This is a genomic window from Streptomyces griseoloalbus (genome assembly GCA_014650015.1).
Taxonomy (GTDB): domain Bacteria; phylum Actinomycetota; class Actinomycetes; order Streptomycetales; family Streptomycetaceae; genus Streptomyces; species Streptomyces griseoloalbus.
Genome location: BMUD01000004.1, coordinates 57,672 through 114,955 on the forward strand (window position 1 = coordinate 57,672; position 57,284 = coordinate 114,955).

Annotated in this window: 49 protein-coding genes (2 of these 49 cut by a window edge); 19 read left to right on the forward strand and 30 right to left on the reverse strand. The window is 72.7% G+C overall.

The genetic code is table 11. The features are described from left to right. The 3 genes from IE178_RS07405 to IE178_RS07415 all read right to left on the reverse strand — a co-directional run. Positions 1-501: the 5' portion of an ABC transporter ATP-binding protein gene (locus IE178_RS07405; protein WP_184762792.1), read on the reverse strand. The gene continues 354 nt to the left of window position 1, outside the view; the window shows 501 of its 855 coding nt (coding positions 1-501); the start codon lies at positions 499-501; its stop codon lies off the left edge, out of view. 78 nt (positions 502-579) lie between these two features. Then, positions 580-1,761: a spore photoproduct lyase family protein gene (locus IE178_RS07410; RefSeq protein ID WP_193511680.1), complete on the reverse strand. Its 1,182-nt coding sequence runs from the start codon at positions 1,759-1,761 to the stop codon at positions 580-582. An 891-nt stretch (positions 1,762-2,652) separates the two neighbouring features. After that, the gene (locus IE178_RS07415) at positions 2,653-4,932 is read right to left on the reverse strand and encodes a catalase (RefSeq protein WP_193511681.1); all 2,280 of its coding nucleotides are present in this window, start codon (positions 4,930-4,932) and stop codon (positions 2,653-2,655) included. A gap of 556 nt (positions 4,933-5,488) precedes the next feature. On the opposite strand from IE178_RS07415, the gene IE178_RS07420 reads away from it, so the two are divergent. Further along, positions 5,489-8,062 carry a discoidin domain-containing protein gene (locus IE178_RS07420; RefSeq protein WP_438874353.1) on the forward strand — a complete coding sequence of 858 codons (2,574 nt, stop codon included), beginning with the start codon at positions 5,489-5,491 and terminating at the stop codon, positions 8,060-8,062. A gap of 24 nt (positions 8,063-8,086) precedes the next feature. Here the strand turns inward: IE178_RS07420 and IE178_RS07425 are convergent, their stop codons facing one another. Beyond that, entirely contained in the window at positions 8,087-8,311 is a 225-nt protein-coding gene (locus IE178_RS07425) for a hypothetical protein (protein WP_184762789.1), read from the reverse strand. A gap of 177 nt (positions 8,312-8,488) precedes the next feature. On the opposite strand from IE178_RS07425, the gene IE178_RS07430 reads away from it, so the two are divergent. Continuing rightward, complete coding sequence (locus IE178_RS07430; protein ID WP_184762788.1) at positions 8,489-8,962, forward strand: carboxymuconolactone decarboxylase family protein; 474 nt, start codon at positions 8,489-8,491, stop codon at positions 8,960-8,962. Between the two features lie 56 nt (positions 8,963-9,018). Here the strand turns inward: IE178_RS07430 and msrA are convergent, their stop codons facing one another. Continuing rightward, a complete protein-coding gene (gene msrA / locus IE178_RS07435) occupies positions 9,019-9,531 on the reverse strand; it encodes a peptide-methionine (S)-S-oxide reductase MsrA (RefSeq protein ID WP_184762787.1) in 513 nt (170 codons plus the stop codon). Between the two features lie 482 nt (positions 9,532-10,013). On the opposite strand from msrA, the gene IE178_RS07440 reads away from it, so the two are divergent. Next, on the forward strand, positions 10,014-12,692 hold the full coding sequence (locus tag IE178_RS07440) for a SpoIIE family protein phosphatase (RefSeq protein WP_193511682.1): 2,679 nt from the start codon (positions 10,014-10,016) through the stop codon (positions 12,690-12,692). A 25-nt stretch (positions 12,693-12,717) separates the two neighbouring features. Here the strand turns inward: IE178_RS07440 and IE178_RS07445 are convergent, their stop codons facing one another. From IE178_RS07445 to IE178_RS07470, 6 genes are all read right to left on the reverse strand, one after another. Continuing rightward, on the reverse strand, positions 12,718-13,161 hold the full coding sequence (locus tag IE178_RS07445) for an ATP-binding protein (protein WP_193511683.1): 444 nt from the start codon (positions 13,159-13,161) through the stop codon (positions 12,718-12,720). Positions 13,162-13,275: 114 nt separating this feature from the next. Beyond that, complete coding sequence (locus IE178_RS07450; RefSeq protein ID WP_193511684.1) at positions 13,276-14,472, reverse strand: carboxylate-amine ligase; 1,197 nt, start codon at positions 14,470-14,472, stop codon at positions 13,276-13,278. Between the two features lie 307 nt (positions 14,473-14,779). Next, positions 14,780-15,118, reverse strand: a complete 339-nt coding sequence (locus IE178_RS07455) for an STAS domain-containing protein (protein WP_184762783.1) — start codon at positions 15,116-15,118, stop codon at positions 14,780-14,782. Then, positions 15,115-16,395: a PP2C family protein-serine/threonine phosphatase gene (locus IE178_RS07460; protein WP_193511685.1), complete on the reverse strand. Its 1,281-nt coding sequence runs from the start codon at positions 16,393-16,395 to the stop codon at positions 15,115-15,117. Before IE178_RS07460 ends, IE178_RS07455 begins: the two co-directional genes overlap by 4 nt. Beyond that, positions 16,392-17,198 carry an alpha/beta fold hydrolase gene (locus IE178_RS07465; protein ID WP_193511686.1) on the reverse strand — a complete coding sequence of 269 codons (807 nt, stop codon included), beginning with the start codon at positions 17,196-17,198 and terminating at the stop codon, positions 16,392-16,394. The genes IE178_RS07460 and IE178_RS07465 overlap by 4 nt, the downstream gene beginning before the upstream one ends. A gap of 131 nt (positions 17,199-17,329) precedes the next feature. Then, a complete protein-coding gene (locus IE178_RS07470) occupies positions 17,330-18,235 on the reverse strand; it encodes an NAD(P)-dependent oxidoreductase (RefSeq protein ID WP_193511687.1) in 906 nt (301 codons plus the stop codon). Positions 18,236-18,356: 121 nt separating this feature from the next. Here IE178_RS07470 and IE178_RS07475 point away from each other — a divergent pair, with 121 nt between their 5' ends. Both IE178_RS07475 and htpG read left to right on the forward strand, forming a co-directional pair. After that, positions 18,357-18,974 carry a TetR/AcrR family transcriptional regulator gene (locus IE178_RS07475; RefSeq protein WP_193511688.1) on the forward strand — a complete coding sequence of 206 codons (618 nt, stop codon included), beginning with the start codon at positions 18,357-18,359 and terminating at the stop codon, positions 18,972-18,974. 68 nt (positions 18,975-19,042) lie between these two features. Then, positions 19,043-20,941, forward strand: coding sequence for a molecular chaperone HtpG (gene htpG / locus IE178_RS07480; protein WP_193511689.1), 1,899 nt, complete (start codon positions 19,043-19,045; stop codon positions 20,939-20,941). A 253-nt stretch (positions 20,942-21,194) separates the two neighbouring features. Here the strand turns inward: htpG and IE178_RS07485 are convergent, their stop codons facing one another. Continuing rightward, positions 21,195-22,280 carry a GNAT family N-acetyltransferase gene (locus IE178_RS07485; RefSeq protein WP_193511690.1) on the reverse strand — a complete coding sequence of 362 codons (1,086 nt, stop codon included), beginning with the start codon at positions 22,278-22,280 and terminating at the stop codon, positions 21,195-21,197. Positions 22,281-23,058: 778 nt separating this feature from the next. On the opposite strand from IE178_RS07485, the gene IE178_RS07490 reads away from it, so the two are divergent. Next, a complete protein-coding gene (locus IE178_RS07490) occupies positions 23,059-24,369 on the forward strand; it encodes a cation:proton antiporter (protein WP_193511691.1) in 1,311 nt (436 codons plus the stop codon). 27 nt (positions 24,370-24,396) lie between these two features. On the opposite strand, the gene IE178_RS07495 is transcribed toward IE178_RS07490, so the two are convergent. Further along, entirely contained in the window at positions 24,397-26,223 is a 1,827-nt protein-coding gene (locus IE178_RS07495) for an RICIN domain-containing protein (RefSeq protein WP_193511864.1), read from the reverse strand. Between the two features lie 347 nt (positions 26,224-26,570). Here IE178_RS07495 and IE178_RS07500 point away from each other — a divergent pair, with 347 nt between their 5' ends. From IE178_RS07500 to IE178_RS07515, 4 genes are all read left to right on the forward strand, one after another. Further along, positions 26,571-27,233: a TetR/AcrR family transcriptional regulator gene (locus IE178_RS07500; RefSeq protein ID WP_318279895.1), complete on the forward strand. Its 663-nt coding sequence runs from the start codon at positions 26,571-26,573 to the stop codon at positions 27,231-27,233. A gap of 73 nt (positions 27,234-27,306) precedes the next feature. Continuing rightward, complete coding sequence (locus IE178_RS07505; protein WP_193511692.1) at positions 27,307-28,236, forward strand: hypothetical protein; 930 nt, start codon at positions 27,307-27,309, stop codon at positions 28,234-28,236. 250 nt (positions 28,237-28,486) lie between these two features. Beyond that, complete coding sequence (locus IE178_RS07510) at positions 28,487-29,662, forward strand: alpha-lytic protease prodomain-containing protein (RefSeq protein WP_184762775.1); 1,176 nt, start codon at positions 28,487-28,489, stop codon at positions 29,660-29,662. Between the two features lie 195 nt (positions 29,663-29,857). Beyond that, on the forward strand, positions 29,858-31,180 hold the full coding sequence (locus IE178_RS07515) for a lipase family protein (RefSeq protein ID WP_193511693.1): 1,323 nt from the start codon (positions 29,858-29,860) through the stop codon (positions 31,178-31,180). 202 nt (positions 31,181-31,382) lie between these two features. Here IE178_RS07515 and IE178_RS07520 read toward each other — a convergent pair whose 3' ends face one another. After that, on the reverse strand, positions 31,383-31,922 hold the full coding sequence (locus IE178_RS07520) for a snapalysin family zinc-dependent metalloprotease (protein WP_193511694.1): 540 nt from the start codon (positions 31,920-31,922) through the stop codon (positions 31,383-31,385). 223 nt (positions 31,923-32,145) lie between these two features. Here IE178_RS07520 and mgrA point away from each other — a divergent pair, with 223 nt between their 5' ends. Next, positions 32,146-33,189, forward strand: coding sequence for an L-glyceraldehyde 3-phosphate reductase (gene mgrA / locus IE178_RS07525; protein ID WP_193511695.1), 1,044 nt, complete (start codon positions 32,146-32,148; stop codon positions 33,187-33,189). 91 nt (positions 33,190-33,280) lie between these two features. Further along, positions 33,281-33,763 (forward strand): MSMEG_6728 family protein, encoded by a 483-nt coding sequence (locus IE178_RS07530; protein ID WP_193511696.1) that lies wholly within the window; start codon positions 33,281-33,283, stop codon positions 33,761-33,763. 81 nt (positions 33,764-33,844) lie between these two features. On the opposite strand, the gene ykgO is transcribed toward IE178_RS07530, so the two are convergent. The 12 genes from ykgO to IE178_RS07590 form a co-directional block, all read right to left on the reverse strand. Beyond that, on the reverse strand, positions 33,845-33,967 hold the full coding sequence (gene ykgO, locus IE178_RS07535; protein ID WP_184762770.1) for a type B 50S ribosomal protein L36: 123 nt from the start codon (positions 33,965-33,967) through the stop codon (positions 33,845-33,847). A gap of 40 nt (positions 33,968-34,007) precedes the next feature. Further along, positions 34,008-34,268 (reverse strand): type B 50S ribosomal protein L31, encoded by a 261-nt coding sequence (locus IE178_RS07540; protein ID WP_184762769.1) that lies wholly within the window; start codon positions 34,266-34,268, stop codon positions 34,008-34,010. 44 nt (positions 34,269-34,312) lie between these two features. Beyond that, positions 34,313-34,477: a 50S ribosomal protein L33 gene (gene rpmG / locus IE178_RS07545; protein ID WP_184762768.1), complete on the reverse strand. Its 165-nt coding sequence runs from the start codon at positions 34,475-34,477 to the stop codon at positions 34,313-34,315. A 227-nt stretch (positions 34,478-34,704) separates the two neighbouring features. Then, positions 34,705-35,991, reverse strand: a complete 1,287-nt coding sequence (locus IE178_RS07550) for an ABC transporter substrate-binding protein (protein ID WP_184762767.1) — start codon at positions 35,989-35,991, stop codon at positions 34,705-34,707. Then, positions 35,988-37,133, reverse strand: a complete 1,146-nt coding sequence (locus tag IE178_RS07555; RefSeq protein WP_184762766.1) for a branched-chain amino acid ABC transporter permease — start codon at positions 37,131-37,133, stop codon at positions 35,988-35,990. Before IE178_RS07555 ends, IE178_RS07550 begins: the two co-directional genes overlap by 4 nt. Beyond that, on the reverse strand, positions 37,126-38,022 hold the full coding sequence (locus tag IE178_RS07560; protein WP_193511697.1) for a branched-chain amino acid ABC transporter permease: 897 nt from the start codon (positions 38,020-38,022) through the stop codon (positions 37,126-37,128). Before IE178_RS07560 ends, IE178_RS07555 begins: the two co-directional genes overlap by 8 nt. Continuing rightward, entirely contained in the window at positions 38,019-38,822 is an 804-nt protein-coding gene (locus IE178_RS07565; protein ID WP_184762764.1) for an ABC transporter ATP-binding protein, read from the reverse strand. The genes IE178_RS07560 and IE178_RS07565 overlap by 4 nt, the downstream gene beginning before the upstream one ends. Further along, positions 38,819-39,601 (reverse strand): ABC transporter ATP-binding protein, encoded by a 783-nt coding sequence (locus IE178_RS07570; protein WP_184762763.1) that lies wholly within the window; start codon positions 39,599-39,601, stop codon positions 38,819-38,821. Before IE178_RS07570 ends, IE178_RS07565 begins: the two co-directional genes overlap by 4 nt. Positions 39,602-39,771: 170 nt before the next feature. Continuing rightward, positions 39,772-41,040 (reverse strand): RsbRD N-terminal domain-containing protein, encoded by a 1,269-nt coding sequence (locus tag IE178_RS07575; protein ID WP_193511698.1) that lies wholly within the window; start codon positions 41,038-41,040, stop codon positions 39,772-39,774. A gap of 143 nt (positions 41,041-41,183) precedes the next feature. Further along, a complete protein-coding gene (locus IE178_RS35760; protein WP_318279896.1) occupies positions 41,184-44,591 on the reverse strand; it encodes a LuxR C-terminal-related transcriptional regulator in 3,408 nt (1,135 codons plus the stop codon). Between the two features lie 223 nt (positions 44,592-44,814). Then, entirely contained in the window at positions 44,815-45,717 is a 903-nt protein-coding gene (gene bdeA / locus IE178_RS07585; protein ID WP_184762760.1) for a bis(hydroxyethyl) terephthalate hydrolase, read from the reverse strand. A 470-nt stretch (positions 45,718-46,187) separates the two neighbouring features. Beyond that, entirely contained in the window at positions 46,188-46,400 is a 213-nt protein-coding gene (locus IE178_RS07590) for a hypothetical protein (RefSeq protein WP_193511699.1), read from the reverse strand. A gap of 137 nt (positions 46,401-46,537) precedes the next feature. On the opposite strand from IE178_RS07590, the gene IE178_RS07595 reads away from it, so the two are divergent. Both IE178_RS07595 and IE178_RS07600 read left to right on the forward strand, forming a co-directional pair. Beyond that, on the forward strand, positions 46,538-46,720 hold the full coding sequence (locus tag IE178_RS07595) for a hypothetical protein (protein ID WP_229875821.1): 183 nt from the start codon (positions 46,538-46,540) through the stop codon (positions 46,718-46,720). A 35-nt stretch (positions 46,721-46,755) separates the two neighbouring features. Next, positions 46,756-46,968, forward strand: a complete 213-nt coding sequence (locus tag IE178_RS07600) for a hypothetical protein (RefSeq protein WP_193511700.1) — start codon at positions 46,756-46,758, stop codon at positions 46,966-46,968. 20 nt (positions 46,969-46,988) lie between these two features. Here IE178_RS07600 and IE178_RS07605 read toward each other — a convergent pair whose 3' ends face one another. Then, a complete protein-coding gene (locus IE178_RS07605; RefSeq protein WP_193511701.1) occupies positions 46,989-48,692 on the reverse strand; it encodes a tetratricopeptide repeat protein in 1,704 nt (567 codons plus the stop codon). Positions 48,693-49,007: 315 nt separating this feature from the next. Here IE178_RS07605 and IE178_RS07610 point away from each other — a divergent pair, with 315 nt between their 5' ends. Beyond that, positions 49,008-49,829, forward strand: coding sequence for an SAM-dependent methyltransferase (locus tag IE178_RS07610; protein ID WP_193511702.1), 822 nt, complete (start codon positions 49,008-49,010; stop codon positions 49,827-49,829). A gap of 126 nt (positions 49,830-49,955) precedes the next feature. Here IE178_RS07610 and IE178_RS07615 read toward each other — a convergent pair whose 3' ends face one another. Beyond that, the gene (locus tag IE178_RS07615; RefSeq protein ID WP_193511703.1) at positions 49,956-50,876 is read right to left on the reverse strand and encodes a helix-turn-helix domain-containing protein; all 921 of its coding nucleotides are present in this window, start codon (positions 50,874-50,876) and stop codon (positions 49,956-49,958) included. A gap of 233 nt (positions 50,877-51,109) precedes the next feature. After that, positions 51,110-51,340 carry a DUF397 domain-containing protein gene (locus IE178_RS07620; RefSeq protein ID WP_184762754.1) on the reverse strand — a complete coding sequence of 77 codons (231 nt, stop codon included), beginning with the start codon at positions 51,338-51,340 and terminating at the stop codon, positions 51,110-51,112. A gap of 202 nt (positions 51,341-51,542) precedes the next feature. Between IE178_RS07620 and IE178_RS07625 the strand changes: the two genes are divergently transcribed. The 4 genes from IE178_RS07625 (at position 51,543) to IE178_RS07640 (ending at position 57,086) form a co-directional block, all read left to right on the forward strand. Further along, positions 51,543-52,058 carry an ATP-binding protein gene (locus tag IE178_RS07625; protein ID WP_193511866.1) on the forward strand — a complete coding sequence of 172 codons (516 nt, stop codon included), beginning with the start codon at positions 51,543-51,545 and terminating at the stop codon, positions 52,056-52,058. A gap of 29 nt (positions 52,059-52,087) precedes the next feature. Next, positions 52,088-52,633, forward strand: a complete 546-nt coding sequence (locus tag IE178_RS07630) for a hypothetical protein (protein ID WP_193511704.1) — start codon at positions 52,088-52,090, stop codon at positions 52,631-52,633. A gap of 217 nt (positions 52,634-52,850) precedes the next feature. Next, a complete protein-coding gene (locus tag IE178_RS07635) occupies positions 52,851-55,577 on the forward strand; it encodes a SpoIIE family protein phosphatase (protein WP_438874354.1) in 2,727 nt (908 codons plus the stop codon). Between the two features lie 144 nt (positions 55,578-55,721). After that, complete coding sequence (locus IE178_RS07640; protein ID WP_184762751.1) at positions 55,722-57,086, forward strand: FAD-dependent oxidoreductase; 1,365 nt, start codon at positions 55,722-55,724, stop codon at positions 57,084-57,086. Between the two features lie 117 nt (positions 57,087-57,203). On the opposite strand, the gene IE178_RS07645 is transcribed toward IE178_RS07640, so the two are convergent. Then, positions 57,204-57,284, reverse strand: the 3' portion of a protein-coding gene (locus tag IE178_RS07645) for a glycoside hydrolase family 65 protein (RefSeq protein ID WP_193511706.1). It continues 2,289 nt past the right edge of the window; the window shows 81 of its 2,370 coding nt (coding positions 2,290-2,370); its start codon lies beyond the right edge, outside the window; its stop codon occupies positions 57,204-57,206.

Below are 57,284 nucleotides of genomic sequence, written 5' to 3' on the forward strand. Positions count from 1 at the left end.
GAGGCAGCCGGCCAGCCACACGCGCTGGAGCTGCCCACCGGAGAGGTGTTCGGCCCCGCGCTCGGCGAGTTCCGCGACGCCGGTGAGGGCGAGTGCGCGGTCCACGGCGGCCCGGCCGCCGGGGTCCGTTCCGCCCCATCGGCCCCGGTGCGGGTAGCGGCCGAATTCGACGACGTCCCGCACACTCAGACCGCTGGGTGTGGGGCGCCCCTGCAACAGCAGGGCGACGCGGCGGGAGAAGTCCCGCGGGCTCAGTGCGAGCGCGTCGGTGCCGGCGTCGATCGTGAGTGTGGCGTGCCGGGGCCGTTGCAGCCGGGCGACGGTGCGCAGCAGGGTCGACTTGCCGCTGCCATTGGGGCCCACCAGGGCGGTCACTTCGCCGGGCCGCAGGGTCAGCGCCGCGTCGTGCACGACGTCCGCGCCGTCGTACGCCACGGTCACATCCGAGGCGGACAGTTGGTGACCACGCGGGACCGGAGCCGTCTCTTCACCAGGAATCACGTGGCAAGGTTAGCCTACCCTTAATTCGCGTTATCGGCCGGTGACCTGCGACGAAACCGCAGAAAGTCCGTCGGCGCGTCAGAAGGCGTAGCGAATGCCGAGCCAGGGTGTGTGGCGGGCGACCAACTCGCGCAGGTCCGTGAGCGCTTGGCGCTTGATGCCGGTGCGGTAGCGGAGGTTGAGGGCGCCGTTCTCGGAGCGCTTGGTCTGCTGCGTGGCGGGCTGCCACAGTACGTCCTCGCCGCGCGGATGCCAGCGGAGGTTGACCTCGTGCAGGTCCGCGTTGTGCGTGAGCATGATGACCTCGGCCAGCGCCTGCTGTTTGACCCGCTGCGGCAGTACGTCGTCCAGCTGCCGCAGCAGCTCGGCCCAGGCGTCCTGCCAGCCGGGGCGCAGGACGACGGGCGAGAGGTTGAAGTGCACCTCGTACCCGGCGTCGAGGAAGTCCTGGGCGGCGGCGATCCGCCGGTCGACGGGGCTGGTGCGCAGGTCCAGCAGGCGGGAGTCGTCGGCCGGCATCAGCGAGAAGCGGATGCGGGTACGGCCGCGCGGGTCGAGCTCCAGTAGATCGGGGTTGACGAACTTGGTCGCGAAGGACGCCTTGGCGGTGGGCCAGTCGCGGAAGGCGCGCACCAGGTCGGCGGTGTTGTCGCAGATCAGCGCGTCGACGGAGCAGTCGCCGTTCTCCCCGATGTCGTACACCCACGCCTCGGGGTCGCACTGGTTGGGCTCCTGCTTGGGGCCCTGGGCGGCGATGTGACGTCCGAGGTGGGTGATGATGCGGTCGATGTTGGTGAAGACGGTGATCGGGTTGGCGAAGCCCTTGCGGCGGGGCACGTAGCAGTACACGCAGGACAGGGCGCAGCCGTTGGACGGACCGGGAGCGATCCAGTCGGCGGAGCGGCCGTTGGGGCGCGTGGTGAGTGTCTTCTTCACCCCCAGCACCAGGGTCTCGCGCTTGATCCGCATCCAGCGGTCGGCGCTGCCCTCGTTGCCGTGCAGTTCGGGGATGCGCCAGTGGGAGGCCACCTCGATCAGCCGGGCCTCGGGGAAGCGGGCGAGGATCTGCCGGCCTCGCGGGGAGGCGGCGGCGGCCGGTTCGGCGTGGATCTCCCGGATCGCGAGGAGCCGGCGCGCCTGCGCGGAGTCCCGGAAGGCGCCGCCGGGCGGAGCCGGCTCAGCCGGCGGGGCCGACGGCATCGCGTCGAGTCCGAAGAGCGGTTCCTGGGAACCGGCGGGTGGGGTGCGGTGGGGGTGCATGTGCTCGTCGGCTTCTCGGACGGGGAGGCGGTACGGAATGCCCGCCGGCCGGGTTCGGGGAACCGGCGGGACACGGGCCGTCCCCTCCACTGTACGGCGGTGGGGAGGAGAGCTGCGGTGTCGCCGCTCGGCGGCGGGCTCTCCCGGGCGGAGGCACGAGGCCGAGGCCGGAACCGGAACCGAGGCCGGAACCGGAACCGGAACCGAGACCGGAACCGAAGCCGGAACCGGAACCGGAACCGGAACCGAGGCCGGAACCGAAGCCGGAGCCGAAGCCGGAACCGAGGCCGAAGCCGAAGCCGAAGCCGGAGCGGCGTCGCTGCGCACGCCGCGCACCGGGCACCTCGCCGACGGCGCCCGGTCCGCCGAAACCACGCGGTGCGCGCCCCGCGCTCGGGGCGGCCGAGCCACTCCGAAGCAGCCCCCGCTCAGGTCGGCCCGCGCTCCGAAGCAGCCAGCGCTCACGGGCACGGGCACGGGTCCACTCGGAGCAGCTCCCGCCCAGGCTCGCCCGGACCGCTGAGGGACGGGCCCACGCCCGGAGCAGCCCCGCCCGAGGTCGCCCGGACCGCTCAGGGACGGGCCCCCACCCCCGGAGCGGCGTTCAGGGGGCGCGGACCGCCCGGAGCAGCCCCGCCCAAGGTCGCCCGGACCGCTCAGGAACGGGCCCCCACCCCCGGAGCGGCGTTCAGGGGGCGCGGACCGCCCGGAGCAGCCCCGCCCAAGGTCGCCCGGACCGCTCAGGAACGGGCCCCCACCCCCGGAGCGGCGTTCAGGGGGCGCGGACCGCCCGGAGCAGCCCCGCCCAAGGTCGCCCGGACCGCTCAGGGACGGGCCCACACCCCGCGGCGGCCCGCCGCCGACCGCTCGGGCGGCGGCGGGCCGGGGGTATCAGGACCCGGTGGTGAACCGTTCCCAGACGCGGTGCGAGCCCAGCAGCTCGCGCAGCTGTTCCAGGGCGGCGGAGCCCGAGTCGGCGACGACGACGCCGGGTGCGTCGGTGGGGACGCCGGCCGCTTCGAGGGCCGCCTCGCCACCCGCCCAGGCGCCGATCGCCTTGCCGTGCCGGAACGCCTCGGTCAGCAGCAGCCCGATCCGCGGGTCGGCAGCCGTGCGCTGTGCCCCCAAGGGAGCGCCCTTGCCGTCGCGCGCGCCCGTGGTGTCGCTGCCCACGGCCGGCGCCCCGGCCAGCAGCACGGCGTCGAATTCGATGGAACGCGCGGTGACGTAGCTGCGCTGGACCGTCAGGGCCGAGCCGCCCGAGCCGAGTGAACCGCCGGTCGGCGCCACCACCAGCGGGACCATCCCCGCCTCGAGCACCGCCTCGCGTACCGCGTGAACGCCGTCGAGGTCGCCGTCCGGGCCGACGACGATGCCGATGACGCGACCGTCCACCGGCCAGGTCCCCCCGATCTGCGAGAGAGCCGGGCTCGGTGCGACGTCGGCGAGCGGCACCGTGGGCTCCGGCGCGGGCAGGCCGAGGCCCTCGGCTACACCGGCGCACAGCTCGGGGTCGATGTTGGCCAGGACCCGCAGCGTCCGTTCCCTGATGGCCTGTTCGTAGCACTTGCCCAGTTCGAAGGTGTAGGCGCCGATGATGTGCTCGCGCTCCACGGGGCTCATGCTCAGCCAGAACCGGCGGGGCTGGCTGAAGTGGTCCGCGAACGACTCCGGCGCCTCGCGCACCTTCGACGCCTCCGGGATGCGCACCGGCGCCTCGATGAACGCACTCGTGTCCGCGCCCGCGGTGAACGGGCAGCCGCCGTCGAGGGAGTTGGGCCGGTAGGGGGCCACGCCCCGGTGCACGGCCGTCTGGTGCATGCCGTCGCGCAGCATGTCGTTGACCGGTGCCTGCGGCCGGTTGATCGGCAGTTGCGGGAAGTTGGGGCCGCCCAGGCGCGTGATCTGCGTGTCCAGGTACGAGAACAGCCGTCCCGCGAGCAGCGGATCGTCGGTGATGTCGATACCGGGGACGAGGTGACCGACGTGGAAGGCGACCTGCTCCGTCTCGGCGAAGAAGTTGGACGGGTTGCGGTTGAGGGTCATCAGCCCGATCGGCTGCACCGGGGCGAGCTCCTCGGGGACGATGTTCGTCGGGTCCAGCAGGTCGATGCCCTCGAAGGTCTGCTCCGGGGTGTCGGGGAAGGTCTGGATGCCCAGCTCCCACTGCGGGTAGGCGCCCGCCTCGATGGCGTCGGCGAGGTCCCGGCGGTGGAAGTCCGGGTCGACGCCGTTGATCGTCTGCGCCTCGTCCCACACCAGGGAGTGCACGCCCAGCTTCGGCTTCCAGTGGAACTTGACCAGCGTCGTGCCGCCCTCTGCGTTGACGAGGCGGAAGGTGTGGACGCCGAAGCCCTCCATCATCCGGTAGCTGCGCGGGATGCCGCGGTCGCCCATGAAGAAGATCGTGTGGTGGGTCGCCTCGGTGTGCAGCGAGACGAAGTCCCAGAACGTGTCGTGGGCGCTCTGCGCCTGCGGGATCTCGCGGTCGGGGTGCGGCTTCGCGGCGTGGACGACGTCGGGGAACTTGATGGCGTCCTGGATGAAGAAGACCGGGATGTTGTTGCCGACCAGGTCGAAGACGCCCTCGCTGGTGTAGAACTTCGTCGCGAAGCCGCGGGTGTCGCGCACGGTGTCCGCGGACCCCCGTGAGCCGACCACCGTGGAGAACCGCACGAACACCGGCGTTTCGACGTCCGGGGCGAGGAACCCCGCCTTGGTCACGGAGGCCGCCGAGCCGTAGCTCTGGAAGACCCCGTGCGCGCCCGCGCCGCGGGCATGGACCACGCGCTCCGGGATGCGCTCGTGGTCGAAGTGCATGACCTTCTCGCGCAGGTGGTGGTCCTGGAGCAGTACGGGGCCCCGCGGACCCGCCTTGAGCGAGTGGTCGGTGTCGTACAGCCGTGTGCCCTGCGCGTTCGTCAGATAGCTCCCGGACTGCGCCACCCTGGCCTGGTCGGCTCCGGTGGGCTGGCCGGTGGGCGACACGGTGTCCGGGCCGCTCTGGTCCGGCTTCGCCGGCAGCGGCTCGCGCGGCTCGGTCGGCTCGGCCGCGGACGGCGGCTCGGGGGCCGGGCGTCCGGGAATTCCGTCGGCCGGGGCCGAGCCGTCGCCCTGCAGGCTCTCGGTGATCTTCTTCGCTGCCCGCTTGACGGGATTGGCCTCGCTCATAAGGTGACACTCCTCCGCTTCAGACCGGCCACGGACGGGTGGCCGTGCGTTCAGTTGCCGACTGCGGGCGATCCGATGGAACAAAGTGCTTGAAAAAGGACATCAGGTGCGGCCAACGTCTCACGGCGGGACCGACCCCGCAGCGGGCACGCCGCGATGGGGTGACCCCCTCGCCCCACAGCCCTCACCGCGAAGCACCCGTCCCCGCGCCTGGAGACACCGGCACACACCCGCCCCCCTCACCCCGCCCTTCCCCGCCGGATCCGACCACCCCGCCCGCGTACCCGTCGTCCGCGAGACAAGGCATGGAGATGTGGCCCGGGGCGCCGCCCGGCGACGGACACTCGCTCACCCATTTACGTCCAGGGGCTTGCCCGCACAATGTCTCACCACTTAAATCAAACCCTGAACTAAGCACGCGCGCAGCCGTGTACGCCGTCCGGCATGCCCTCACGCACAGAGAGCCGTGCCCTCGCACCACCCGCCGCGCGGACAGCTCGGCCTGCGCGCCCGCGGGCTCGCCCGCATCCCGACCGCACCAGCAGAAAGCTGACGCATGAGACACATGAAGCAGTGGGGTCGCCTCAGACGCGGAGCCTCGGTCGCGGCGTTCGCCGCCACGGCGGCGCTCGTCACCCTGCCCTCCGCCCAGACCCCGGCCACGGCGGCCGAAACCCCCTTGTCCCAGGGCCGGCCGGCCACCGCCTCGTCGACCGAGAACGCCGCAACGCCCGCGAGCAGCGCCGTGGACGGCGACACGGGCACCCGGTGGTCGTCGGCCGCGAGCGACGACCAGTGGGTGCAGGTCGACCTCGGCGCCACGGCGTCCGTCTCCCGGGTCGTCCTCGACTGGGAGGCCGCCTTCGGCAAGGACTACAAGATCCAGCTCTCGCAGGACGGCAGCAGCTGGGCCGACGCCAGGACCGTGACCGGGAGCGACGGCGGCGTCGACACGGTGGACGTGTCGGGGCAGGCCCGCTACGTCCGGATGCAGGGCGTGGACCGGGCCACCGCATGGGGCTACTCCCTGTGGGAGTTCCAGGTCTTCGGCACCAGCGGGGGCAACCCGCCCGCCGCCTGCGGCACGGCCGACTCCGCCCAGGGCAAGCCCGCTTCCGCGTCCTCCACGGAGAACGCGGGCACCCCCGCCTCCGCCGCCTTCGACGGTGACACCGGCACCCGCTGGTCGAGTCAGGCCTCGGACCCGCAGTGGGTGCGGGTCGACCTGGGCACGGTGCAGGAACTGTGCGAGGTGGACCTGAACTGGGAGGCCGCCTACGCCAAGGACTTCCGGATCGAGGCCTCCACCGACGGCCAAAACTGGACCACGCTCGAGTCCGTCACCGGCGCGACCGGCGGCCGGGCCTCCTACGAGGTGGCCGGCTCGGGCCGGTACGTCCGCGTCCTCGGCACGGCCCGCGCCACGAGCTACGGCTACTCCCTGTGGGAGGTCGCCGTGCACACCACCTCGGGCGGCACCGGTCCGATCGAGGGCGGCGGCGACCTGGGGCCGAACGTCATCGTCGTGGACCCGTCGACTCCGGGCCTCCAGCAGAAGTTCGACCAGGTCTTCGCCCGGCAGGAGACGGCCCAGTTCGGCAGCGGGCGCTACCAGTTCCTGCTGAAGCCGGGCACGTACGACAACATCAACGCCCAACTCGGCTTCTACACCTCCGTCTCCGGGCTGGGCCTCAACCCCGACGACGTCCAGATCAACGGCGACATCACCGTGGACGCCGGCTGGTTCAACGGCAACGCCACACAGAACTTCTGGCGTTCGGCGGAGAACCTCGCCCTCAACCCCGTCAACGGCACCGACCGGTGGGCGGTCGCACAGGCCGCTCCGTTCCGCCGGATCCACGTCAAGGGCGGCCTCAACCTCGCCCCGAGCGGCTATGGCTGGGCCTCCGGCGGGTACATCGCCGACTCGAAGATCGACGGCACCGTCGGTCCGTACTCCCAGCAGCAGTGGTACACCCGTGACAGTTCGGTCGGCGGCTGGACCAACGGCGTGTGGAACATGACGTTCACGGGCGTCCAGGGCGCTCCGGCGACCAACTTCGAGACCGGCCCGTACACCACGTTCGACACGACACCGATCTCCCGTGAGAAGCCGTTCCTCTACCTGGACGGCAACGACTACAAGGTGTTCGTGCCCGCCAAGCGCACCCACTCCCGCGGCGTGTCCTGGCCCGCCAACACGGGCGGCACCTCGCTGCCGCTCGACCGGTTCTACGTGGTCAAGCCCGGCGCCACGGCCGCGACCATCAACGCCGCGCTCGACCAGGGCCTCAACCTGCTGTTCACGCCCGGCGTGTACCACATCGACCGGACCATCGAGGTCGACCGGGCCGACACCGTGGTGCTCGGCCTCGGTCTGGCCACGATCATCCCGGACGGTGGCATCGACGCCATGCACGTGGCCGACGTCGACGGTGTCCGGCTCGCCGGATTCCTGATCGACGCGGGACCGCAGAACTCGGACACGCTGCTGCGCATCGGCCCGGCCGGCGCGTCCGCCGACCACTCCGCCAACCCGACCACCATGCAGGACGTCTTCATCCGCATCGGCGGGGCGGGCCCCGGCCTGGCCACCGACTCGGTCGTGGTCAACAGCGACGACGTGCTCATCGACCACACCTGGATCTGGCGCGCCGACCACGGCGAGGGCGTGGGCTGGGAGACCAACCGCGCCGACTACGGCCTGCGCGTCAACGGCGACGACGTGCTCACCACGGGCCTGTTCGTCGAGCACTTCAACAAGTACGACGTGGTCTGGAGCGGTGAACGCGGCCGCACGATCTTCTTCCAGAACGAGAAGGCGTACGACGCCCCCGACGAGGCCGCCATCACCCATGACGGCATCGTCGGATACGCGGCCTACAAGGTCGCCGACTCGGTGAACGAACACGAGGCCTGGGCGCTCGGCAGCTACTGCAACTACACGTCCGACGACACCATCGTGCAGCACCACGGGTTCCAGGTGCCGGTGAAGCCCGGCATCAGGATGCGGCACCTGCAGGTGATCTCGCTCGGCGGCAAGGGGCAGTACCGCCACGTCATCAACGACACGGGCTCCCCCACGTCGGGGACGGACACCATCCCGTCCAAGGTCACCCAGTTCCCCTGAGCGTGACAGAGCCCCGCGCCGGAATCAGAACAACTGCCCCTGCTCCGCGGGGGCGGTCCGGCGCGGGGCACGGCGCGGGCCGGGGGTCCGCACCGGGCTCTCCTCACCGAACAGCGGCGCCGTGCCATACTCGTCCGGCTCGGCCGGCACCACGACGGGGCCGGTGCCCACGTTGAGGCACAGCGGGGCCTCGCGGTCGAAATCACCGGGCGTCATGTCCGTCCAATCGCGTTCCCGACGCTCACTCACCGACGCTCCGCTCCCCGTTCACACGGCCAGGTTATCGGTCGTCCGGCGCCCCGCGAGCGACACGGCGCACAGCCCCGTCCGACAGAGAGACGTACGTCACACTCGCATCGCTGTCACACATCGGGGAGCCGGTCCGTCAGTGCTGTGCAACCCGCACAGATGACCAAGGAGATCCTCATGAACGCGCGTGTCAACCTGTTCGGCAACCCCCTCGCGGCCAAGGTGTTCAAGCACATCAACTCGGCGGGCAAGGCGGTGACGGACTCCGGGCTGCCGGCCACCACGCAGGAGCTGGTGAAGATCCGTGCCAGCCAGATCAACGGCTGCGGTTTCTGCACCGACATGCACACCAAGGACGCGGCCGCCGCCGGGGAGACCTCGGTCCGCCTCCATCTGGTCGCCGCCTGGCGGGAGGCCACGGTCTTCACCGAGGCGGAGCGCGCCGCGCTGGAGCTGACGGAGCAGGGCACCCGGATCGCCGACGCGGCCGGCGGCGTGAGTGACGAGGCCTGGGCCGACGCCGCCAAGCACTACGACGAGGACCAGCTCATCGCCCTGATCTCCCTGATCGCCGTCACCAACGCCTACAACCGCGTCAACGTCATCAACCAGCAGCCGGCGGGCGACTACCAGCCCGGCCAGTTCGGCTGACCGACGCCCGCTTTGCCCCCGGCCCGGGTGGGCCGGGGGCAAAGCGGGGCGCCGGGTCAGGCCTGCGCGCGCTTCGGCAGACGCCAGCCGGGGCGCACGAAGTGGCAGGTGTAGCCGTCCGGGTAGCGCTGGAGGTAGTCCTGGTGCTCCGGCTCGGCCTCCCAGAAGGGCCCGGCCGGTGCGACCTCGGTCACCACCTCGCCCGGCCACAGCCCGGACGCGTTGACGTCGGCGATCGTGTCCTCGGCGACGCGCTTCTGCTCGTCGTCGAGGTAGAAGATGGCGGAGCGGTAGCTCAGCCCGATGTCGTTGCCCTGCCGGTTCTTCGTGGTCGGGTCGTGGATCTGGAAGAAGTACTCCAGGATCGTCCGGTAGTCGGTCACGGCGGGGTCGTAGGTGATCTCGATCGACTCGGCGTGGGTCCCGTGGTCGCGGTAGGTCGCGTGGGACACGTCACCGCCGCTGTACCCCACCCGCGTGGTCAGCACGCCCGGGAACGTCCGGATCAGCTCCTGCATGCCCCAGAAGCAGCCGCCCGCGAGCAGCGCCCTCGCCTCGGTCCTCGTCATCTCGTCTCGCCCTTCTCCCAGGTGTCCTGCGGCGTTCATCAGTGAGAACCCCGTCGCGAACATCATTGTTCCGCCCGCCCGGCCGCCGGCCGGCAGGGGCTGGACAGTCCGGCGCCGTGCCGGCGTGAGGCGGCCGTGCTGTCCCTGCCCGGAGACACGGATGTGCCCGCCGCCGCGCCCGTCGCGGTGGACTCGACGGCGCGCCACCGCGACCACCCGTCCCTGCCGATGTCCCCCGCTGCCCGGGGCGGTACGGCTCGCGACAAAGGCTCCGACGAGCGGGCCGAACGGCTCGCCCGGCAGTCGGCGCGCCTCCACCGGGTACGGCCTGTCCCTCGAACCGCCCAGTGGCGACCGGTCGAGTGCGCTGGTCCATCGGGTACGCGGACCGCAGGCCGCGCGGGACCGGCGGCGCGCGTGGCCGCCGGGGCGGCCGTTGCGACCGTTCGCGCACGTCCGAGCGGCGATGCTAGAAAAGTGTCATGGCCGGTTTCCTCGGCCGCCTCCGCCCGGTGGTGACCACGCGCCCCGTCGCCCACCAGGTGTTCGCCCTGCAAGTGGTGATCGTGCTCCTCCTCGCTCTCGCCGCCGCGGCGGCCCTGGTGCTGCAGGCGCGCGCCGACACCGAGCGCGAGGCCCGTAACCGGGCCCTCGCCGTGGCGCAGTCCTTCTCCCAGGCGCCGGGCGTCCGGACCGCGCTGAGGGGTGAGGATCCCAGCGCGGTGCTGCAACCGCGGGCCGAGGCGGCGCGCAGGGCGTCGGGGGTGGACTTCATCGTCGTGATGACCCCGCGGGGCACCCGCTACACCCACCCCGATCCGGCTCAGATCGGCCGGCGCTACATCGGCACCATCGGTCCCGCGTCGCACGGTGGCACCGTCATGGAGACCGTCACGGGCACGCTGGGGCCGTCCACGCGGGCCGTGGTGCCGGTCAAGGACCCGGACGGCACCGTGATCGGGCTGGTCGCCGCCGGCATCACACTGGACCGCGTGAGGGAGACCGCGAATCGTCAGGTGCCCCTCCTGCTCAGCGCCACGGGCGTCGCCCTCGGTCTGTCCGTCCTGGGAACGGGCCTGGTCAGCAGGCGGTTGCGGCAGCAGACGCACGGGTTGGAACCGGCCGAGATGACCCGTATGTACGAGCATCACGACGCCGTGCTGCACGCGGTGCGCGAGGGCGTACTGATCGTCGGCGGTGACGGCCGGCTGGCCCTGGCGAACGACGAGGCCCGCAGGCTGCTCGACCTGCCCCCGGACGCGGAGGGACGTACCGCGACCGCCAACGGCGTCGACCCCGACCTGGCCCGGCTGCTCGCCGAGGGACGCGAGGCCACCGACGAGGTGTACACCGCCCGGGGCCGGCTCCTGGCCGTGAGCCAGCGTCCGACCGGCCGGGACGGCGGGCCCGCCGTCGTGACACTGCGGGACACCACCGAGCTCCAGGCCCTCGCGGGCCGGGCCGACGTGGCCCGGCAGCGTCTGCGGCTGCTCTACGACGCCGGCCTGCGCATCGGCAGCCGCCTCGACGTCGTGTACACCTCGCAGGAACTGGCCGACTTCGCCGTGCCACGGTTCGCCGACTACGTCGCCGTCGATCTCGCCGAGCCCGTACTGAGCGGAGAGGAGCCCACGCGGGGCGACCCGGTGCTGCGCCGGGTCGCGTTCAGCGGCATCCGGGACGACACCCCGTTCCTGCCGCTCGGTGAGCTGATCCGCTTCTCCCCCGCCACCCCCCAGGGCGCCGGTTTCCGTTCCGGCGAGTCGGTCCTGGAATCCGACATGGCCGACTTCGCCGGCTGGCACGAGCCGGATCCCGAGCGGGCCCGGAAGGTCGTCGCGTCCGGTACCCATTCGATGATCACGGTGCCGCTGCGCGCCCGCGGTGTCGTCCTGGGCGTCGCCTCGTTCTACCGCTCACGCAAGCCCGAACCGTTCGAGGCGGACGACGTGGCGCTCGGCGAGGAGCTGGTGGCCCGCGCCGCGGTGAGCATCGACAACGCACGTCGCTACACCCGCGAACACGCCATGGCGGCCACGCTGCAACGCAGCCTGCTCCCCCGCGCGCTGCCGCAGCAGAACGCGCTCGACGTCGCCCACCGCTATCTGCCCGCGCAGGCGGGTCGCGGCGGGGTCGGCGGCGACTGGTTCGACGTCATTCCGCTTCCCGGGGCCAGGGTGGCGCTCGTGGTGGGTGACGTGGTCGGCCACGGGCTGCACGCCGCCGCCACCATGGGACGACTGCGTACGGCGGTGCACAACTTCTCCACCCTCGACCTGCCCCCCGACGAACTGCTGTGGCACCTGGACGACCTCGTCACCCGGATCGACCAGGACGAGAGCGGGGAGGTCGAGACCGCGCCGGTGACCGGAGCCACCTGCCTCTACGTCGTCTACGACCCGTCGACCCGCTGGTGCACCCTGGCCCGCGCCGGGCATCTCCCGCCGGCCGTCGTCCATCCGGACGGGAGGGCCGAGTTCATCGACGTACCCGCCGGCCCACCGCTCGGTCTCGGCGGTCTCCCCTTCGAGACCGCCGAGCTGCGGTTGCCGCCCGGCAGCAGTCTGGTGCTGTACACCGACGGGCTGGTGGAGGACCGCCACCGCGACATCGACGAGGGACTGGAACTGCTGCGGCGGGCGCTGACCGACTCGGCCGGTGCCCCGGAGGAGGCGTGCGACACCGTGCTGCGGGCGCTGCTGCCCGAGCGTCCCCGCGACGACGTCGCGCTGCTGATCGCCCGTACGCGCGCGCTGGGCGACGACCACACCGCCGCGTGGGACGTCCCCTCCGACCCGTCCGCCGTCGGCGGGGTGCGCTCGGCGGTCACCCGGGCGATGGCCGGCTGGGGCCTGGAGGAGGAGTCCTTCGTCACGGAGCTGATCATCAGCGAGCTGGTCACCAACGCCATCCGGCACGCCTCGCCGCCCATCCACGTACGGCTCATCCGCGACCGCGCCCTCATCTGCGAGGTGTCCGACGGCAGCAGCACCTCCCCGCACCTGCGCCGGGCGGCCGCCACGGACGAGGGCGGACGCGGCCTGTTCCTCGTCGCCCGGTTCGCCGAACGGTGGGGCACGCGGTACACGGCGAACGGCAAGGTCATCTGGACGGAACAGCCCCTGCCGGTCCGGCACCGGGCAGCCGGGGACGGTGAGTGAGCCGGCGCCTCCCCGGACCGGAGAATCAGGCGGACAGGGAGATTCGGGCGGTGATGCTCTTGCCTGCCGACTCCTGCCGTACGTCCAGGGCCTGGGCGACGGCCATCACGATCTCCAGCCCGTGCTGGCCCACTCGGCCCGGGTCCGCGTCCCGGGCCACCGGTGGCGCGGGGTTGCCGTCCCGGACGACGATCTCGACGGCGTCGCCGGCGACCCGCAGGTCCAATCCGACGGGACCCGGCGCGTACTTACGGGCGTTGGTGACCAGCTCGCTGACGACGAGCTGGGTGACCTCCAGCGCTCGTGTCGACACCGGCAGGCCGTCCTCCGACCGCACCCGGGCCAGGAACTCGGCGGCGAGATGGCGGGCCTGGGCTATCCAGGCGCCGTCACCCTCCAGGGCGTACGAAGCCCGCAGCCGCGGTGCGCCTGGCACCGTGTCCCCCTCGTCGACTGGAACTGGTTCCATCCGGTCCGCCCTCACTCACCGATCACACCGCGCGACTACCCGCTTCGCTCCCCCGCACGCCACTGAAGTGTGACAGGTACCTCAGACATCGCGGTGCCGCGGTCGGCAGCCCGATCAGCCCGCCGTGCCGGGGGCCGCGGGTGTATGGACTCCCGGGTGGGCCCGGGCGGTTCCCGGTGGGGTGACGGGACGCCGGTGGCGGGGCGCGCGGGCGCCGGGCGCCGGAGGGCCGCCCCGGGTCTCGGCGGCCAGCATGGCGATGCCCGCGCGCAGGTCCTCGTCCCGGGCGGCCCGCCGCAGCCGGTGCGCCGCGCTCCCGGTCAGGAGGACCTCTTCGAGCAGCGTGTGTACGGTGCCGTAGTCACCGGACGCCTCCAGCGCCGGGCGCAGCCGGTGCAGCATCCCGCGCAGCACCACGGGGGCCGGGGCCGGGCGGCGGGTCCGTGGATCGACGAGCTCTCCTTCGAGGCCGGAGCGCGCCGCGCGCCAGGCGGCGGCCCGCAGCCACTCGTGGTGTCCGTCGCACCGCGGCCTCTCCCCCCGCTCCAGACGGTCGCGGACGTCGCGGACCAGCGCTCGGAACAGTCCGGCGACCAGCACCACGGTCTCGGCCCGCGGACACGCGTCGCAGATGCGCAGTTCCAGCGTGCGCTGGTGGGCCGACGGCCGGACGTCCTGGTACAGCATCCCGGTGTCGGTGATGACGCCCGAGCCGATCAGGTCGTCCACGGCGGCGTCGTACTCGGCGGCGCTCCCGTAGCAGCCGGCGGGGCCGGCGGTCGGCCAGCGCTGCCACAGCATGGTGCGCCAGCTGGCGTACCCGGTGTCCGCGCCCAGCCAGAACGGTGAACTGGCCGACAGCGCCAGCAGCGGCGGCAGCCAGGGCGACAGCGGGCACATGGCGCGCACCGCGGTGTCCCGGTCCGGTACGTCGACGTGTATCTGCGCGCTGCAGATGAGCTGTTCGTCGGCGACCCGGCGGTAGTCGTCGGCCATGTGCCGGTAGCGGGGTTCCGGAGTGACGTCGCGGGAGGTGACGCCGGCCAGCGGGACGGTGCCCGCGGCCACGGGCGCCAGGCCGAGCGGGGCGGCGGCCGAGTCGAGCCGGCGCCGGGCTTCGGACAGGTCCGCGTGGAGAGCGTCGAGGGTGTCGTGCACCTGGCTGTTGTGTTCCACCACCGACTGCTGCAGCTCACGGGTGAACCGGGATCCGCCGAGCCGTTCGAGCAGGGGGCCGGCACAGGGCACGAGCCGGCCGCTCTGCACGTCCACGACGTGGAACTCTTCCTCGGCCCCGATACGCACCGTCACCGCCGGCCCCTTGCCCGTAGCCCTGCGCCGTCCTCCGCCGGCCGTCGGATCACCGGCGGCGTATGCGGGCGTTCCGGGTGCCCCGGACTTCCCGGGGCACGCCTTCGGATCGCGGCCCTGCCCCGAGTGGGCGGTGGGGTGTTCCGGGGCGGGGGCACCCGTCGCCCGCGGCATCAGTGCGCGGCCCGCTCCTGCGTGGGGCGGGAGATGCCCAGGCCAGGACCGCTCCCGCGAGACAGCAGACCGGTGAGGACTGCGGCGGTGTGGACCCCGTCGCGGACGGCCTGCCTCCCGTCGGGCCTCACCCTCAGCGGTCGGTGAGCAGCGCCACGGTGTCCCGGATGTCGAATACCTGATCGAGGCCGGTCAGGTGCAGCAGGCGCCTCATGTTGGCCGTCACGGCCACCAGGACCACCTCGCCCCCGGCCGACACGACCTGGTTGCGGACGGCGATCAGCGCGGTGAAGCCGCTCGAGTCGCAGAACTCGAGCTTGCTCAGATCCATCGCCAGGAGCCGGCCGGGCGGGAGAGCCGTTTCCTGGGCGCTGTGGCGCAACTGCTGCGCGTTGGTGTGGTCGAGGTCGCCGGCGACCTCGAGGACGAGGCCGGCGGGCGCGTGCGACGCGGTGATCGTCAAGGACTTCATGCGCGGTCTCGGGATCCGGTGTCGGTGCGGGCGGGAAGACCGACGGCGAGCAGGGCGGTGTCGTCGTCGAGTCCGTCACCGAAGCCGCTCAGCAGTTCCGTCAGGGCGTCGATCACACGGTGCGGGCCCGAGGGAGCGAGGCTGGCGGCGAAGGACGCCAGTGCCTCGTAGCCGTACAGCTCCCGGTGGGGGCCGATCCGGGCCTCGGTGAGGCCGTCGGTGTACAGCAACAGCGTGTCGCCCGGACGCAGGGTGACGCGGACCTGGACGAACTGCGCCCCGGGGAGGGCTCCCACGAGCATGCCGCCGGGGGTGGAGAGGTACTCCACGCCGCCGTCCCCGCGCAGGACCAGCGCCGGAGGATGGCCGCCGGAGGCCAGCCGGACGTTCAGGGTGTCCCCCGCCCGTTCCAGGACGCCGGCCACGGCGGTGCAGTACCGCGGATCGTCGCCGGTGTACCGGTCCAGCAGGGCCGTGTTGAGGTCGCGCAGGTTGGTGACGGGATCGGGGTCGTGGAGTGCCGCGGCGCGCAGGGTGTAGCGGGTGAGGGAGGTCAGCGCGGCGGCCTGCGGTCCCTTGCCGCACACGTCGCCGAGGAAGAAGGCGAATCGGTCGTCGCCGTCCAGCGGGAAGAGATCGTAGAAGTCGCCGCCCAGCTGGAATGGTGAGGCCGTGTGGTAGTGGCCGGCCGTCTCCACGCCGGGGATGTCGGGCAGGGTCGCCGGCAGCAGGCTCTGCTGGAGTACGGCCAGCGCCTCGCGCAGCCGCTCGCGGTCGGCCTCGGCCTGTTTGCGGGCCTCGTCCGCGGCGCGGCGGGCGCGCAGCAGTTCCTGTTCGTAGGCGCGCCGGTCGGTGGCGTCGAAGACGGTGGTCCTGATCAGCAGGGGTTCGCCGTCGTCGGTCTTCTTCACCGTCGAGGTGATCAGGACCGGCAGCCGGGAGCCCTGCGCGGTGCGCATCTCCAGTGCGATGCCGCCGAGGTGTCCCTGCATGCGCAGCAGGGGGGCGAAGTGCGTCTCGTGGTAGAGCCTGCCGCCGACCGTGAGCAGGTCGCTGAAGCGCATCCGGCCCACGACCTCGTCGCGGGAGAGACCGAGCCAGTTCAGCAGGGTCGCGTTGACCTTGGCGACGGTGCCGTCCATCAGGGTGGACAGGTAGCCGCAGGGGGCCGACTCGTACAGGTCCTCAGCGGAGTCCTCCAGCAGGGCGCTGAAGGCCGCGCGGGTGCTGGGCACCCCCCTGCCCGGCCCGTCGGAACCACCGGTCGGTGGGCTCATCGGTCGAGGTCTGCAACGAACGCGGAGATCGCCGACGCGGTGGCCTCGGGGGCGCTCAGCTGGGGGCAGTGGCCGGTGGCGGCCAGGGTGACCAGTTCACTGCCGGGTATCGCGGAGTGGACGTACGCGCCGACCTCCGGGGGTGCGATGGCGTCCTGCTCGCACTCCAGGATCAGCGTGGGCACGGTCACCCCCGCGAGGTCCTTGCGGCTGTCGGACAGGAACGTCGTGCGCGCGAAGACCCGGGCGATGTCCGGGTCGGTGGCGCAGAAGCTGTTGGTGAGTTCCTCGCCCAGCTCGGGCCGGTCCGGGTTGCCCATGATCACCGGGGCCATGGTCGCCGACCAGCCCAGGTAGTTCGACTCCAGCGACTCCAGGAGCTCGTCGATGTCCTCCGCGCTGAAGCCGCCGCGGTAGCCGTCCTCGTCGATGTAGTACGGCGACGGGCACACCATGACCAGCGAGCCGATCCGTTCCGGGGCGGCGGCCCCGGCCAGCACGCCGGCCATCGCGCTCACGGAGTGGCCGACCAGCACGGCGTCCCGCAGGTCGAGCTCCTCGCAGACCTCCACGACGTCACGGGCATAGCCGTCGAGGGAGGAGTAGCGCTCCTCCCGCCAGGCCGACACATCGGAGCGGCCGGCGCCCACGTAGTCGAAGAGCACTACCCGGAAGTCCTTGGCGAGGGCGGGCTCGACCAGACGCCACATGTTCTGGTCACAGCCGAATCCGTGCGCCAGGACAATCGTGCGGCCGGAGCTGCGCCCGGTCACACGGATGTTGTTCCTGCGATGAATGCTCATTCACCCATGCTCGCACGACGGACGGGAAACCCGGCCGGATGGCCGGATTCCGGACGATCCGCGCGACGGACCTCACGACCGGTCGTCACCGGCGGGGGGACTTCGGGCCGGTCGTCACCGGCGGAGGGACCTCACGGCCGGTCGTCCGCCGGGACGCCGGGGTGTGTGCCGTCGGTCCTGGCCTCCAGTGCGCGCAGGACGGCCACCATGTCCTCGCCCCCGTGGCCGGTCGCCACGGTCTCGTCGAAGAGGGCGTGGCAGACGTCGAGGAGCGGGGAGGCCAGGCCGGCCTCGCGGGCGGCCCGCGCGATCAGGCGGTTGTTCTTCAGTACGTCCGTGGCCGCGGCCTGGACCGAGAAGTCACGGGCGAGCAGCTTGGGCGCCTTCATGCGCGAGACGGCGCTGGCCATCGGGCCCGCGTCCAGGACGTCCAGGAAGCGGGCGCGGTCGAGCCCATGCCGGTCGGCGAAGTGGAACGCCTCGGTCAGCCCGGTGACCTGGGTGATCAGGAACAGGTTCACCAAGAGCTTCATCAGCAGGGCGTTCGGAACCGGGCCGCAGTCGAACGCCTCACGGCACAGGGGGGCGAGCAGGGGCCGTACGGCCGTGACGGCGGTGGCGTCGCCGGCCAGCATCGCGACCAGTTGCCCCTGCTCCGCAGGCACCCGGGAGCCGGAGACCGGTGCCTCGACGTACGCACCGCCCGCGTCACGGACGGCGGCCTCCAGGGCGGCCGAGTACTCCGGCGACGTGGTGCCCATGTGGACGACGGTGTGCCCGGCGACCCGGGTGGCGAAGTCCGGGGTGCCGCGGCCCAGCACCGCGTCTACGGCGTCCTCGTCGGCGAGCACGAGGATCACGGTGCCGGCCCGGTCGAAGACCTCCGCCGCGCTCCCGGCGACCTCGGCACCGGCGGCGCTCAGGGGTGCGCACCGGGCGGGGGTGCGGTTCCAGACGACGAGGGGCGTTCCGGCGCGGGCGAGGTTGAGCGCCATGGGCCGGCCCATGACGCCGAGTCCGATGAAACCCACGTGCACGCCGCACCGCCGTTTCCGGGCCGCGCCGAGGCGCCCCTGCCTATGACCGTCGTCATAGTAGCGGCTGTCATGACGGCGGTCATAGGGTGAGCGGGAGCATCACGAGGGCGGGAGGCCGGGGATGGCGGTGTCCGAACGCGGGCCCCGGGAGCGGATGGTCTTCAGCGCGGCCCAGCTGATCCGGCGCGACGGGGTCGCCGCGACGGGGATGCGTGAGGTGGCCGCGCACGCCGAGGCGCCACGCGGTTCGCTCCAGCACTACTTCCCGGGCGGCAAGGAGCAGCTGGTCAACGAGGCGGTGGGCTGGGCGGGCCGGTACGCGGGCGACCGCGTGGCCCGCTTCCTGGCCGCGCTGCCGCAGCCGACGCCCGGCGGGCTGTTCGCCGAGATGGTCCGGCAGTGGACCGACGAGTACGAGTCCGCCGGCTTCGGCGGCGGCTGTCCCGTGGCCGCCGCCACGGTGGACCGCGCGGGGTCCGCCGAGTCGACGCGTGCGGCCGCGTCCGCCGCCTTCGACCGGTGGACGGGGGCGGTGGCCCGGGCGCTGTCGGACATGGGCGTCCCCGCCGAACGGGCCGAGCCGCTCGCCACGCTCATGATCAGTTCCCTCGAAGGGGCGATCCTCCTCGCCCGCGCCGAGCGGGACGTACGCGCCCTGACGACGGTGTCCCGCGAACTCGGCCCCCTCCTGGACGCGGCGGTGAGCAGCACCGACTTCGGGCAGGTCGCCGAGGGGTGACGGCGTGTTGACTAAAGTGGGCGCGCCAGTACCCGGCCATCCATGGACCAGTGAGGTAATCGCGAACCATGCCGACCGAAACGTTTGAGTTCCAGGTAGAGGCCCGTCAGCTGCTCCAGCTGATGATCCACTCGGTCTACTCGAACAAGGACGTCTTCCTTCGTGAACTCGTCTCCAACGCCTCCGACGCGCTCGACAAGCTGCGTCTGGCCGCGCTGCGGGACGACACGCTCGACGCCGACGTCTCCGACCTGCACATCGAGCTGGAGATCGACAAGGACGCCCGTACCCTGACCGTGCGGGACAACGGCATCGGGATGTCGTACGACGAGGTCGGGCAGCTCATCGGCACGATCGCCAACTCGGGCACCGCCGAGTTCCTGCGGGAGCTGCGGGAGGCACAGGACACGGCCGGGGCGGAGGGGCTGATCGGCCAGTTCGGCGTCGGCTTCTACTCGGGCTTCATGGTCGCGGACGAGGTCACCCTGCTCACCCGGCGCGCGGGAGAGCAGCGGGGCACGCGCTGGACCTCGCGCGGCGAGGGCACGTACACGCTCGACGCGGTCGACGACGCACCGCAGGGCACCTCGGTCACGCTGCACCTCAAGCCGGCCGACCCGGACAACCAGCTGCACGACTACACCTCGGTGTGGACGATCAAGGAGATCGTCAAGCGCTACTCGGACTTCATCACCTGGCCCATCAGGCTCGTCGGGGAGGCGGGCGAGGACGACGAGGCGGCCGGGCCCGAGACGCTGAACTCGATGAAGGCGCTGTGGGCGCGCTCGCGCGACGAGGTGTCCGACGAGGAGTACCACGAGCTCTACAAGCACATCAGCCACGACTGGCGGGACCCGCTGGAGACCATCCAGCTGCAGGCCGAGGGCACCTTCGAGTACCAGGCCCTGCTGTTCGTCCCGTCGCACGCCCCGCACGACCTGTTCAACCAGAACTTCAAGCGCGGCCTGCAGCTGTACGTGAAGCGCGTCTTCATCATGGACGACTGCGAGGAACTGCTGCCGCCCTACCTGCGCTTCGTCAAGGGCGTCGTCGACGCGCAGGACCTCTCGCTGAACGTGTCCCGCGAGATCCTCCAGCAGGACCGGCACATCCGGATGATGCAGCGCCGGCTCACGAAGAAGGTGCTGTCCTCGGTCAAGAGCATGATGACCGGCGACGCCGAGCGGTACGCCACGTTCTGGCGGGAGTTCGGGGCGGTGCTGAAGGAGGGGCTGGTCACCGACCCCGACAACCGTGACGCCGTCCTCGCGGTGACGTCGTTCGCGACCACGCACGGCGACGACGGGACGGTCACGCTGAAGCAGTACGTGGAGCGGATGCCGGACGGACAGGACGACATCTACTACATCACCGGCGAGTCCCGGGAGAGCATCGACAACTCCCCGCACATGGAGGCGTTCCGGGAGCGGGGCATCGAGGTGCTGCTGCTCACCGACCCCGTGGACGAGGTGTGGGTCGACGCCGTGGGCGAGTACGAGGGCAAGCGGCTGCGGTCGATCACCAAGGGCGAGATCGACCTCGCCGCGCGCGGGGACGACACGAGCGAGGACGACCGGGAGAAGCGGGCCGAGGAGTACGCGGGGCTGCTCGGCTGGATGCGGGAGCGGCTGGAGGAGGACATCAAGGAGGTGCGTCTGTCGACCCGTCTGACGGTGTCCCCGGCCTGTCTCGTCGCCGACGCGAACGACCTCACGCCGGCGCTGGAGAACATGTACCGGGCCATGGGCCAGGAGGTGCCGCGCACCAAGCGCATCCTCGAACTCAACCCGGACCACGTGCTGGTGAAGGGTTTGAACGAGGCGTACGGGGAGCGCGAGGACCGCTCGGACCTCAGCGAGACCGCCGAACTCCTGTACTCCCTGGCCGTGTTGGCGGAGGGTGGGCGGCCGAAGGACCCGGCACGCTTCGTGCAGCTGATGGCCGACCGCCTGGAGCGCACCCTGTGAGGTGACGGCGCGGCAGGCCGTGATCAGACGCGAGCCGGCTCGGCGCGCCCCGGCCGGCCGGCCGCCCTGAGGCGTCGGCCGCGGCGGGTCGGGCCCCAGGGCCGGAGGATCGGGATCACCGTCATGAAGAGGTAGGCGGACAGCGAGACGGCCGGTCCGAAGAAGACGTCGCCTCCGTCGGGCAGGGGATGCCCGGCGGAGACGGCCGCCGCGCGGGAGTAACCCCGCGTACCGACGTCGGCGTACGGCGGGGTCAGTGGTCGCGGAGCCGGCCCAGCTGTGTGAGGGTGCGCCGGGCCGCGTCGGCGAGCCGGGGGTGGCCGCGCACGAAGCGGCGGGCGGCCCTGGCCGGCTCCCGGCCCAGGCGGTACGCGGCCCCGCCCGGACCCGGGCGCACCACGGCGCCCTCGTACACGGGGAGTTCGCGGGTCTTGAGCGAGTCCTTGTACCGGGCGGGCCCGCTGCCCAGGTCGACCATGCGGATCCCGTCGGCCGCCGCCGCCTCGAGCATCCGCAACTGCAGCACCAGCCCCGGTGAGTACCTGCCGTGGTCGCGGTCGTACGCCGGGAACCACCAGGACAGTACGGTGGCCGAGCGCAGGCCGAAGTGGGCTGCCACGGGGCGGCCGTCTGCGTACAGCACGGAGAGCAGTCCCCGGCACTCGGGGTCGTCGCCGTGTGCGAGCAGGTCCACCAGCCCGGTGATCCACTGCTGCGCGAACCGGTCCCGTCGGCCGGTCCGCCGGTACTGGGCGGATTTCCAGCGCATCAGCGCCCGCAGCGCCTCCGGGTCCCGGGCGTCGTACACGAACCGCACCTCGCCGATCTGCCGGGCGAGCCTGCGTTCCCTGGCCAGGATCTGCTTGAGGAATCCCGGGGAACGGGCGCGCAGCCCGTCGAGGTAGTGCTCGTATCCCTCGTCGAGGTCGATCACCGGGTCGGCGAGCTCCTCGAGGGTGTGCGGGAGGAAGAGGTCCTGGCCGGCCTCCAGGTTGTCGAACTCCCACGACGAGAGCGCACAGGCGGCGAGCAGGGTGCGCGGGTCGAGCCGGATGCCGGGACGCAGCACGGCTCCCTGGCTGTCCGACACTCCCAGCCCGATGGCCCGGCCCTGCCCCAGCGGCCCCTTCTCGTACGGGAAGAATCCGACCGGTGTGCCGTCGTCCTGTAAGACGGCCACCCTGGCTCCAGGACTGACCTGTCCGACGGCCGTGGTGAACACGGGGTCGAGAAACGGGTTCTCCGGTGCGCCGGACTCCGCGCGCAGATGTCTCCATACCTTGTGCTCGCTCGGGCCCAGCTCGTCCGGCCGCACCACGAGAATGCGCTTTCTCTCCATGTGTGCCTCCTGTGTCGTCATGGTTTCGGGACACGAGAAGGCCTGCTCGTCACTGTGGACCGGCTCGGGGAGCTCACGGAGGACACCCCGGGGGGCAGTACCCGGCCGCACGGCGCAGGCCCTGGGCGGTACTGCCGTCGCTCAGCAGCGGAACGTCTGCAGGTCGGTGGCGCGGAGGGCCGGGTCGCCCGGTCCCCGGCCCTGTGGCGGACCGGCCGGGTACGGGTGGGGAGCGGATCGCCGTGGTGCGGTCGACGGAGTGGGGGTGCCGGCGGTCGGGTGAGCGGTCCCGGCCGCCCCGGAGGCCCTCGGTGAGCGTGCGAGAGGGCGGTGGAGCGAGGCGCCGTCGCCACCGGGGCGGGGCTCTGCGACGCCTTCACGCGCCGCGTCGGCCGGCTCGTCGTGCTGCGCCACCGCGGGGTGACTCTCCGGGTGCCGGTCCGCCGCGAGTGCCGGGGAGCACAGGTGCAGCAGGAGCATCGACGCCAGCAGGACGACTGCCGCTGCCCATCGAGACCGCACCGGTCACCCTTTCGACGTGCGTCCGGCGGGGGTGGGAACACCGGGTGAGTACCGGACGGGCCCCCACTCCTGTGCGCCCGGCACGTCCTCCAGTAGCGCCGAGCGCGTCCCGCCCCGTCAAGCCCTCCGCGTCGCAACGCCGCGCACTTGCGTCCGCATCGGCCGCAGTGCTCCACCGGAGCCCCGTCCCTCACGCCACGGGGTCACCGTTCGGCCGGACGGCGTGCCGACGGCCGACCGCGGGCACATGTGATCGGTGATCTCCCCTGACTTTCTCTTCACTCTGCTCGGGGTCGGCGCCCTCGGCGCGGCCGTACTGCCCCGCCTGGTGGCCCGCAGACCGCTGTCACTGCCTCTGGTGTTCCTCGTCTGCGGGGTCGGTCTCCATCTGGTGCGGGTGCCGTTGCCCGAGATCGACCCGGTGTCGGGCCGGGCGTGGGTGGAGCACGTCACCGAGATCTGTGTGCTCGTCTCGCTGATGGGCGCCGGTCTCGCCCTGAACCGGCCCTTCGGCCGCCGCGGCTGGCGGGGCACCTGGCGGCAGCTGGGCGTCACCATGCCGCTGACCATCGCGGCGGTGGGCGGTCTCGCCTGGGGCGTGCTGGGCTGGCCGGCGGCCGCGGCGCTGCTGCTGGCGGCCGTGCTCGCGCCGACCGATCCGGTGCTCGCCTCGGAGGTGCGGGTGGGTGCGCCCACCGACTCCGAGCACGACGAGGACGAGGTGCGTTTCACGCTGACCAGCGAGGCCGGGCTGAACGACGGCCTCGCCTTCCCCTTCGTCCTGGCCGCCGTCGCGCTCGCCACCGCCGCGGGCGGCCGGGTGACCGGCGGCGGGATCGCCCACTGGGCCCTGGTCGACGTGGGCTACAAGTGCGCGGTGGGCGTGTGCGCGGGTCTCACCGTCGGCGCGCTGCTCGGCTGGCTGTTCTTCCGCGCGGAGTGGCGGACGATGCGGCTGTCGGAGCACCGGGAGGGATTCGTCGCCATCGGCGCCACCTTCCTCGCCTACGGGGTGACGGAGCTGCTGCACGGCTACGGCTTCCTGGCGGTGTTCGTCACCGCCTGCCGGATCCGCGCGGCGGAGCGCGCTCACGGCTTTCACACGGTGCTGCACGATTTCGTGGAGCAGGTGGAGCGGCTGCTGACCGCCGCCCTGCTGTTCCTGCTCGGTGTGTTCGTCGCCCAGGGCGGGCTGGCGTCGCTGACCTGGCAGGACGCGCTCGTGGGTCTGCTGCTGCTGTTGGTGGTGCGGCCGCTGACCGCGTGGGTCGCTCAGCTCGGTACCTCCGCCGGTCCCCGGGAGCGCCTGGTGATCGCCTTCTTCGGGATCCGCGGCATCGGCTCGCTGTTCTACCTGGCCCACGCGCTCGGCCACGCCGGCTTCGACGTCCCGGCCGAGCGGCTGTGGGCGGTGGTGACCTTCACGGTGCTGGCGTCCGTCGTCCTGCACGGGGTGAGTGCCACCCCCGTCATCTCGCGCCTCGACCGGCTGCGGCTGCGCCGGGCCCGGGTGGACCGTGCGGGGCCGGAGCCGGACGAGGACGAGGTGGCGGGCAAGCGGCTGTGAGCCGCGCCGCCCGGCGGACGCCGTGGTTCAGCCGGTGAGGGCGAAGGTCTGGGCGGCCGAGCCGGAGCAGGGCTGCTGGGACAGGCGCGCCCCGTTGGCGGTGGAGGCGTTGTCGACGGTCAGGCACTTGCCGCTGTGGCGGGCGACGAAGCGGTGGTGTCCGGCGGTGCCGGTGCTCTCGGCGCGCCACTGCTGATTGGTGCCGCCCACGTACTCCCACAGGTGGACGTCGGTGCCGTCGGCGGTGGCGCCGGGGCCGCCGTCGACGTCCCAGGCCTTGCCGTTGTGCCGGTTGACGACCTGGTAGTGACCGCCGTCGGTGGGCCGGAACTGCCAGTACTGGTTGGCGCCCGTACCGCAGGCCCACTGCTGCAGCGCGGTGCCGTTCGCGGTGCCCCAGTCGGCGGCGTCGAGGCAGGCACCGCTGCCCTCGTCGACGACCCGGTACCAGGCGCCCGGGTCGATCGGGCCGGCCGGGGTGCCGGTGCCGCTCCAGGTGAAGGTGGCGACGGCACCGGCGGGCAGGGTGTGGGTGAGGGACTTGCCGTTGTCGGTGAGGGAGAACCGCTGGGCGCTGCCGGCGGTGTTGACGACGTAGGCGGCGCGGGAGCCGTCGGGGTTCTGGAAGGCGACGTTCTGCACGCCTCCGGCGCCCTGGCTGGTGGAGCCGATGCGGGTCGCGCCGGGCTTGACGAACTTGCTGAGGTGGCCCAGCACGTAGTACTCGGCGTTGCGGGTGACGTTGCCCCCGGCGATCTCGACGACGCCGTTGCAGCGGTTGGTGCAGTGGCCCTGGTGGGGGCCGCCGTTCTGGTCGAGGGCGAGGTTCCAGTTGATCACTGTCTCGCCGCCGCCCCGCATGTTCTGCACGACGAGGTTCTCGGCGTGCCAGCGCAGGGTGTCGCCGAAGGTGGCGGCGGTGTCGGCGCTGTCGGTGCCCGAGCACTCGGTGAAGAAGACCCGCTTCCCGGCGTTCACGATCTGCTGCTGGGCACCGACCTGGCCGCCGTAGCAGTGGAAGGCGGCGCCGATGACACGGCTGATGCCAGGGGTGCGGGAGAAGACGTCGAGGGGGTAGTCCGGGTGGTCCCAGTTGTGGTCGTAGGCCAGGATGTTGGTGGGCAGCCCGGCCGCGGTCAGCTTGGGGTCGAGGACCTTGAGGAAGTCCGCCTGCTGGGCGGAGGTCATCGACGTCGACGGGTAACTGGTGGCGAACTCCGGCTCGTTCTGCACCGTGAGGTCGGTGAGGGTGATGCCCTCCTGCGCGTACGCCTTGATCGCCTTGACCAGGTAGTCGGCGTACGCCCCGTAGTGCTCGGGCTTGAGGCTGCCGCCGTTGAGGGAGTTCTGGGACTTCATCCACGCGGGCGGTGACCAGGGCGAGCCCATGAACCGGATCGCCGGGTTGACGGCGGTGGCCTGCTTGAGGACGGGGATGATCTCGGCCCGGTCCCGGTCGATGGAGAACCGGCCGGGGGTGTCCTCGTAGGAGTAGGGGTCGTTCGTGGCGTCGAAGTCGGTGCTGCCGAGCGGCTGACGCAGGTAGTTGAGTCCGATGCCGTCGCCGGCGGTGGAGAACAGCGACCGCATCAGCTCGCCGCGCCGATCCTGCGGCAGGCTCTGGATGAGGCGGGCGGAGGCGCCGGTGACGGAGGCGCCGGCGCCGGTGAACCGCTGGCTCTTGCTGCCCGCGTCGACACGGATGTCGATGGACTGCGGACTGCCGTCGAACGGGACGCTGCCCTCCGCGGTGAGCTTCTTGGCGCCGTCGGGGGTGGTGACCCACACCTGGGCGACGGGGTCGGCGGCCTGGGCGGTCCCGGCCCCGGTGAGACCGAGCCCGGCGGCGGCCAGGCCGAGGGCGAGGGCGGCGGCCCCGGCTCTTCGCGGACGGGGGCGGCTGGTGGTGCGGGGCGACCCGGATGACAGGGATGACACGGTGCGGCTCTCCTTCGTCGGGTGACGCGTGGGGTACGCCGGCCGGTCGTCGGGGCAGCGCGGGTGGGCCCGGAGGGTGAGTGCGGTGCGCGAGGCCCCGGGTGCCGGGCGTCCCTTCGGTCCGTGGCGGCGGCGTTCCGTCGGAATGACGGCGCCATGAAAGCACACCCACTAAGTGGTTAGTAAGTGGCATGCATCACATGAGAAGAGGGGTGAGTGAAGATCACCGACGCCGGGAGCGACCCGGCCGTAAGCTGTCGCAGGTGAGTGACCAGTCGGTGGGCCGGCCCGCCCGCAGGACCAAGACCGAGCCCCGCACGCCCCGCAGTCCGGAGGCCCGGCAGCGGCAGCGGGACATCCTGCACATCGCGATGGACACCTTCGCGGCACGCGGCTACAACAACGCCTCACTCGCGGAGATCGCCGAGCGCGCGGGGCTGACCCAGGCCGGCGTCCTGCACTACTTCCGGTCCAAGGCGCTGCTGCTCACCAGCGTCCTCGAACTGCGCGACCGGACCGACATCGAGCAGCTCGGGTCCGACCGCCCGCAGGGGCTCGCCTTCCTGCGCCATCTGGTCGACACCGCCCACCGCAACGCCGAACGCGAGGGCATCGTGCGGCTCTACGCCGTCCTGTCGGCGGAGTCCGTCACCGACGACCATCCCGCGCAGAGGTACTTCCGCGATCGGTACACCGGACTGCGCGCCTTCGTCACCGACGCGCTGATGGAGTCGTGCGGCCTGCCGGAGTCCGACCGGGGGCGGGCGCACGACGCGGCGAACGCGGTCATCGCCGTCATGGACGGCCTGCAGGTCCAGTGGCTGCTGGCCCCGGACTCCGTGGACATGGCCGCCTCTACGGACCTGGTCATCACCTCACTGCTGACCGGCCTGGCCCCGGACCGGTTCGCCCGTTCCGGCGACTGAGGTCCTGCTGCGGCTCTTCGCGGCAGGCCCCGCCGATGTGCGAGGTCGTCGCGCCCGGTGGACGCTGGGGATCATGCGGCGCAACGAGGTGCGGGACGGCGGGGCAGGCGATGTGGAGGCGGCCCTCGACGAGCTGTACGCGCTGCCGCCCTCGGACTTCGTCGCCCGCCGTGAGGAACTGGCCGCTGCCGCCAGGACCGCCAAGCGGGCCGACGACGCCCGCCGTATCCGCGCCGCCCGACGGCCCACGCTCGCGGCCTGGGCGGCGAACCTGCTCCGGCGCTCCCGGCCCGACGAGGCGGAGCGGTTCCTGGAGCTGGGACGGGCGCTGCGCGAGGCCTACGCCGCCCTGGACCCGAGCGGGTTGAAGGAGCTGTCCGCGCAGCGGCGGCGTATCGTCTCCGAGCTGTCCCGGCAGGCCGCGGGTCTGGCACGGGAGGCCGGACACCCGCTGTCGGACGCGGTGCGGCGGGACGTCGAGACGACCCTGCGGGCCGTGCTCGCCGATCCGGAGGCGGCCGGCCTGTGGGCCGGCGGCCGGGTGGAGAGCACGCTCACGCCTCCGTCGGAGTTTCCTTCGGACACGTCCGGAGCGCAGGACACGGCGCGAAAGGCGCCCCGCGCGCCGGCTCGTACGCCGTCGGCCCCGGCGCGGGAGAAGGACGAGCTAGCGCAGCGGCGGGCCGAGCGGCAGCAGCGCCTCGCCCGGGCCCGGGAGGCGGCCCGGGAGGCCGAGGAAAGGCTCCGTGACCGGCGTACGGAGCGGGAGGACGCCGATGCCGCGCTGGAGCGGGCGCGCGGGCAACACCGGGAGGCCGAGCAGCGGGTATCGGCCGCCGAGAACCAACTCCGGGACGCACGGGCGGAGTTGGAGCGGGCGAAGCGGGAGCACGGGGAGGCGGAGGAACGGGGCCGGTCGGCCGCGGCGGCCCTCTCCCGGGCAGAGCGGGACGCGGAGGGAGCCGCTCGGCAGGTGGAGCGGGCGGCGAAGGGTACGGAGTGAGCGGCAGGCCCCGCCGACCGTGTTCTCCCACCGGCTGACGACTCCCCTTCTCCGGACAGCGCTCACGCCTCCCTTCCTCCCGACAGCGCCGACGACTCCCTTTCTCCCGGCAGCGCCCCGGAATTGAGCGCCACATTGGCATAGACCTGACACTGTCGGCTCGCTAAGCTCTGCTCGATCCGGTGAGAGCGCTCTCACACCGCGGTTGTTCCACCCCCACTTTGCTGGAACGACGAAGGGCACACCTTCCATGAGACGCACCAGAATCACGCAGGCCGGTGTGGCCGCCCTGCTCATGATCGGCAGCTGGACGGCGGCCGGCACTCTGCCGGCCTCGGCGCAGGACGCCCCCGACTCCCCCGCCGCCCGGGCCGCCGACTCCGCTCCCGCCTCCGACGGCCTGATGGCGGCCATGCAGCGGGACTTCGGCCTGACCCGCGCCGAGGCGGAGGACCGCCTCGCCGCCGAACGCGAGGCCACCGACCTCGCCCCCGAGGCACGCAGGACCGCCGGACCCGCTTACGGCGGGTCCTGGTTCGACGCCAAGAGCGAGAAGCTGACCGTGGCCGTGACCGAGGACGCCGACGCCTCGACGGTGCGGGCCCTGCGCGCGTCCGGGGCGGCCGTCCGCACCGTCGAGCACAGCGCACGGCAGCTCGACGCGGCCAAGTCCCGCATCGACCGCCTCGACGCACCCTCGGGCGTCACCAGCTGGTCCGTGGACCCGACCGCCAACACGGTCGTCGTGAACGTCGTCGAGAACCAGAAGACTGACAACGATGTCCGCACGTTCGTGACCAAGGCCCGCGAGGCCGGTCCGGTCACCGTGCGGACCGTAGGGGCGCAGGCGGAGACCTTCGCCGCCGGAACGGTGGGCGGCGACCCTTACTACACCGGCAACGTCCGCTGCTCCATAGGCTTCTCGGTGCACGGCGGCTTCGTCACCGCCGGGCACTGCGGCGGGGTCGGCAGCCAGGTCAGGGGCTGGGACGGCTCGTACATCGGCAACTTCCAGGGCTCCTCGTTCCCGGAGAACGACTACGCCTGGGTCAACGTGGGCAGCGGCTGGTGGACGGTGCCGGTGGTGCTCGGCTGGGGCACGGTCTCGGACCAGCTGGTGCGCGGCTCGGCGGAGGCTCCGATCGGCGCCTCGATCTGCCGCTCCGGCTCCACGACCCACTGGCACTGCGGCAACGTGCTGGCCAAGAACGAGACGGTCAACTACAGCCAGGGCGCGGTGCGCCAGATGACCAAGACGAGCGTCTGCGCCGAACCCGGTGACTCGGGCGGCTCGTTCATCAGCGGCGACCAGGCGCAGGGCGTCACCTCCGGCGGCTGGGGCAACTGCTCCGGCGGAGGCGAAACCTGGCACCAGCCGATCAACGAGATCCTCAACCGTTACGGGCTGACGCTGCACACGGCCTGACCGGACACACCGACAGCTAGCGGGCCCCGCCGGACGACCGGCGGGGCCCGCTCCTCCGTGCGCGGCACGGCTCGCCACCGCACGGCTCGGCCCCCCAATAGTTACCGGGCCGTAACTTACCGAGGAGTTACCACCGGTAAGTATGCGCTGCTAGTTTCCGGTTGCACTGTCCTGGAGCAGAGCGAGGAGTGAGCCGTGAGTCGTCTCAGCAGCGTGCTGACCACCGTCGTCGCCACGACCGCCTGTGTGTGCGTGTCCGCGCCGCCCGCCGCCGCGGCCGAACCCGTGGTGTCGCGGGGCGTCACCATCCCCGCCTTCTACACCCCGCCCGCCGAACTGCCCGCGGGCAACGGCGTGCTGGTCCGTCATGAGCCACTGCCCCTCGGGCTGAGCCTGCCCGGTCTGGACGGCCGCCCGCTGCCCGGCACGGCGACCCGCCTGATGTACACCTCCACCGACTCGGGCGGACAGCCGGTCGCCGTCACCGGTGCCTACATCGAGCCGTCCGCGCACTGGAAGGGCGAGGGCCCCCGTCCGCTGGTGGTCGTCGGCTCCGGAACCATGGGGCAGGGCGACCAGTGCGCGCCCTCGCTGGCCCTGCAGCACCCCCTCACCCTCAACGGGCAGACCGTGACGCTCGGCTACGAGAACCTGGCGATCTACCGGCTCCTGGCCACCGGAGCGGCCGTCGTCGTCACCGACTACGTCGGCCTCGGCGCCACCGACCGGCTCCACACCTACGTCAACCGCCTCGACCAGGGGCACGCCATGCTGGACGCCGCCCGCGCCGCGCGGTCCGTGCCGGACGCGTCCGTCACCGCCGCCTCCCGGGTGGGCATGTACGGCTACAGCCAAGGCGGCGGAGCCAGCGCCTCAGCGGCCGAACTCCAGCGCGCCTACGCACCCGACGTACGTCTCGCCGGCACCTACAGCGGGGCACCGCCCGCGGATCTGACCGAGGTCATGAAGGGCATCGACGGGAGCGCCCTGGCCGGGGCGCTGGGCTGGTCGATCAACGGGTTCGCCCAGGCGGAACCCGAGGTGCGCGAGGTCGTCGAAGCGAACATCAACGCCACCGGACGCGCCGCCCTGAAGGACATCTCCACCACCTGCGTCGGGGACGCGATCTTCGGTTACGGCTTCACCAGGAGCACCGAGTGGACCTCGAGCGGGAAGTCCCTCGGCGAGATCATCGCCCGCGAGCCCGGCGCCCAGGCCGTGCTGGACAAGCAGCGCCTCGGCATGACGAAGCCGACCGGACCGGTCCGGCTGGTCACCGGCGTCCAGGACGACATCGTCCCGCACGAGCAGGCGCGCCGGCTGGCGGTCGACTGGTGCGCCAGGGGCGGCGACGTCACCTACCAGGCCGTCCGGCTGCCCAACCTCGGCGACAAGCTCCTCACCAACCACGTGGCGCCGCTCCTCACCGACCAGGGCAACGCGGTGACGTGGCTGACCGACCGGCTCGCGGGCCGGCCGACGACGTCCAACTGCCCGGACGTGCCGGCACGGCCCTGACCCGCCGGAAACGGCACGAGCCCCGTCCCGATGTTTCGGGACGGGGCTCGTGATGGAGCGCCGGGCAGGCCTTGCACCTGCATCTCCCCGCAGGAAGCGGGGCGTCTTTCCTTGGACCACCAACGCACAGCCGGGCTTCGGAGGTTTCCGTCGCCGTGACCTGAGACAACCATAGCGGTGATCGCCCCAGTAGTCACATCAGTCACATGAGCGCTCCGGTGCGGGCCCCCTCGAAGTTCTCCTCGACCTCCGCCTGCTCCGCCGCGTTCGGGTAGGGGTTGGTGCACGCGGTGCCCGCGCTGGCGCCCGACATCAGGCTGGAGCAGGGGCCGGGCTTGCGGTCCGGCAGGCCCAGCATGTGCCCGAGTTCATGGGCCGCGATGCGGATCGTGTAGTAGCCCTGGTCCACGGCCTGGCGTCCGATGTAGACCGTGCCGTTGCCCAGGGAGCCGGGCACGGCGCGCGGCCAGCCGTTGTCCGCCACGACCCGGATGTTGGCCCGCTGCCCGGAGGCGGCCGGGCGGAGCTCGACGGAGTCGACGCTCTCGTTCCAGATCGCCGCGCCGCGGTCGACCGCGGACTTGAACTCAGCGGCGCCACTCGCGTCGTAGGTGAGCACCCGGGCGGCCACCACGGGGACGGCGCTGCCGGCGGACGGGGCGGCCACCGCCCGGCCGTCCAGCAGAGGGAAGGACATCACCAGAACAGCGGCCAGGCCGCCGGTCAGCGTACGGACGTGCATGGTCGACCTCCTGTGGGGGAAGGGTAGTCGTGCTCATGTCACTCCCTGCCTGCCCATCGGACGCGGCCCCCAATCCGTCATTCGGCCGCCCCCTGTTCAGAAGCGGCGGTGCTGAATCCCATGCCGGGGACCGGTTGGACTTCCGGATCACTCGGGGGCACTGTGGGCAGAAGCCACACCGTCCCACGGGCCGCCCCGACCCGCACCACCCGGAGACCACCCGATGAACCACGTCAGCAATCCCGAGCGCTACGACGGCACCATGCGCTACCGGCGCACCGGGCGCTCGGGGCTGGACCTCCCCCTGCTGTCCCTGGGCTACTGGCACAACTTCGGCGACGACCGGCCCTTCGAGACCCAGCGCGAGATCGCCCTGCGCGCCTTCGACCTGGGCATCACCCACCACGACCTGGCGAACAACTACGGCCCGCCCTACGGCGCCGCCGAGATCGACTTCGGCCGGCTGATGAAGCAGGACCTCGCGCCGTACCGGGACGAGCTGGTGGTCTCCACCAAGGCGGGCTGGGACATGTGGCCCGGTCCCTACGGTCAGGGCGGCGGCTCCCGCAAGTACATGCTGGCCTCGCTGGACCAGTCCCTGAAGCGCACGGGGCTGGAGTACGTGGACATCTTCTACTCGCACCGGCTGGACGCCACCACTCCGCTCGAGGAGACCATGGGCGCCCTCGACACCGCGGTCCGCCAGGGCAAGGCGCTCTACGTCGGCATCTCCTCCTACGACGCCGAGCGCACCCGCGAGGCCGTGGCCATCCTCCGGGACCTCGGGACTCCCCTGCTGATCCACCAGCCGTCGTACAGCATGCTGAACCGCTGGATCGAGACCGAGGGCCTGCTGGACGTGGCGCAGGAGGAGGGGTTCGGGATCATCGGCTTCACGGCGCTCGCGCAGGGCCTGCTGACCGGACGCTATCTCGACGGCGTGCCGCGGGACTCGCGGGCGGCGGCGGGCAAGTCCTTCGACACCGCCTGGCTGACGGACGACATGCTGCGCCGGCTGCGCGCCCTGAACGACATCGCGGCGCGCCGCGGGCAGAGCCTCGCCCAGATGGCGCTGGCCTGGGCGCTGCGGGACCGGCGGGTCACCTCGCTGGTCATCGGCGCGTCCCGCACCGAGCAGCTGGAGCAGAACGTCGCCGCGCTCGAGAACCTCGACTTCAGCGGTGAGGAGCTGGCCGAGATCGACGAGTACGCCGTCGACGGCGGCGTCGACCTGTGGCGCGAGGCCCGGCTGGGCACTCTGGGCTGAGCCCCGGGGTGTGAGCTGCCGTGGGAGGGGAACTGCGGTGCGGTGAGCCGTGCTCCTCGGCCGCGGTGGTCCCCACAGTTCGGACGGTCGTATGCAGACCTTTCTGCCGTACCCCGACTTCAGCGAGTCGGCGCTGGTGCTCGACCGGCGCCGGCTCGGCAAACAGCGGGTCGAGGCGCTTCAGGTGCTGCGCGGCCTGATCGTGCCGGGCTACGGGTGGCGCCGCCATCCCGCCGTCCGTATGTGGACCGGCTACGAGGAGGCGCTGGTGCGCTACGGCCTGGACATCTGCCGGATCTGGCGCGACCGGGGCCATCAGGACAGCTGTGCCGCCACCCTCGTCGCCGACCTCGCCACGGTCCGGCCCGGCGCCCCGGTGCGCGGTCAGCGGGAGCTGGCCGAGGCGGGTGAGCTGCCGCCCTGGCTCGGGGACGACGCGCTGCACCGCAGCCACCGGTCGGCGCTGGTGCGCAAGGACCCTGCCGTCTACGCCGACCTCTTCCCCGGCGAGCCGGACGACCTGCCGTACGTCTGGCCGGCGTCCGACCGCGACCCGGAGGCCGTCGCCGACTGACCGGCGTGCGGACACGCGCCGGGCCCGGTCCGCACGAGGTCGTACGGGGACCGGGCCCGACACGGTGTCACCGGCGGTTCGTCAGCCCTGGCGGGCCTTGAAGCGCGGATCCTTCTTGTTGATCACGAAGACGGTGCCCCGTCGACGCACGATCTGCGCACCGGGCCTCGCCTTCAGCGAGCGCAACGACTTGCGCACCTTCATCTCTCTGCTCTCCTTCCGCTCGGACCGCGACCGGTCGGCGTCAGCGTGCCGCGGGCGCGGTACGGCCGTAGCGACGCTCGAAGCGCTCCACGCGGCCCGCGCTGTCCATGACGCGCGCGGTGCCCGTGTAGAACGGGTGGGAGGCCGACGAGACCTCGACGTCGATCAGCGGACGGGTGGTGCCGTCCGCCCACTCGATCGTCCGCGTCGTCCGCGCGGTCGACCGCATGAGGAACGTGGTGTTCGCCGCGCGGTCACGGAAGACGACCGGGCGGGAGACGGGGTGGATGCCGGACTTCATGGGGTTCCTTCCTGCGGGCCGCCGCCCGGAGGCGACGGCCGGGGTCATCGGGCCTCGCGGAACGGGACGTGCTCGCGGGCCACCGGGTCGTACTTGCGCAGGACCAGCCGGTCGGGGTCGTTCAGCCGGTTCTTCCGGGTCGTGTACGTCACGCCGGTCCCCGCCGTCGACCTCAACGTCACGACCGGGCGCGCACCCTTGTTCGCCATGGTGTCCTCCTTCAGCGGCACCCGGACATCCACCCATTTGTTGGGGGCATGTCACTCACGGCTGATGTAACGCGGGGACGGGCCGCCGCATTCCCCGCCGGTTTCCCACCCGGCGGCGAGCCCTCCCCTGCCAGGGGGACGCCGAGCCCGCAGGGTTCCTGGGGACGGGCGGTGCCCCGGCGTCCCCTCGTTGGGGTCCGCCGGGGCATCCGGGATGTGACCGGCCGTCACCGGGAGGACAGGTAGTCCTCGACTCCCGGAGCGGTGTGCGCCTCCTGAGCGTTCACCACGCCGCCGACCGCCTTGGCGTCGGGCTTCAGCACATACGTCTCGACGCTCGCGGGACGGTCGACGTCGGAGAAGTTCTGCGCGGTGCCGAGGCCGGTGTCGGCGTTCTTCTGCGAACGGTGCGCCTCGACCACGTCCTCACGGGTGAGGCCGCCCGCCTCGCAGGCCTTCTTCAGGTCGGCGCCCATGAGCTGTGCGGCGTTGTACCCGGACAGCACCCCGGAGTCGACCGGCGAGTCCGGGTACTTCTTCCGGTAGGACGCCACCATGCGCCGCACGCCGGGCAGGTCGGAGCTGACCGCGGGCGCGGCGCTCACCACGTTCAGCATCGCCGCGAGGGCCGGCGCGGCCGGGGTCTTCATCAGCTGGGGCGCGAAGCCGGGGGCGCTGCTGACGACGGGGACGCTCAGGCCGCGGGAGGCCGCGACACCGACCAGCGAGGCCGTCTGCGCGGGCCCGGCGCTGATCAGGACGGCCTTCACGCCCTCCTTGCGCAGCGCCGAGACCTGGGCCGACAGGTCGGTGTCCGTCGCCTTGATCTTCAGGCCGGTCACCTTCAGACCTGCCTTCCCCGCCGCCCAGGTGGACCCTTCGAGCGCGTTGGCGCCGTAGTCGCCCTCGAAGTAGACGTGGCCGATCCTGTCGCCGCTCTTCAGGCCCTTGTCACGGGTGAGGAACTCGACCGCGGCGATCATGTCGACGTCGTACGTGGTGCCGAGCACCTGGATGGCGTCCTTGCCGAGCAGAGAGGCCGCCCAGGCCTGCGGGAAGGTGAGCATCTTGTCGCGCTCGATGTCGTCGAGCAGCGCCGCGACCACCGGGGAGCCGATGACCTGGGGCAGTGCCACGACGTCCGGGGCGATGTCGGCGTAGGCGGTGACCGCCTTCTGCACGTCGTATCCGTGGTCCTTGACGACGATCTCGACCTTGCGGTCGCAGATGCCGCCCTGGGCGTTGGTCTCCTCGGCCCACATCCGCTGTGCCTGCACGATGCTCTTGCCGAGCGTGGCATAGGGGCCGGTCAGGTCGGTGAGGGCACCCAGTCTGATGGTGTCGGCGCCGACGCCGGGCCCGGTGCGGACGCCGTCGGCGGCCTCGCCTCCCTTGTCGCCGCCGTCCGCCTTGGAACTGCATCCGGTGGCCGCGAGCAGCAGGGCGAGGACGCCGGCGAGGACGGTCCCGGCGGTGCGCTGCCGGTCGCGGTGCCTGTGGTGCGTGGTGTTCACGGGGTGTGCTCCTTGGGTCGTGCGGCCGCGGCCGGTTGCGGAGGCGAAGGGACGACGGTTTCCGGGGCGGGGGTGCGGGTGCGGCGGCGCCGTACGCGGTCGCGGACCCGGCGCGCAAGGCCGTGCAGTCCGTCGGGTGCGTAGAGCAGGACCAGCACGATCGCCGCCCCGTACAGGTAGCGGGCCGCCTCGGTGGGGCCCACGGTGCCCTCGGTGGAGCCGGGGGCGGTCACCAGCGGGAGCTGGTCGGCGTAGCGGGTCATCAGCAGCGGGAGGGCGGTGACGAAGACGGCGCCGGCGGTGGCTCCGGCGACGGACCCGAGGCCGCCGATGACGATCATGGCGAGGTAGTCGACGGAGAGGGCGAGTGAGAAGTAGTCCGGGACGACGCGCCGGAAGGCGAGGGCGAGGAGCACTCCCGCGAGCCCGGCGTACATCGACGACACCACGAAGGCCGCCGAGCGGTGCCGGGCGACGTCGACGCCCATCACGGCGGCCGCGGTCTCGCTGTCGCGCAGGGCGGCCAGCGCCCGGCCGGGGCGTCCGCGCAGCAAGCCTCGGGCGGTGAACCAGGTGACCGCGAACAGGGCCAGCCCCAGGAACCACAGCCGTTCCTCCGCGCCGAACGGCACGCCGAGGACGGTCGGTTCGGGGTCGTCCGCGCCGAAGGTGAAGCCGCCGAGCGTCAGCGGGGGCACGGAGCGGCCGTTGAAGCCGCCGGTGACGGAGTCCGCGGTCAGCAGCACGTGGTGGCCGAGGAAGACCAGGGCGAGGGTGGCGATGCCCAGGTAGATGCCCTTGACCCGGGCGGCGACGGGGCTGAACAGCCCGCCCGCCGCGCCGGCGAGCAGCACCGCGAGGAGCGCGGCGAGAGCCGGTGGCAGTCCTGGTCCGGGCTCACCAGCGAGCCAGGTGTAGCCGTAGGCGCCGACGGCGAGGAAGAAGGCGTGGCCGAGGGAGAGCTGGCCCGCGGTGCCGGTGAGCAGGGCGAGGCCGACGGCGCCGATGGCCGCCGCCATCGAAAACAGGCCGATCCGCAGCCAGAAGGCGTCCAGGTAGAACGGCGGCAGGCACAGGAGAACGGCGAGCAGCCAGAGCCCGGCCCGGCGGCGGGTCAGGGCGGTGAGCAGACGGTCAGACACGAGCCGCTCCCTTCGCGCCGAACAGCCCGGTGGGCCGTACCAGGAGGACCAGCAGCATCACGGCGTACGGGGCGACGTCGCCGAAGCCCTCGCCGAGTACGTGCAGGTCGGACTGGTAGCCGACGACGAGTGCCTCGGTCAGGCCGATGATCAGGCTGCCCGCGAGGGCTCCGGCCGGGGAGGCCAGCCCGCCGAGGATCGCGGCCGGGAAGGCGTTGAGCGCGATCTGGCCGGTGCCGCGCTCCAGTCCGGGCGCGGGGAAGGCGGCGAGGAACACGGCGGCCAGCGCGGCGAGCGCGCCCGCCAGACACCAGGCGCCCGCGCGCACCCGGCCGAGCCGTACGCCCATGAGGGCGGCCGCCTCCAGGTCCTCCGCCGCCGCCCGCAGGGACAGCCCCCAGGAGGTGAACCGGAAGAGCGCGAACACGGCGGCGATGACCACGGCCGACACCACGATCGCGGCGAGCCGGCTGTCGGCGACGGTCACCGGACCCAGCTCGGTCACCGAGTCGCCCCAGGGGTCGCCCAGGGACAGCAGGTCTCCGCCGACGCGCCGGGCCAGATCGGTGAACAGCACGATGTCGACGCCGATGGTGACGATGGTCTGTACGTGGGCGGCGTGGGCGTCCTGGCCCCCGCGTTGCAGCAGGAAGCGGTCGAGTGCGCCCGCGAGGGCGGCCGTCGTCAGGATGGCCAGGGCCAGCGCCCCGGCGAAGCCGAGGTCGTCGTGCAGGACGGCGATGAGGTAGCCGCCGAACAGCAGCAGGGAGCCGTGGGCGAAGTTGAGGACGCCGGAGGCCTTGAAGATGACGACGAAGCCGAGCGCGACCAGCGCGTAGACCGCGCCGAGTGCCAGTCCGCCGAGGACGTTGTCGAGAAACCCGGTCATGCCGCGTCCTCCTTCGGTGCGTCGGTGCCGAGGTAGGCGCGCAGCACCCCGGGGTCCTGGCGGACCTCGTCGGGGGTGCCGTGGGCGATGGGCCGCCCGAAGTCGAGCACGGTCACGTCGTCGGCGAGGCGCATGACGAGGCCCATGTCGTGCTCCACGAGGACGACGGACAGGCCCAGTTCGGCGCGCAGTTCGCCCACGACCGCGGCGGTGCGGGCGCGTTCGGCGGCGTTCATGCCGGCCACGGGTTCGTCGAGGAGCAGCACGCGTGGCTCCAGGCAGAGGGCGCGGGCGAGTTCGACGCGCTTGCGGTCGCCGTACGACAGCAGGGCGACGGGGCTGTCGAAGTGGGCGCCGAGGCCCGTGAGTTCGGCGATCCGGCGGGCGCGGTCGAGGTGCTCGCGCTGTTCCCGTACGGCCCGCGGCAGGCGCAGCGCGCTGGCGGCGAAACCGGCCCGGGACAGGGCGTGGCGGCCGAGCATGAGGTTGTCGGCGACCGTGCCGTGGGTGGTGACGATGTTCTGGAAGGTGCGGGCCACGCCGAGCGCGGCGATGCGGTGCGGGGCGAGCCGGGTCAGCTCGGTGTCGCCGAGCGTCACCGTGCCGGCGTCCGGCCGGCACAGGCCGGACAGCACGTTGAAGCAGGTCGACTTGCCGGCGCCGTTGGGTCCGATGACCGCGTGCACCGTGCCGGGGGTGACGGTGAAGGAGACGCCGTCGAGTGCGGTGAGACCGGCGAAGCGCACGGTGACGTCCCGTACGTCGAGCACGGGCGGCGGGGCAAAGGCGCGGTCGTTCACGCGGCCCCCTGGTCCTCGGCCGACTCGCCCAGGTAGAGGCGGCGTACGGCGTCGGTGCGGGCGAGTTCGTCGGCGGGGCCGGACAGCCGGGTCTCGCCGACCTCCAGGACGTACGCCCGGTCGGCGAGGGAGAGCGCCATGCCCGCGTTCTGCTCGACCAGGAGCACGGCGGTCCCCTGGGCGTTGATCTCGCGGATCACCTCGGCGATCCGGTACACCATCTGCGGGGCGAGGCCGAGGGACGGTTCGTCGAGGAGCAGCAGGCGCGGGGCGGCCATCAGGGCGCGGCCGATGGCGAGCATCTGCTGCTCGCCGCCGGAGAGCAGGCCCGCGGCCTGGTGGGTGCGTTCCGCGAGCCGGGGGAAGAGCGCGAAGACCCGCTCCCGGGCCTCCTGGACCTGCGCGCGCCCGCGCCGGCCGAGCCCGAGTCCGCCGGAGCGCAGGTTCTCGTCGACCGAGAGTCCGGCGAACACCCGTCGTCCCTCCGGGACCTGGACGACTCCGGCGCGTACCGCCGCGACGGGGTCCCTGCCGTCGAGCACCGTCCCGCCGTAGCGGACACGGCCGGCCGTGATCGCGCCGCGGTGCAGGCGCAGGGTGCCGGACACGGCCCGCAGCAGGGTCGTCTTGCCGGCACCGTTGGCGCCGAGGAGCGCCACGACGGCGCCGTGCGGCACGGTCAGGGACACGGAGCGGAGGGCGGACACCGCACGCCCGTACGTCACGTCGACGTTCTCGACGCGCAGCGCGGGCAGGTCGTCCGGTGGTGCTTCGGGCATCACGACTCCTCGGGGCCGTACCGCACGGCGGCGACGGCTTCGGGGGAAGGGGAGCTCACGACAGCACGGGCGTGGACGACCGGTACACCCCCCGGCGCCCGCTCGCTGCGGTGTACCAACGGGGGCGGCCGGGGGTTGTGCGGGTGCCCAGGCGGACGTACGGGGGTGGGTCAGCGCCGGAGGAGGGTGCGGGCGGTCAGCGCCAGGCTCACCTCGACCAGGTCGGAGGGGCGGGAGAGGGAGCGGCCCGTCAGCTGTTCGTAGCGGCGGAGGCGGTTGAGGACGGTGTTGCGGTGGCAGTACAGGCGCCGGCTCGCCCGCTGGGCCGAGCCGTCCGAGGCCAGCCAGGTGGCCAGGGTGTCCAGCAGGACCTCGGCGTCGGCGGGTTCGAGGTGGGCCAGCGGGCCGAGGAGCCGGTCGGCCAGCGCGGCGCCGAGTTCGGGGCTCGAGGCCACCAGCGCCGCCGGCAGGTGCTCGGTCAGCCGGACCGTACCGCCCGACTCGGGGCACAGGCTCAGCGCGGTGTCCGCCTGCCGCCGCGCCTCACCCACGGCGGCCAGCCCGTCCACCGCGCCGCTCACGCCCACCCGTGCCCCGGGTGCCTGCTCCTGCGGCACGACGGCCGCCTCCTCCCCGGCCTCGACCAGGGCGATGCCGTAGTCGGCGTCCACGCCCGTGTGCCAGTGCGCGCGCACACCGGGGGCGAGGTCCGCCTGGGCACCCGGACAACCGCCCAGCCTGCCGCCGTCGGCGGCGACGACCACGTACCGCCCGTGCTCCGGCAGGTTCAGCGCCTGTGCCGCCTCGGGCAGGTCGGCGATCCGGCTCGTGCCGTCCAGCAGGGCCGCGGCCAGCAGGCGCACCCTGTTCTCCCTCCGCCACGCCAGCTGCCGCTCGGTCTGCCGGTAGGCGTCCGCGACGAGGGTGCAGTGCTCGTCGACGAAGTTCCACACGTCGGACGCCACGTGCACCAGCAGCCGTACGTCCTCGGGTGCCGTCCGGGACGTCTCGTCGACCAGGCCCTGCCACACCAGCGAGCCGCCCAGCCGGAAGGCGTGCAGCAGCGCGTCCAGCGGCAGCCCCTGCTCCGCGCGCGTGGCACCGATCTTCCAGGAGCAGCGCCGCGCCCCGTCCCGGGCGCCCCGCGGATCGAGCAGGGACGAGATGCTGTGCCGCAGCGAGCGGTGCACCTCCTGCCAGATCCCGGTGGCGTCGCCCTCCACCGCGGCCCGGTAGGCGGGCTCCTGCTCCTGCAGTACGGCGACCAGGCGGTCGGTGAGCTGGGGCAGCTCGTCCAGCAGGACGCGGGCGGCCCGGTGCAGCACGCGCAGCGCGTCGGCGTCGATCAGCGACCGCACACGCGCGGTCCGCGGCCGTGGCGCGGGCACGGGTCCGGGTCCGGGGCGAAGCAGGGTACGTGGCCGTACGGCGTGTTGCATCGCGCATCTCCCCCAGGGGCGGCTTCCCGGCGGCGTCCGTGCGGCGGTCCCCCGCACCGGCGCCCGGCCGGCCGGGTAGCCCGTGGGCCGGCCGGCACCGGACTCGTCCTGCCCCGAAGGATCGCATACCGTCCGGTCGGTCCCTAGAGTTGTGCACCGGTCTTTTCCGCCTGCTCGACGAGACGGGCCAGCTCGACCCGGGAACGGACACCGAGGGTGGCGAAGACGTTCCGCAGGTGGTAGTCGACCGTGCGGGTGCTGACGGACAGGCGCAGGGCCACCTCCCGGTTGGTGGCGCCCTCGGCGACACACCGTGCGATACGCAGCTGCTGCGGGGTCAGCCGGGAGAGCTCCCCGCCCCCGGTCTCCGCCGGGGCCGCACCGCCCGCGCGGAGTTCGGCGGCGGTCTGCTGGGCCCACAGGTGGGCGCCGCAGCGCTCGAAGCCCATCAGCGCCTCCCCGAGTCGAGCACGCGCCTCGCGCAGCCGGCGCCGGCGCCGCAGCCACTTGCCGTGGAGCAGGTCCGTGCGCGCCCGCTCGAAGTCACCGGCGGTCTCCTCATGACGGTCCAGCGCGCGCAGGAACAGCTCGTCGGCCGCGTCGGTGGCGGCCAGCAGCGCGCGACAGCGCAGGAGTTGGGCGGGGGCCTGCGGGTCGGCCCCGCAGGCGGCCCACAGCGCGAAGTCCTCGACCACCGTCGCTGCCTGCTCGGGCCGTCCGGCGAGTGCGGCGGCCTCCACGAAGCAGGGGACGGCGAGCATCCACACCGCGAAGTGGCCGCGCCGCGCACCGGGGCGCACCAGCGGGCCGAGCCGGTCGGCGGCCTCGCGGGGGCGGCCGGCGCCCAGGTCGGCGCGGGCCGCCGCCCACTGGGCGAGCGTGGCGGCCTGCGCGAGCCCGTGCCGGCGGGCGGTGTGGAGGGCCGCCGTCACGTGTTCGGTGACGAGCTCCTTCTCCCCCTCGATCGAGGCGGCGAGCGCCAGTGCCGCGTGATGGTGGGCGGCCGTGTTCCGCTGCCCGGTCCGCGAGGCGGTGCGCAGCCCCTCCTCCGCGTGGGTCCGGGCGAGCTGGTGGCGTCCGGCCCGCAGTTCGGCGTAGGCCAGGTACTCCAGTGCCCTCGGTTCGAGGGCGGCGGAACCACGGGTCCGGGCCGCCGCGAGCGCCCGCGCCCCGGCACGGCGGGCGGCGGTCACCTCGCCGAGCATGAGCGCGGCCGCGGCGGAACGCAGCAGCGGCTCCGGTTCGTCGCCGCGCAGTCCCCACTCGACCACCCGCCGCAGTGGGGGCGCGGCCTGGTCGAACCGCCCCAGCAGCACGGCGCGCATCCCGTCGCGGTGGTCACGGAGCAGGGCGGAGCGGGTGGTGCGCGGCGGGACGATGCCGGCGGCACCTCGGCCGACGGCCTCGGCCGCCGGCGCCGGCAGACCGCGGGCAACGGCGCCGCCCTGACCCGCGGCCGCGACGACCTTCACCTCACCACCGGCGACCATGCCGCCGGTGCCGGTGACCGCACCACCGGCGCCGACCGCCCCGGTGGCCGGCGCGGCGGCGAGGGCACGGGGGGCCGACGCGGCGGGGCCGGGGGCACCGGTTACCGACGCGGCCGGGCCGTGGTGGGCATCGGACGCCGACGCCAGGGGGCCGTGGTGGGCATCGGACGCCGTCCCGGAGCCGAGTACGCCCACGGCCGGCACACCGGCGCCGAGAAGGCTGGTGGCCGACACACCGGAGCCGAGGACGCTGGTGGCCGGAGCACCGGGGCCGAAGGCATGGGTGGCCGACGCACCGGCGCCGGGCCGGACGTCGGACGTCGCCCCGGAGCCGAGAGCACTGGTGACCGACCCCTCGGAGCCGAGGACACCGCCGCCCGGCGCACCGGGGCCGGGAGGGGCGTGGGACGCCGTCCCGGAGCCGAAGGCACCGCCGGCCGGCACGTCGAGGCCGAGGACACCGCCGCCCGGCGCACCGGGGCCGGGAGGGGCGTGGGACGCCGTCCCGGAGCCAAAGGCACCGCCGGCCGGCACGTCAAGGCCGGGGGCGGCGTCGACCAACCCCCCGGAGCCGGGGGCGGTGTCGGTCGGGGCGGCCGGGGTGAGGGCCTGGAGGCAGGCTGAGGGATCGCCCGCGGCCCAGGCGGCGTCCGCCGCGCCCAGGACCGCCGTGTCGGCGTCCTCGCGGCGGACGGCGGACAGCAGCGCGGCCGCGAGCAGGAAGGACTCACGGGCGTCGTCCACCGGACCGTCGGCCAGGAGCACCGCGCCCCGCAGCAGCTCCGCGCCGCCGCGCACCGAGGCGGGTGCCGGGTGACTCCGCGCGGCGTCGAGCAGGCGCCGGGCCTCGGGCGAGTGACCGGCGAGGACGGCTTGTTCCGCGGCGGCGGTGTACCGGTGGGCCCGCTCCGCGGCGCCCGGTGTCAGCTCGGCGGCGCGCGTGAGCGCCCTGCGGCGCAGGCCGGGCGACAGCGCGGACGCGGGGTCCGTGGCCGCCGCCGAGAGACCGTCCGCGAGGGCGGGGGCAGGCCCCGAGACGCTCCACGAACGGTGCAGCAGCGCGGAGACACCACCGGAATCCGCCAGGGACTCGGCCAGCGCTCGGTGCGCGGCACGGCGCCGGTCGGGCGGCGCGAGGGCGTACACCGCCCTGCCCAACAGTGCGCTGCGGAACCGAATGCGGCCCTCGACGAGGACCAGCACCTCGGGCAACGGCAACCCTGCGGCATCGGCGTCGGCGCCTCCCCCCGCCGCCCGCAGTACGACGTCCGCGTCGGCGTCCGGCTCCCCCGTCGCCCGCACGGCTGCCGCCGCCGTCAGCAGCAGACCGGCCCGGTCCGGCGGTAAGCCGGTCAGGCACCCGCCGACGACCCCGGCCAGGACCTCCCCGTCGGCCAACGGCCGGGGCAGTGCCCCAAGCCCGCCGAGCTGGGCGGGCGACAGGCGGTGGATCAGCGCCAGCAGCAGCGCGGGATTGCCCTCCGCCTCCGTCACCAGCTCCTGGCGCACGCCGGGGTCGACGGCACCGTCCGTGACGTCGTCGACCAGACGCGCCGCGTCCGCCGGTGCGAGCGGGCCGAGCCGCAGCAGGGGCAGCGCCGCCCACTCACGGTCGACGGGCCGGTGTCCCGGAACCGTCAGGAGCAGCCCCACCCCGACTCCCGCCGCGTGCACCCGCGCCGCCGCGTGCCCCAGCGCGGCGCGCGACGCGGCGTCCCACAGGTGCGCGTCGTCCACGCAGACCAGCAGCGGGGACGCGTCGGCCGCCGCGCGGAGGACGTCGAACAACACCTCCCCCGCCGTGCCGTCGCCGAGGACGCGCACCGAGCCGCCCGCCGCGCGCAGCAGGGTGTGCAGGCCGCTCAGCGGCTGTGCGGAACGGGCCGGGTCGGCGCGTACGTGCCATACCGGTCCGGCGTGGAAGGAGCGGGCGGCGTGCTCGACGAACGACGTGCGTCCGCAACCGGGGTCACCGGTCACCACACGGACGCCGCCGCCGGTACGCAGCCCGTCCAGCAGCGGGGAGATCGTCTGCCACCGCGAGGTCGTCTGTCCGGTCATTCCCGCGACCTTACTCACGCGTAAGGTCACGCGGAAGGTGAGCGTCCACAGGTGGGTGAAGACATAACTGCCAATAACCAGCGGTTTCTCGCACGGCACCGGGGGAGCGGAGTGTGCCGCGGCACAACGCGGCCGACGCTCGGCGGTGCCCGCACACAACGCCGGTGGCGGCCCGCGTCGTGCGCGGACCGCCACCGGGTGGTCGTTCAGCAGGTCTCTGGTCTCAGGAGGTGTGCGGGCAGTTGCCCCGGGACTCCTCGATCGTCAGGCTCGGCCGCGGCAGCGGGCACAGGAACTGCTCGTAGCGGGTGTCGTTGTCGATGAACCGCTTCAGCCAGGAAATGCTGTACTTCGCGATCGTCGTGTTGGACGAGTTGGGCGTGAAGTGGGTGGCGCCGTTCAGTTCCAGGTACGCGCGGTCCAGGGAGGACGCCAGACCCGAGTACAACGGCTCGGCGTGGCTGGAGACCGGGGCGACCGTGTCGCCGTCGGCCCCGAAGATCATGGTGGGTGTCCTGACCTCCGGCCAGCTCTTGTCGAGGTTCCAGGGCGTCAGGGGGATGGCTGCCTGGAGCGAGGGCCGGTCCTTGGCGGCTTCGAGGCTTCCGCCGCCGCCCATCGAGTGGCCCATGACGCCGAGCCGGCTGCTGTCGATGCGGCCGCGGACCGCGCTGCGCTGGGTGAGGTAGTCCAGTGCGGCGAGCAGCTGTTCGCCGCGCGAGTCCGGCTGGTCGACCGTGGTGTTGGTGTCGATGGTGAAGACCACGAAGCCCTGGGAGGCCAGGCGCGGTCCCAGCCAGGAGATGGAGGACTGGTACGCGGTGAAGCCGGGCGAGATGGCGATCGCGCCGAAGGTGCCGTCGGCGGTGCTGGTCGGGTAATAGATCGTGCCTCCGCCGAAGCCGGTGACGGAGAGCGAGGAGACGGAGATGTCCGACACGGCGTACGGGCCGCGCAGCGCCTCGATGCTGGAGTTGGTCGGTGCCGGGCCGCGCTCGTAGGGATTGTCCGCCGCGTGGGCGCCGGGGCCGGTGAGGGTGGTGAGACCGATGAGGGCGGCGACGGCCGCGGTCAGTCCGGCGAACCGGCGGGTTCTGCGCCTGCTGCTGTGGGGGTGCTGCTGCACGACGAGTGGTCCTCTCTGTCGCGGCGAACCGCCCGGCCGGCCGGTGCACGGGACTACGGCGTGGAGGGGAGCCGTGCCCGGCCGGGGGCGCCGCCGATGGACTGGCGTTGCCACTGTCGGAGAGGAGGGGGCCGGTGCGGACCGGCAATCTCACCGGTCTCGTGCGCCGCGCCGTGCGCGCCGGACGCCGGGCAGCAGGCCCTCACCGCGGGATCGGACGCGGGAACAGGACGACGAAGGCGACCGCGGGCACCGCACGCCGCACGAAGACCGGGGAACACGCCGCACGCCGCACGAAGACCGGGGAACACGCCGCACGCCGCACGAAGACCGGGGAACACGCCGCACGCCGCACGAAGGTCCGGGGACGCGCCGCATGCCGCACGCCGCAGGACGGTGGGGGGACACCGACAGGCGCGGTCACCGTCGGCGTCGGCGCCGACGGTGACCGTCGTGAGCCGGTGGCCCGCTTACGCCGCGTCGTAGACGTGGGCCCGGCCGCCGACCCACTTCACCCAGGTCGGATCGTCCAGCAGCCGTTCGCCGTCCGGGAGTCCCGCGCGCCGCAGGAACTCCACCACGTCCCTGTCGGAGTTGGCGAGGCCGACGATCTCACCGCGCACGGTCACGCGTCGTCCGCCCGAACCGAGCGGCGGGTGTACCACGATCGGCGCCTTCGTCATCCCTCCAGGATCCGGCCGCCGCCACCGATACGCATCCCGGCCCCCGGGTCACCCGAGTGCCACGCCGGACGGGCCGTCCGGGCCCGCGCCGTGCTCGTATGGAAGCGGCCTCCATGCCTACCCGGAGGGAGCCGGAAATGCACGAGATGTGGTGCGGTGCAGACACTTCGGGGGAGCCGGTGTGGCACGTCCTCACCCCCGACAAGTCCTCCACGCTGTGCGGAGTGGAGAAGGAGGAGGAGTCGCCTCGGCGGCACACGACGGACCGGCACTGCTTCTCCTGCATGAAGACGTTCCAGGCCGTCGTGGCGTCCCGCTAGGGCCACGACGCCGCGGGAACCACCTCCCGCGCACGATGAAGCAGGCGACGACCGCCAGGGCCGCGAGGACCAGTGCGGGCACCGCCGGCCACTGGGCCGGTCCGGCCGGGAGGCCGGTGGCCGTCGTGGCCGTCGTGGCCTTCGCCGTACCGCGCTCCGGCCGCGCCTTCACGCCGTGCCGGGCCGGTGCGGTGAGGACGAGCGCGGCGACCGCGCAGCCGGCGGGGACCGCGCCGCGCCCGCACTGAGCGGGACCGCGCCGGCCGGCTCAGTGGCAGGCGGAGCAGTCGTCGCCGGGGGCCACCGGGTGCCGGGTCGCCAGGTGGTGGGTCTCCAGCCGGCAGAAGCAGGACGCCTCGATCGGTACGTCCGCCAGCGCGACCGCCAGCTTGAGCTGCTGGGCGACGATCGCCGCCTCGCCCGGCTTGCCGGTGCGCAGCAGGCACTCGTGGAATCCGTGCAGCGCCCAGACGTTCCCCGGGTGTTGCAGGGGCCGGGGCAGGGTGTCGTCGAGGCCGAGGTCGGCGCGGTACACCGCCTCGGCCTCCGCGACGCGGCCCCGCTCGAGCAGCAGTGCCCCGTAGGCGTGCCGGGTGGGCTGCATCCAGCCCCAGGGCTCGTCGTAGGGCAGGTTGTCGTCCAGTTCGACGGACCGCTCCAGCGCGGCGAAGGCGATGTCGTACTCGCCCTCGCGGTAGGCGAGTTCGCCGTCCAGCATCGCTGCCGCGATGTCGAGGATGTCCCGGCAGGTGTTGTTGAAGAGCATCCGGGTCCCGGGGACGCGGCTCACGGCCGCGCGGAAGTTCTCCCGTTCGGCCTCGGCCTCGTCGGTGGCACCGGTCGCGGACAGGGCCACGCCACGGGCGTAGTGGAGCATGGCGGTGGTGACGCAGTGGAGTTCGGGGTCGGCGGGGAACGGCAGCGCCAGGATGTCGTCCCAGCGGCCGAAGCGGATCAGGACATGGACGCGCATCGCCAGGAACCCCTCGAGCCAGTCGGCCATGGGTGGGCTCTGCACCCGGAGCAGCTTTTCGGGGATGGCTGCTTCGAGCCGTGCGGCGGCGTCCAGGGCGGTCTTCGACTGCCCGGCGAACATGGCGCCGTAGATCCTGAAGTGGTGGTTGTGGGCGCGGTAGAGGGTGTAGAAGTTCATGGCGCCCGCGCGCCGGAGGTACTTCTCGTCGGCGGCGATGGCGAGGGCGTTGTCCGACATGACCCGGCGGTAGTCGCCGCACAGGACTTCCAGGTGCGAGGGCATGTGGTGCAGATGCCCGGCGTCGGGCACGGCTCCGCGCAGCCGGTCGGCGACGGTGAGGGCCGCTTCCGGCGTGGGGGACATCTCCATCAGGTGGATGTACAGGTGGAGGATCCCGGGGTGCCGGGCGCCGGCGCCGGTGGCGAGCGCGCCGTCGAGCACCGCCTTGGCCTCCAGGGTGCGGGCGCCGTCGGCCGGGCGGCCCGTCCTGAGGTCCCAGAGCCGCCAGGGGGTGAGGTTCATCAGGGCGTCGGCGCAGAGGGTGGCCACGTCCAGGTCGCCGGGGGCGCTCTCGTACACCGCGAGCATCCGGTCCGCGTACGGCTCGTTCCACACCGAGCAGTCCTTGGTGACCTGCGCCTGGGGGTAGCGGGCGCGCAGGGCTTCGATGAGGGCCCGCTCGACGGGTGTGGCGTGCGCGGCCCTCTCGTGCGCCCGCTCCACCGCGCCGTGGGTGCGTTCGACCGCGCGGACGAGTTCGTCGCTGTCGAAGGCCTCCCAGGGTTTGTTGTAGTTGGGGCCGAGCGCGTAGGCGATGCCCCAGTGGGCCATGGCGCAGTCGGGGTCGGCCCCGGCCGCCTTCTCGAAACAGGCGACCGCCTCCTCGTGGTTGAACGCGTAGGTCCACAGCAACCCTCGGTCGAACCAGAGTTGGGCTTCGGCGGAGGAGGTCGTCACGGGTCGGCCGTGGGTGCCGAGGTCGTAGTAGTCGTCCATGCTGTGCCTCCCGGGGACGCGGATGGGCCGGCCGCCGCTGCGCCGGCGACGAACGCCCCATGGGGACGAAACCGACGATAGCGGGGCACAAGCGCTCGCGCAGGCATCACCCGGCGCGCACCCCCTCCCGCCCCCTTGACACCGATCCCTCACGACGGGCGTACGAGCGGACACAGCGCGTCATCGACGCGCTCGGGGCGCGCCGTTCGTTCGCGTCCGCATGTGCCGACCGGCTGGCACGGGTCGCGGGGCGCTCCCTAGGATGTATTCCCTGTCCAGCCCGTCCAGTTGGCGTGGCATTCCGCAGGGGGAACGATGCAGACCGGTAAGCAGCTGTCCACCGACATCGACGCGACCGTGCCGACGGCCGCGCGCATGTACGACTACTACCTGGGCGGCAAGGACAACTACGCGGCCGACCGTGCCGCGGTCGAGGAACTCGACAAGAAGGTGCCCAGCACGCGCCGCCTGGCCCTGAACAACCGGCGTTTCCTCCAGCGGGTGGTGCGGACCCTCACGCAGGAGTACGGGATCCGGCAGTACCTCGACCACGGCTCCGGCCTGCCCACCCAGGACAACGTCCACCAGGTCGCGCAGCGCATCGACCCGACCACCCACGTGGTGTACGTCGACAACGACCCGATGGTGCTGGTGCATGGCCGGGCCCTGCTGGAGCAGGACCAGCGCACCGCGGTCATCCAGGCCGACATGCGCGACACCGACGCGATATTCGGCCACGCCGAGACCCAGCGGCTGATCGACTTCTCGGAGCCGGTCTGCGTGCTGTTCAACTCGGTGTTCCACTGCATCCCGGACAGCGACACCGACGGTCCGCTCGCCCTGGCCCGCCAGGTGCGCGAACGGCTGGCGCCGGGCAGCTTCATGGTGATGTGCCAGCTGGTCAGCGAGGATCCGGAGGTCCGCGAGTTCGTCACGGACTTCATGAACCAGGCCACCCACGGACATTGGGGCCGCGTGCGCCAGGAGAAGGACGTGGAGTCGTACTTCGAGGGACTGGAGATCCTGGAGCCGGGGCTGGTGGAGGTGTCCACCTGGCGTCCGGACAGCGAGGTGGCGCCGCGTCAGCTCACTAAGGAGTGGATCGAGTTCGGCGGCGTGGGCCGGCTCCCGCAGTAACCCCCGACCACACGACGCGCCCGGCCGGACCACTCGAAGGACCGGCGAGGGGCGTCGGCGCCTCCGGTCGGAGCGTTCAGCCGGCGTCGCCGGTGGTCAACGCCCGGTCCGCGCGCCCGGCCGCCGCTACGACGCGGAGTAGCGATCCTTGATCGTCCTGCGCAGCAGCTCCACGGAGTCGCGGGGCCGGAGCGCCTCGTCGGCGAGGCGGTCCAGCGCGATCCGGTACTCCTCCGTCTCGTCGCGGTCCTCGAGGAAGTTGGCGCTCCTGATGTGCTCCAGGTAGACCACGTCGGGCAGATCGAGTCCGCCGAAGCGCAGATAGGTGACCGGGATGGCGGGAGCGGACGCGTTCGTCACGTCCAGCGGCACGATCTGCACCGTCACATTGGACCGCTCGGCCATCGTCACCAGGTGCTCGAGCTGCTCGCGCATCACCCCGGAACCGCCCAGGACGCGCAGGAGAACCGACTCGTCGATGACGGCCCACAGCTGCGGCGCACCCTCGCGCAGCAGCAGCTCGGCCCGGTGCATGCGCAGTTCCACCCTGCGCTCCACCTCACCCGCCGGGGCGTTGGGCAGCCCCCGCTCGACCACCGCGCGCGTGTAGGCGGCGGTCTGCAGCAGTCCGGGAACATACTGGATCTCGAACGTACGGATCGTGGCGGCGGCCTCCTGGAGCCCGACCAGACGGTCGAACCACTCCGGCATCAACCGCTTGTCGTACCGCTGCCACCAGCCCGGCTCCCCGGCCCGCCGCAACAGTTTGACCAGCACCGAGGCCTCGTACTCGTCGGTGCGGTACAGCTTCAGCAACGCCCGGACATCGCCCTCGGTCGGCGGGCGGCGGCTCTTGCCGGACTCGATGCGGGACAGCTTCGCCGCACTGAAGCCGACGGTGCGCGCCGCCTGGTCCTGGGACAGTCCGGCATCCTCACGGAAGCCCGCGAGCTGCACGCCGACCAGCATCTTCAGCAGGGTCGGAGCCGGTTCGGACCTGTCCAGATACGGTTCCAGACGGGAGATGCGATGCGACGCGGCGGACATCCTGACTCCCAGCAGACCGGCACAAGGGCGACCAACATTATCGCACCTGACTCTGCCTCACCGCAGCGGCACGCGGAAGCCCCACAGAAGTCGGAAGTTGGGGCTCCACTTCACCGGCGCCGCCCGAGCGGCCCGCGCCGGCTTCCCGGGGCGGTCGGACAAGACGGTTGTACGAGGTAGATCGGACGCGATGGGAAGACCCGGTGGCCAGACCCGGTGGTCAGCCGAGGTGGTCAGACGAGGTGGTCGAATTCGCCGTCCTTCGCACCGGCCAGGAAGGCCGCCAGCTCCGCGGGCGTGTAGATGAGGGCGGGGCCGTCGGGGTCACGGGAGTTGCGCATCGCGATCCCTCCGCCGGTCAGCGGTGCCAGCTCGACGCAGTTGCCCTCGGCGTTGCTGTGCCGGCTCTTGATCCAGCGGGCGTCCAGCTGGCTGGCCCGCACTCCGTTCCGCACTCCTGGCACCGCTGTCTCCTTGCTCTTCTCGTGTCCCGCCACGCACGGGGAAAAATCTCACGCAATTTCTCGTGCAATTGCACGCGAGCGCCCTCAGCGTGGATAATAGCTGCGGCGTCAACCCCCGTGTCGGCGCCCTGTCCTGACGTCGCATCGAGGAGATGCCGTGTCATCACCTGCGTATCAAGTGCTCCGGCCGCCGGCCGCGGCCATGGTGCGGTCGGGTGTTCCCGGCGCGGCGCCGGCGTTCCCGTACAACCCGCTCCCGGCGGCGCCGCACGAGGAACCCCACTCGATACCGGAGACGGCCCGCGCCGCGTCCGCCTCGATGGCGCTGCGCATCGCACACGGCCCGGAGGGCCTCGCCCGGGCGCGGTCCTTCACCCGGGACACCCTGCACGGCTGGTCGCTCGCCCACCACTGCGACGACGCCACCCTCGTGATGACCGAGCTCGCCGCCAACGCCGTGACCCACGCGGCGCCGCGGTGCGCCGGTGCGCCGGACGTCCGGCTGGGGTTCCGCCTGGAGCCGGCGCACCTGCTGCTCACCGTCTCCGACCCCGACGACCACGCGCCCGTCCTCGCGCCCGGTGCCGTCTCCGACCTGGAGGAGCACGGCCGGGGCCTGTGCATCGTCGACGCCCTGTCCGAGGCGTGGGGCTGGACCCCCACCCCTCCGGCGGGCAAGACGGTGTGGGCCCGGTTGTCGACCCGCCCGCCCACCTGACACGACTGCCGCGGAAAGGCACCCACGCCATGCGCAGCGCTTCTACGGAACAGCCGAGCAGCGAGCGCCCAGTGCGCCACACCTCCCCCACCGGAGTGGCCCGGTCCACCCCTCTCACGGCACTGTCCCGCGTGCCGTGGGCCGAGATGCAGGACTCCACCGGATCGGCCGCGGCCATCCCCCTCCTGCTCAACGGCATCGCCTGGGGGGACGCCAGTACGGCCCGGGCCGCCCTGGAGGATCTGCGCAAGCGGATCTGTCAGTACGGCTTCGTCACGGAACAGGCGACCGCCGCCACGGTCCCCTTCCTCTGGGAGCTGGCCCAGCTGCCGCACGTCACCTGCCGGGCCCAGATCATCCAGCTGCTCAAGGCCATCGCCGACGCCCGGCAGTGGGAGAGCACCGCCGCCGCGTATCCCAAGCTGCTCAACCACCGCGAGAACCCGGTGGTGTGGGAGCGCAAGGCCCGGCAGGCGGTGCGCGCCCGGCGCGGCGACCTGAAGCGGCTGCTGGCGGAGCAGGACACCGAGATCGCCCGCGCCACCACGGAACTGGCCCGCGCACTGGCCGACTGAGGCCAGGGGCCGGGATGCGCCGGGGTGGCCCGGTCATGGAACGCGCGCGACCTTCGGGGGACGAGTCGCGCGCTGGGGGGAGGGTCGCGCGCGGTCAAGGGGGGACGGCCGCGCGCGACCCGCGGCCCGGTCACGAGGCGGTGATCCGCCGGTCGAGTGGGGGCCGCCCCTCGCCTCGCGTGGCGCGGCAGTGTAGACATGGCACATGGTCCGACTCATGGGTCGATCCCAGACCCGGTCGCCCCTGCGGCCCGGCGCCGCCGCGTCCGTACGGCGCCGACGGGAAGCGAGCGGCCGCTCGCGGTGGCGTCCGGCGGCGGTACTGCGGTCGGTGCTGAGCGGGCGCAGCGTCGCCGGACAGGTGTTCGTGCTGCACCTGATGATCGTGCTGCTGCTGGTGGTGGCCGCTGTCGTGGCACTGGTTCTCCAGGTGCGCAGGGACAGCACGCAGGAGGCCCGCCATCGCTCGCTCGCCGTCGCCGAGACCTTCGCGAACGCGCCGGGCGTCGTCGAGGCGCTGGACTCCCCGGACCCCACGGCCGTGCTCCAGCCACGCGCCGAGGCGGCCCGCGAGCAGGCGCACGTCGACTTCGTCGTCGTCATGAACACCGACGGCATTCGCTACACACATCCCGAGCCGGACCGCATCGGCAAGAAGTTCGTCGGCACCATCGCGCCCGCGCTGGCCGGAAAGCCGGTGGTGGAGGAGATCGAGGGCACCATCGGACAGCTGGTGCAGGCGGTGGTGCCGGTGGAGGATCCCGACGGCACGGTGGTGGGCCTGGTGTCGGCGGGCATCACGACCGAGCACGTCGGAGGGGCCACGGAGGACCAGCTGCCGCTCGTCCTGAGCGCGGCGCTCGCCGCGCTCGCCCTGGCCACCGCGGGCGCCGCCCTGGTCAGCAGACGGCTGCTCCGCCAGACCCACGGCCTGGGCCCGCACGAGATGACCCGGATGTACGAACACCACGACGCGGTGCTGCACGCGGTGCGCGAAGGGGTGATCATCGTCGACGGGGACGGGACCCTGATGCTCGCCAACGACGAGGCGCACCGGTTGTACGACCTGCCGGGGGACGCCGAAGGCCGGCACGTACTGGACATCGGCCTCGATCCCGGCACCGCCGACCTGCTGTCCTCGGGACGGGTCGCCACGGACGAGGTGCATCTGGTGGGCGACCGGCTGCTGGCGGTCAACCAGCGGCCCACCGACCGCGCGGGCGGCCCGCCCGGCAGCGTCGCCACGGTGCGCGACTCCACCGAGCTGCGCGCCTTGTCCGGCCGGGCCGAGGCGTCCCGCGAGCGGCTCAACATGCTCTACGACGCGGGCGTGGGCATCGGGACGAGTCTGGACGTCACCCGCACCGCCGAGGAGCTCGCCGAGCTGGCCGTGCCCCGGTTCGCCGACTTCGTCACGGTCGACCTGTTCGAGTCGGTGCTGTCCGGCGGCCACCCGGACGCGGCCGCCACGCTGCGCCGCACGGCCATGACGGGGATCGCCGAGGACGCCCCGCTCTACCCCAAGGAGGAGAAGATCCGCTGGGTCGGGTCCTCCCCGCAGTCCCTCAGCCTCACCACCGGCCGGCCGGTCCTGGAGCCGCGGCTCGGCGAGGCGCCGGGCTGGCAGGCACAGGACCTCGAGCGCTCCGGACAGATCGTGGAGTACGGCATCCACTCGCTGATCACGGTTCCGCTGCGGGCCGGCGCCCTGGTACTGGGCGTGGTCAGCTTCTGGCGGTCGCGGAAGCCGGAGCCGTTCGACACCGACGAGCTGGCCCTGGCGGAGGAGCTGGTCGCCCGGGCCGCGGTCTCCATCGACAACGCCCGCCGCTACACGCGCGAGCACAGCATGGCGGTGACGCTCCAGCGCAGCCTGCTGCCGCGCACGCTGCCCGAGCAGAGCGCCCTGGAGATCGCCTACCGCTACCTTCCCGCGCAGGCCGGGGTGGGCGGGGACTGGTTCGACGTCCTGCCGCTGTCCGGCGCCCGGGTCGCGCTGGTGGTCGGCGACGTCGTCGGGCACGGCCTGCACGCCGCGGCCACCATGGGGCGGCTGCGTACGGCGGTGCACAACTTCTCCGCGCTCGACCTCCCGCCCGAGGAGCTCCTCGCCCTGCTCGACGAGCTGGTCGTCCGCATCGACCAGGACGAGACCCCGGACGAGCACAGCGCCCCGGTCACCGGGGCGACCTGTCTGTACGCCGTCTACGACCCGGTCTCGCGGCACTGCACCGTCGCCCGCGCCGGGCACCCCCCGCCGGCCCTGGTCCGCCCCGACGGCAGCGTGGAGTTCTGGGACGTGCCCGCCGGCCCTCCGCTGGGACTGGGCGGACTGCCGTTCGAGTCGGCCGAACGGGAACTGCCGGAGGGCAGTCGGCTGGTCCTCTACACCGACGGGCTGGTCGAGGACCGGCGGCACGACATCGACGTCGGCCTGGAGGAGCTGCGCGAGGCCCTGTCCCGGGCCGGCGACTCCCCGGAGGACACCTGCAGGGTCGTACTGGAGTCCCGGCGGCCGGTCCGGGCCGGGGACGACATCGCCCTCATCGTGGCGCGGACCCGGGCGCTGGGCGCCGACCGGGTCGCCGAGTGGCAGGTGCCGTCCGACCCGGCGGCGGTCGGTGAGGTGCGGGCCGCGGTCAACCGGAAGCTGGCCGCATGGGGGCTGGACGAGTTGGCGTTCGGCACGGAGCTGATCCTGAGCGAGCTGGTCACCAACGCGCTCCGCTACGGCGGCGCCCCCATCCGGGTGCGCGTGCTGCGCGACCGCAACCTGATCTGCGAGGTCTACGACAGCAGCAGCACCTCGCCGCATCTGCGGTACGCGGCCATGACGGACGAGGGCGGACGGGGCCTGTTCCTGGTCGCCCAGCTCGCCGAGCGGTGGGGCACCCGCTATCTGCCCGCCGGCAAGGTCATCTGGGCGGAACAGCCCATCGGCTGAGGTCGAGCGCCCGCATAAGCACCACGGAGAGATCTCATAAGTGAGACTTATGAGCTCATAGACCGGACCCGCGTACCAGGTAAGGCATGCCTCAGTTTAGGCTTCCCATCGAGACGCCTGTCATCGCTCGAAGGGAACCTGACCATGCCCCGCCCCCTGCGGGTAGCCATCGTCGGATCCGGCCCCGCCGGGATCTACGCCGCCGACGCCCTGCTCAAGTCCGACGTGGCCGCCGAACCGGGCGTGTCCATCGACATCTTCGAGCGCATGCCGGCGCCGTTCGGACTCATCCGGTACGGCGTCGCCCCCGACCACCCGCGGATCAAGGGCATCATCACCGCCCTCCACCAGGTGCTCGACAAGCCGCAGATCCGTCTGTTCGGCAACGTGGACTACGGCACCGACCTCCATCTCGACGACCTGCGGACGTTCTACGACGGCGTGATCTTCGCCACCGGCGCCACGGCCGACCGCGCGCTGTCCGTCCCGGGCATCGACCTCGACGGCTCCTACGGTGCCGCGGACTTCGTCTCCTGGTACGACGGCCACCCGGACGTGCCGCGCACCTGGCCGCTCGACGCGGAGAAGGTCGCCGTGCTCGGCGTCGGGAACGTCGCCCTCGACATCGCGCGCGTCCTCGCCAAGACGGCGGACGAGCTGCTGCCGACGGAGATCCCGCCGAACGTGTACGAGGGACTCAAGGCCAACAAGGCCGTGGAGGTCCACGTGTTCGGCCGCCGTGGCCCGGCGCAGGCGAAGTTCAGCCCGATGGAGCTGCGGGAGCTGGACCACTCCCCCTCCATCGAGGTCATCGTCGACCCCGAGGACATCGACTACGACGAGGGCTCGATCGCCACCCGGCGCGGCAACAAGCAGGCCGACATGGTCGCCAAGACCCTGGAGAACTGGGCGATCCGCGACGCCGGCGACCGCCCGCACAAGCTGTTCCTGCACTTCTTCGAGTCCCCGGTGGAGATCCTCGGCGAGGACGGCAAGGTCGTCGGCCTGCGCACCGAGCGCACGGAACTCGACGGCACCGGCAACGTCAAGGGGACCGGCGAGTTCAAGGACTGGGACGTCAGCGCGGTGTACCGCGCGGTGGGCTACCTCTCCGACAAGCTCCCCAAGCTGCCCTGGGACATCGACTCCGGCACGGTCCCGGACCAGGGCGGACGCGTCATCCAGGAAACCGGCGAGCACCTGCCGTCCACGTACGTCACCGGCTGGATCCGGCGCGGTCCGGTGGGCCTGATCGGTCACACCAAGGGGGACGCCAACGAGACGGTGGCGAACCTGCTGGCGGACTACGCGGGCGGACGGCTGCTCACGCCCGAGTCGCCGGCCCCGGAGGCGGTGGACGCGTTCCTCGCCGAGCGCGGGATCCGCTTCACCACCTGGGACGGCTGGTACCGCCTGGACGCCGCGGAGAAGGCGCTGGGCGAGCCGCAGGGCCGCGAGCGCGTGAAGATCGTCGAGCGCGAGGACATGCTGCGGGAGAGCGGCGCGTGAGCCGTTGACCCCTGAGCGGTCGTGCCAGAGCGCCCGTTCGGTCCGGAACCGGGCCGACGGGCGCTCTTCGCGTTCCGCGCGTGAGCCGGCGCCACACGTCCCGCGGCCGGCGGACGGTCAGTCCGGTAGGACCAGCCGGTCCGTCTCGCCCGGCTGGAGGCGGACGCTCCGGTCCGGGAGGTGCACCTCGATCGGGGA

Bases quoted from the DNA above. Each gene is read 5' to 3' on its own strand.
- IE178_RS07520 (WP_193511694.1), bottom strand. From the start codon at position 31,922: ATGCACGTCCGTACGCTGACCGGCGGCCTGGCCGCTGTTCTGGTGATG.
- IE178_RS07630 (WP_193511704.1), top strand. From the start codon at position 52,088: ATGCGCAGCGCTTCTACGGAACAGCCGAGCAGCGAGCGCCCAGTGCGC.
- IE178_RS07530 (WP_193511696.1), top strand. From the start codon at position 33,281: ATGCAGACCTTTCTGCCGTACCCCGACTTCAGCGAGTCGGCGCTGGTG.
- IE178_RS07540 (WP_184762769.1), bottom strand. From the start codon at position 34,268: ATGAAGTCCGGCATCCACCCCGTCTCCCGCCCGGTCGTCTTCCGTGAC.
- IE178_RS07635 (WP_438874354.1), top strand. From the start codon at position 52,851: ATGGGTCGATCCCAGACCCGGTCGCCCCTGCGGCCCGGCGCCGCCGCG.
- IE178_RS07465 (WP_193511686.1), bottom strand. From the start codon at position 17,198: ATGAGCATTCATCGCAGGAACAACATCCGTGTGACCGGGCGCAGCTCC.
- IE178_RS07595 (WP_229875821.1), top strand. From the start codon at position 46,538: ATGCACGAGATGTGGTGCGGTGCAGACACTTCGGGGGAGCCGGTGTGG.
- ykgO (WP_184762770.1), bottom strand. From the start codon at position 33,967: ATGAAGGTGCGCAAGTCGTTGCGCTCGCTGAAGGCGAGGCCCGGTGCG.
- IE178_RS07505 (WP_193511692.1), top strand. From the start codon at position 27,307: ATGCGGCGCAACGAGGTGCGGGACGGCGGGGCAGGCGATGTGGAGGCG.
- IE178_RS07560 (WP_193511697.1), bottom strand. From the start codon at position 38,022: ATGACCGGGTTTCTCGACAACGTCCTCGGCGGACTGGCACTCGGCGCG.
- IE178_RS07455 (WP_184762783.1), bottom strand. From the start codon at position 15,118: ATGAAGTCCTTGACGATCACCGCGTCGCACGCGCCCGCCGGCCTCGTC.
- IE178_RS07510 (WP_184762775.1), top strand. From the start codon at position 28,487: ATGAGACGCACCAGAATCACGCAGGCCGGTGTGGCCGCCCTGCTCATG.
- IE178_RS07485 (WP_193511690.1), bottom strand. From the start codon at position 22,280: ATGGAGAGAAAGCGCATTCTCGTGGTGCGGCCGGACGAGCTGGGCCCG.
- mgrA (WP_193511695.1), top strand. From the start codon at position 32,146: ATGAACCACGTCAGCAATCCCGAGCGCTACGACGGCACCATGCGCTAC.
- IE178_RS07605 (WP_193511701.1), bottom strand. From the start codon at position 48,692: ATGGACGACTACTACGACCTCGGCACCCACGGCCGACCCGTGACGACC.
- htpG (WP_193511689.1), top strand. From the start codon at position 19,043: ATGCCGACCGAAACGTTTGAGTTCCAGGTAGAGGCCCGTCAGCTGCTC.
- IE178_RS07575 (WP_193511698.1), bottom strand. From the start codon at position 41,040: ATGCAACACGCCGTACGGCCACGTACCCTGCTTCGCCCCGGACCCGGA.
- IE178_RS07415 (WP_193511681.1), bottom strand. From the start codon at position 4,932: ATGAGCGAGGCCAATCCCGTCAAGCGGGCAGCGAAGAAGATCACCGAG.
- IE178_RS07410 (WP_193511680.1), bottom strand. From the start codon at position 1,761: ATGCACCCCCACCGCACCCCACCCGCCGGTTCCCAGGAACCGCTCTTC.
- IE178_RS07590 (WP_193511699.1), bottom strand. From the start codon at position 46,400: ATGACGAAGGCGCCGATCGTGGTACACCCGCCGCTCGGTTCGGGCGGA.
- IE178_RS07460 (WP_193511685.1), bottom strand. From the start codon at position 16,395: ATGAGCCCACCGACCGGTGGTTCCGACGGGCCGGGCAGGGGGGTGCCC.
- IE178_RS07615 (WP_193511703.1), bottom strand. From the start codon at position 50,876: ATGTCCGCCGCGTCGCATCGCATCTCCCGTCTGGAACCGTATCTGGAC.
- msrA (WP_184762787.1), bottom strand. From the start codon at position 9,531: ATGACGAGGACCGAGGCGAGGGCGCTGCTCGCGGGCGGCTGCTTCTGG.
- IE178_RS07600 (WP_193511700.1), top strand. From the start codon at position 46,756: ATGAAGCAGGCGACGACCGCCAGGGCCGCGAGGACCAGTGCGGGCACC.
- IE178_RS35760 (WP_318279896.1), bottom strand. From the start codon at position 44,591: ATGACCGGACAGACGACCTCGCGGTGGCAGACGATCTCCCCGCTGCTG.
- IE178_RS07440 (WP_193511682.1), top strand. From the start codon at position 10,014: ATGGCCGGTTTCCTCGGCCGCCTCCGCCCGGTGGTGACCACGCGCCCC.
- IE178_RS07610 (WP_193511702.1), top strand. From the start codon at position 49,008: ATGCAGACCGGTAAGCAGCTGTCCACCGACATCGACGCGACCGTGCCG.
- IE178_RS07445 (WP_193511683.1), bottom strand. From the start codon at position 13,161: ATGGAACCAGTTCCAGTCGACGAGGGGGACACGGTGCCAGGCGCACCG.
- IE178_RS07625 (WP_193511866.1), top strand. From the start codon at position 51,543: ATGGTGCGGTCGGGTGTTCCCGGCGCGGCGCCGGCGTTCCCGTACAAC.
- IE178_RS07640 (WP_184762751.1), top strand. From the start codon at position 55,722: ATGCCCCGCCCCCTGCGGGTAGCCATCGTCGGATCCGGCCCCGCCGGG.
- IE178_RS07430 (WP_184762788.1), top strand. From the start codon at position 8,489: ATGAACGCGCGTGTCAACCTGTTCGGCAACCCCCTCGCGGCCAAGGTG.
- IE178_RS07475 (WP_193511688.1), top strand. From the start codon at position 18,357: ATGGCGGTGTCCGAACGCGGGCCCCGGGAGCGGATGGTCTTCAGCGCG.
- IE178_RS07570 (WP_184762763.1), bottom strand. From the start codon at position 39,601: ATGCCCGAAGCACCACCGGACGACCTGCCCGCGCTGCGCGTCGAGAAC.
- IE178_RS07420 (WP_438874353.1), top strand. From the start codon at position 5,489: ATGAGACACATGAAGCAGTGGGGTCGCCTCAGACGCGGAGCCTCGGTC.
- rpmG (WP_184762768.1), bottom strand. From the start codon at position 34,477: ATGGCGAACAAGGGTGCGCGCCCGGTCGTGACGTTGAGGTCGACGGCG.